Genomic DNA, 57,671 nt, shown 5'->3' with positions numbered 1-57,671 from the left:
CCTTCCAAGCCTCTCTGGACTTTCATTAAAAGGTTTTAGATATGATGTTGTTCAGATGTGTCTGCCTGCTCTTCCTTCGCCTGCGGAAGAATCAGGTTTAAGATGACACCGACAATTGCGGCAAGCGCCATTCCTGACACTTGGAATCCGCCTTGAGATACTTGGATAAAAGCGCCTCCTACACCGATGACAAGGATTACTGATGTAATAATGAGGTTTCTGTTGTTTTCATAATCAATTTTGTTGTCAATCAGCATTCTCAGGCCGCTTGAAGCAATGATTCCGAACAGCAGGAAGGAGACGCCTCCCATGACCGCTGACGGCACTGAACTGATCAGCGCTGAAATTTTGCCGATAAAGCCGAAGCAACAGGCAATCACTGCCGCTCCTCCGATGACAAAGACGCTGAATACTCTTGTGATGGCCAGCACGCCAATGTTTTCTCCGTAAGTCGTTGTCGGAGGGCCGCCGATCAGAGAAGCAAGAATTGTCGCCACGCTGTCACCCATAATGGAGCGATGCAGTCCCGGCTTTTTAATGAAGTCTTGTCCGACAACCTTGCTCAGCACCATTTGGTGGCCGATATGCTCTGACATTGTGACAAATGCGACAGGAACCATTGCGGCTGCGATGCCGAGTGTAACTGACGGTGAATAATCTTTGAACGGAATGATAAATTCAGGCACTGCAAACCATTTCGCGTCAAGCACCGGCTGGAAGTTGACAATCCCTTGAGTAAGGGCGAACAAGTATCCGCCGATGATTCCGATCAGAACCGGAATCAGGCTTAAAAATCCTCGTAAGAAAATCGCACAAATAATCGTGATTGCCAGCGTAACTCCTGCGACACTAAAGTGCTTTAAGCTGTAGACCAACTCACTCGCGTTTGGATCAGCATACATCGCCATGTTTACCGCAGTGCTTGCCAGTCCCAGCCCGATGACGATAATAACAGGCCCTACGACTACAGGCGGGAGAATCTTCATCAGCCATCCTGTTCCAAGCTGCCTAATCAATAAGGCAATCAGCCCGTACACCAGCCCTGCAAGAAACGCCCCAACCATTGCCGCTCCCGGCCCGCCGGTCGCTTTTACCAGAATGATCGGAGAAATAAAGGCGAAGGATGAACCGAGATACGCCGGAATTTGCCCTTTCGTAATAAGAAGGTACGCCAGTGTTCCGATGCCGCTTGTCACCAACGCCACAGCAGGACTCATTCCGACGAGCTTCGGAACCAAAATGGTTGAGCCAAACATGGCAAACAAATGCTGAAGGCTGAATGAAACCCAAGAGAAAGGTGTCGGGACATCCCTGACCCCTAAATTTACTTTTTTCTTACTCATGATGATTTCCCCCTGATTGTTGACTTTCATTTTAGGATGACTCAATGACTGTATAAAAAAACCTCTTTGCTTTTTTACGCAAAGAGGCATACAAAGACCTGCCGAATGCTTTTTGGGCCTTTGTTGTGCACCTCTTTGCAACCTCTCTGGATTGCCCTTAAAAAGGTGATCTATTATTCGTTTTCATAAATGGCGACGAGATCGTTTTGGTCTACCTCATCAAGCTGAACCATAACCTTTTCTGACTTTGATGTCGGGATGTTTTTCCCGATATAATCCGCTCGGATCGGCAGCTCCCGGTGTCCTCTGTCCACAAGCACTGCAAGCTGAATGGAGGAAGGTCTGCCTACATCAACAAGCGCATCCATTCCTGCTCTGACTGTTCTTCCGGTATACAGAACATCATCAACGAGAATGACTTTTTGATCTGTAATATCTACCGGAATATCTGCACCTTTTACAAGCGGTTCATCGTTGCTTGTTTTTTTAGAAAGATCATCTCTGTAAAGAGTAATATCAATTTCACCGACTGTAACAGGATTTCCCTCAATCTGTTCAATGCGTTCCGCAAGGCGTTTTGCCAGGTAAATCCCTCTTGTCTTAATGCCGACAAGAATGCAGTTATTCATTCCTTTATTGCGTTCGATCATTTCGTGAGCAATCCTGGTCAGCGCCCGTCTGATTGCCTGTTCGTCGAGAATGACAGCTTTTTGATTCAATGTGTGACACCTCACAGTTCATATAGAAGAAAAAACCCCTCCTGCCAGAGCATAGAGGGGTTTTAGGACAAGGTGCGCGCCTGTACACGCATCCCGTCTATCCGTTATCCTTCTCAGCCTCTCTGGACTGTTTTAAAGAATCTATTCAGCTTCGTTTATTATTTCAGAAAAGAAACCCTCTGTCAACCGTTTTTTCTGAGGTTTTCGATTAATTCTGCCATATCCTCAGGAAGCGGCGCTTCAAATTCGACATATTCTCCTGTTCGTGGATGGTCAAAACCTAAAACTCCCGCGTGAAGCGCTTGGCCATTAAAGTCGATTGTTTTTCTTGGGCCGTATTTCGGATCGCCTGCTAATGGGAATCCGATATATTTCATATGAACACGAATTTGATGCGTTCTCCCTGTTTCAAGCTGGCATTCCACTAACGTAAAATCCTGAAAACGCTCTAGTACATGAAAATGAGTGACAGCGTTTTTGCCATCACGTGTCACAGTCATGCTTTGACGGTCTTTTTTATCCCGTCCGATCGGCGCGTCAATTGTGCCGTCATCATGAGAAATAAGCCCGTGGACAACGGCCGTATATTTCCGGGTGACCGTTTTGTTGACCAATTGGTTTACGAGTGACTCGTGTGCCATATCATTTTTCGCCACCATTAATAAACCGGACGTGTCCTTATCGATTCTGTGAACAATACCCGGACGCATCACGCCATTTATTCCTGAAAGGTCTGTGCAATGAGCCATAAGGCCGTTTACAAGTGTGCCCGTAAGATGCCCGGGTGCTGGGTGAACAACCATTCCGCGAGGTTTGTTGACGACCAGCACATCCTGGTCCTCATAATAAATATCCAGATCCATAGGCTCTGCCAGGACGTCGAGCGCTTCCGGTTCGGGTACAGTGACGGTCACCTGATCACCCGGCTGAATTTTATAATTCGCTTTCACCGCGCTTCCGTTCACGACAACCTGTCCGTCTTTTACCCATTGCTGAACCTGGGTTCTTGACCAATCATTCTCAGTCGATGCCAAAAATTTATCAATCCGCTCACTTTTTTGTTCTTCTGAAGCGGTTATATCAATTTGATTCATGCTATTGCTCCTTTTTCTTTTTCCCGCTGTCCAACAGCATTTGTATAAATAAAAGCATTACGCCGACACATAATGAAGAGTCCGCGATGTTAAATATCGGGTAATTGTAATTGACAATAATAACATGGATAAAATCCACAACTTCCTGTCTGACAGCCCGATCGATAAAGTTGCCGATGGCACCGCCAAGCATAAGTCCGAGGGCAACGCCAAGAAGCCTTTGTCCTTTTGTATAACGCTGTATGTAATAAACAATACCAATAATAACAGCGGTTGTTATGAGGTAGAAAAACCACATCTGACCCGCTAATATCCCCCATGCAGCACCCGTATTGCGATGGGAGGTGATATAGAATACCTGATCAATGATCGGAATGCTTTGGCCAAGTTCCATGTTCTTAACAACTAGCCATTTTGTCAATTGATCGGCTGCAATAATAAGTAGTGCAATCATATAATACAGCACAAACGTTCCTCCAGTTTACGGTTACTTTAATCCATTATGCATTTTATCAATAAAAAGCACTGGAGTAAAGAAATATCAGGCATATTAACCGGACAGACACTGTTATTCATACAGTGCCTGACCATATTCGATATCCGTTGATTTCCATATCGGAAGCGTTTTTTTCTCAAATTGGACAGAATAAAGAAAATCGTTTGCTGTTCGGGCCGTCGGCAGCACTGCCAGCTTTGCAAGAGGAATGGGAGCCCCGGTTTCTTCACAGTATCCGAATGTGCCGTTTTCGATTTTGGACAATGCAAGGAGAACGTCTTGAAGCTCTTCTTTAATATGATAGATCAGAGTTGCTTTTTGTTTATGATTGATTGCTGCTTGCGGGCTTGTAGAAACCTGAAAGCAAGAATACTCAAATAATCTGGACTGTAATTCTTCTTTCATCAGAAGAAGTTCCGTATAAATTGCGGTCAGTTGATCATTCATTCTTCACAACTCCTGCTCTTAACGTAGTATCTTTATTGTTGCCTGTGAATGATGATCTAAAGCCCATAAGATTTTTCCTGTCGTTCTAAAGGATGTCACTCTTGGCACAAAAAAAGCCCGGCTTTTACGCCAGGCTCTTTTGCATTATTTTTGATAGTATTTTTCAACGATTTCAGCGTTGCGTAATGAAAGCGTAGGATATTTCGGATTTGCTCCTACATCTTTTGAAATCACACGTGATCTCTCACACATTTCGCCTTCCGCTTTCTCGACAGCGATTTTACCCGTCGCAAAGCTTTGCGCATCGTTCGGCGCTTCATTTTCTTCGCTGATTGTCAGTTCAGACACAATAAACAGCTGAGAAAGGTTTTCTTTTATGGAAGCCAAGAGCTCCTTGTTTTCTTTGTTTGGATACAATTTCAGGTTTGCTTCCAAAGATTTACCGATAATTTTTTCATTTCGCGCAGTTTCTAATGCTTTCAACACGTCATCACGAAGAGCCATAAAGCGGTCAAATTTTTCTTCAGTCGCTTCACTGTTTGGAACCGCGATTGTTTCCGGCATATCGGTCAGCTGAACGCTCTGCTCTTCAACAAATGTTAAATGAGACCACAATTCGTCTGCCGTATGTGGAAGGATAGGCGCTGAAAGCTTCACTAATGCAAGAAGCGTTTCGTAGAATACTGTCTGCATGCTGCGTCTATCCGGATGATCCGCATGCTCGATGTAGACAATATCCTTTGCAAAATCAAGGTAGAATGAGCTCAATTCGATTGTGCAGAAATTATGAATGCTGTGATACACAACCGCAAATTCGTACTCATCATACGCTTTTTTCACTTTATCAATCAGCTTGTTCAGCTTAATCAGCATATACTGATCCACTTCACGAAGATCTTCGACAGCCACCGCATTTGTTTTTGGATCAAAATCGAAAAGGTTGCCGTGAAGGAAACGGAACGTGTTGCGGATTTTACGATATACTTCCGCAACCTGCTTTAGAATGGCGTCAGACACGCGAACGTCCGCCTGATAATCCACTGAAGATACCCATAATCTTAAGATGTCGGCACCAAGCTGTTTCATGACTTTAGCCGGAACAACAACGTTACCGATTGATTTACTCATCTTGCGTCCTTCTCCATCCAGTGCGAACCCATGGCTGAGCACACCTTTATACGGCGCTTTCCCTGTTACGGCTACTGCTGTAGAAAGAGAAGAGTTAAACCAGCCGCGATATTGGTCAGATCCCTCTAGGTATAGATCAGCCGGGCGAACGAGGTCATCACGTTCTTCAAGCACTGCTTGATGTGAAGAGCCTGAATCAAACCAAACATCCATGATATCCTGTTCTTTTGTAAATGTGCCGTTCGGGCTGCCAGGATGCGTAAAGCCTTCCGGAAGAAGATCCTTTGCTTCTTTTTCAAACCAAATGTTTGATCCATGCTGTCTGAACAATTCAGAAACATGTTCAATGGTTTCATCTGTAATAATCGGTTCTCCGTTTTCAGCGTAAAATACCGGAATCGGCACACCCCACGCACGCTGTCTGGAAATACACCAGTCTCCGCGGTCCCGAACCATGTTGTGCAAACGTTGCTCGCCCCATTCAGGAACCCATTTGGTTTCTTTAATGGCATCCAGCAGGTCTGATCTGAAATCTTTAATAGACGCAAACCATTGCGCTGTCGCTCTGAAAATGGTTGGTTTTTTTGTTCTCCAATCATGCGGATAAGAATGAGTAATGAATTCAAGCTTCACAAGTGCGCCTTTTTCATCAAGCTGCTGTGTGATCGCTTTGTTTGCATCATCATAGAACATGCCTTCAAAGCCAGGAGCTTCGCTTGTCATTACACCTTTTTCATCGACCGGGCAAAGCACATCTAAACCGTATTTTTGGCCGATGATAAAGTCATCTTCCCCATGTCCAGGCGCTGTATGAACACAGCCTGTTCCGGCATCAGTTGTTACGTGTTCACCAAGCATAACGAGAGAGTCTCTGCCATATAGCGGGTGTTCAGCGATAATGTTCTCAAGGTCTTTTCCTTTGACCGTTCTTGTCACTTCATACTGATCAAATCCGCATGCCGATGCAACATTTTCGACTAAGGCACTTGCTACGACAAAGCGGTCTTCACCTACTGCAATCACGCTGTACTCAAGATCAGGGTGCACTGAAATTCCGAGGTTCGCCGGAATTGTCCAAGGCGTTGTTGTCCAAATAATGATGCGCTCGCCGTTTTCAAGAACGCCTTTTCCGTCTTTTACACCAAAAGCGACGTAAATAGATGCTGAACGTTTGTCTTGATATTCGATCTCGGCTTCAGCCAGAGCAGACTCACTTGAAGGTGACCAGTTAACCGGTTTAAGGCCTTTGTAAATGTAGCCTCGTTTTGCCATTTCACCAAATACGCGGATTTGCTGCGCTTCGTATTCCGGTTTTAATGTCACATATGGGTTTTCCCAGTCACCGCGGACACCAAGACGTTTGAATTGCTCACGCTGTCCCTCGATTTGCTTCCAAGCGTACTCTTCGCATAGTTTGCGGAATTCCGCTACTGACATTTCTTTGCGGTTGACCTTTTTGTTTTTTGTCAGAGCTGTTTCAATTGGCAATCCGTGTGTATCCCAGCCCGGCACATACGGTGCGTTGTAGCCGCTCATTGATTTATAGCGGACAATGAAGTCTTTCAAAATCTTGTTAAGTGCATGGCCCATATGGATGTCGCCGTTTGCATACGGAGGTCCGTCATGTAAAACAAATTTCGGGCGGTCTTTCGTCCGTTCCTGAACAAGACGGTAGATATCTTCTTCCTCCCATTTTTTTTGAATGTCAGGCTCACGGTTTGGCAAATTTCCACGCATCGGGAAATCTGTTTTCGGCATTAAGAGCGTATCTTTAAAATCCATTTTCATTCCTCCACTGCATTTTTTCAGAAAATAAAAAAAGCCCTCTCATCCCATAAGGGACGAGAAAGCTTATCTCGCGGTACCACCCTTTTAGAAAAAGCAAACATACACTTTTTCCTCTTGAGCATCGTAACGTGATGAACGTCCTAACCTACTGTGAGTTCAGCAAGGAAACTAAAGGGCTGATCTACATGATTCCGGCCATCCCGGACTCTCACCATCTCCGGGTCGCTATGAAGGCCTGAAGGAAACATGACTGTCCCTTTCAACCGTTTTTTCATCTGAATTTATGAACGTATTATATTCGACAAGCTAAGAAAATGTCAAGATAATCAGAGAATTTATTCCTTTTCCTCAAATACAGCGTCGACTTCATACTCAAGGAGATGATCCCAATCGTCATTTTTCAGAAGATCAAGCTGAGCTTCAATCAGCATTTGGAAACGTGTTCTGAACACTTTAGACTGTTTTTTCAGCTCTTCAATTTCCATTGCAATTTTTCTTGATTTTGATAACGATTCGTTGATAATGCGATCAGCGTTTTTCTCCGCTTCCCGAACAATCAGCTTTGCCTCTTTTTGAGAATTGCGTTTTACGTCTTCAGCCGCTTCTTGAGCAACTAAAATTGATTTATTCAATGTTTCCTCAATATTGGCAAAGTGTCCGATTCTTTCATCTAGCTCATTGACTTTCGCTTCAAGCTCAGTTTTCTTGCGGAGAACAATTTCGTAATCTTTTCTGACTTGGGCTAGGAATTCATTTACTTCATCTTCATCATATCCGCGAAAACTTTTTGTAAACGTCTTGTTGTGAATATCATTTGGCGTTAATGGCATGATGCCACCTCCATTTTTACATTTCAGTACGGTTATCTAGTTCACATTATAAAACAAATTTCGCACAGATGGAGAAAAAAACTGAAAAACCGACTATTTTTGTCGTTCAAACGTAACTCTCCATTTGTCTTTTTTGGTTTTTCCTTCGATTTTTGTTAAGCTGCACCGGCCAAAACCTCTGATTGACAGCATGTCCCCTTCCGCGACTATGTATGAAGGATCTTCAACCACCTTCCAGTTCACTTTCACAAGGCCGTTTTTCACAAGCGTCTGTGATTTCTGGCGGGATTGCCTGCTCATAGAGGCGCAGACGGCGTCAAGCCTTAAAGAAGAAACCGTGTCATCTCTTATTTCGACATCAACTGCTGGAATGTTAAGGTCTGACAAGTCAATTTTCTCTAGGCTGACCGCCGCTTTGCCTGCTTGGGTCAGCTGTGCAGCCACAAAATCAGCGGTATCGGCTGAGACAATCAATTGCACTGCTGTCTCAGAAAACACGATGTCACCGAATTTTTGCCGCTTTAATCCTATGCCCATTAATGCACCAAGCAGAGAACGATGATCTACTGAGACAAACTTGTCAGCATAACGGACGTTAAACGCCTGCAATTCAAAATCCGATTCTTCCGGAGTAATGTACTCTGGATACAGAATCGCCCGTTTTCGCTCCGCTCTGTCATAGCCGCCGGAAAAAGCAAGCCCGACATCAGCCTGTCCCGTAACAGCAGAGAGGATGACCTGCTCTCGGGGATCTAAAAAGTCGGTCAGCTTCATCCGGTACTGCTCCTGGACAATTCTTTTCCATTCGAGCGCCTGATCAATAAAGGCCCGCTCGTCTTTTCTGAAGTGCTGATATATATCGCTCATCGTCTTTCCCTTCTATGTAAAGAGGCTTGGCTGCTGCCAAGCCCCTATCAAACTGTCACATTAAAACGCAATCATGCGATAAAGTCCCCACAAGCCGGTTGTCGCAAACCGAAGCACAAGTATTGCTACGATTGGTGAAATATCCAGCATTGCAATCGGAGGGATGATTTTTCTGAATGGTTCGAGATATGGTTCACAAATCGAAGCTAAAAAACGTCCGACTGCTGTTTCCCTCGTACTCGGCACCCATGACATAAAAATATATATGATCAGGGCAAATGAGTATATTGTGATTAATAAGCTTAAAACCGAAAAAACTTGATAAAGGATCATCTCGCTTTACCACCTCTGATGTTCGTCTTCAGATATGAGCTCAGAAATTGTGCCTGATACATCTACGTTGTCAGGCGTGCAGAGGAAAATATCAGAGCCGATTCTTTGAATATCGCCGCCAATGGCATAAACGGTTCCGCTTAAAAAGTCAACAATCCGCTTCGCCTGGTCATGCTGTATCCGCTGAAGATTGACGACAACTGCCCGCCGATTCTTCAAATGGTCGGCTATTTCCTGCGCCTCCGCATAAACGCGCGGCTCACTCAACACCACTTTAGAGGATTTCTGAACACTTTGCAAGCTCACTACATTCTGTTTGCCCGAAGGTTTATTCCCCGTATAAGCCGGCTTTTCTTTTTGCTCATGCTCCTCATGAGATTCCCGCTCTGTCTCAATATATTCATATTCGTATTCTTCATCTTCCATTGAGAAAAAGTTTTTCAGTTTATTTTTCATACTCATTGCTGTACACCCCCTGTTTCATTTCCGACTAACGATGAGCCGATTCTAATATAAGTAGCTCCTTCTTCAATTGCAATTTCAAAATCATTTGACATGCCCATCGACAGTTCAGTACACGGAGCGTTCGGCTGGTTCAGCTTCTGAACCTGGTCACGGAGTTCTCTCAGCGACCTGAAACAGCTTCTGATCTGATCTTGATCATCAGTCAGCGGAGCCATTGTCATCAGTCCGGCAACAAGGATATGTTCGAAACCGGAAAGCTCCTGTATGAATGGAATGACTTCTTCTTTTTTCATGCCATGTTTAGAAGGCTCAAGAGAGGTATTGACCTGCACAAAGCATCGTACAGTACCTTCAGCCCGTTTTTCAATTTCTTTCGCTAATGAGAGCCGGTCTAGGGAATGGATATAGGAAACCGCATTGACGACAGATTTTGCTTTTCTTGATTGCAGACTGCCGATAAAATGCCATTCCGGATTCCCTTTCATCAATTCCTGTTTGCGGAGCAGTTCCGCATCCCGATTCTCTCCTAGGCAGGTGATGCCAGCATCTACTGCCTCCTGTGCTCTTTCAGGTGATACATATTTTGTGACTGCAATAACCGTAACTTCGTCGGAGCTGCGGCCCGATCTGTTACATGCTTCGTTTATTCGTTCGTTTATATGTCGTAAATTATCAACAACACGCAAGATCTTTTATGCCTCCTTCATTCCGATAAAGGACATCATCCGTCCAGTTTTCCCCTGATCGCGGCGGTGAGAATAGAAAAGAGACGGCTCGCTTTCCGTGCATAAACCGCTGACAGAAATTTGTTCACTTGCCAAACCGCTGTCCATCAGTATAAGACGGTTCAGCTCTTTCAGATCAAGCTGATATTGTGCCTTTGCCGTCTGATTAACGGCAAGGTCTGCTGAAACCGGCAATGCGCGGACAGCATCCATGACGCGGTCGTCTACCGTATAGCATGCTCCGCTGATAGACGGGCCAATAACAGCGTAAATATCTGAGGGATTTGAACCTTCCTTCTCAGTCCATTGCTTCACCATTTCTCTGCCAATCTGTTTAACGGTGCCTTTCCACCCGGCATGGGCGACTCCGACAAGCGACTTAACCGGATCATAAAAGAAAAGAGGCACACAATCAGCAAAGCATAATGCTAAAAATACATTTTTTTCATTTGTATATAGCCCGTCCGTTGCTTTTAGAGCCGTGTGATACTCACGGGCGCCTTTTCCCCTATCCCTCTGCGTCACTTTCTGAACGCGATTATCATGTGTCTGATCAGCGAATACCCAAGACTGCAAATCAGTATTAAACATATCGGCAATATATTCACGATTTTTAACTACATCTGCATCTTTGTCATGAACGTGCAATCCTGTATTTAACGATTCAAAAGGCTTTTGGCTGACACCGCCGTTTTTTGTCGTAAATCCGGCAATGACTTTTTTGTTGTTTTGATTCGTTTGAACCCAGTCTTGTATCATGAGTGTCGAGGGTGTGGTAAGACTGAATGGGTGATATGTATTCATGATGATCCAACCTTTCGACAAACATTTAAAAAAGCGGAATTCCCCACTTATTTTACCACATCTTACTGCATTCGTTGAGCGCCGATTTGCATATTTCTAAATGAAATGTGCCGGAAGAATCGAGACTTCCGGCATTTGCCAATCTGCGGCAGACAAGCAGGTTTATGCATGTGGTTCACTTAATCGGACTAAGATTACATCTTCCCCGATTTTTACTATATTTCGCCATGGAATGACCAATTCCTCTTCTTTTCCAAAAAATCCGAGAACTTTCCCATTTCCTCCGAGTATGATCGCCTGAATTTTTCCAGTGGTCACATTGATATCAATATCACCAATACTCCCCAGCTTTTTTCCGTTTGAGACATTGACGACATCCTTTACCTGAAATTCTGAAATGCTGATCATTCCATCACGTCCTTTTTCCGTCCTTTTGTTCAAGTATATGAACGGGCAGGCTGAACCTTGTCAGCAAGAAGAAATTTTCATGTCATTGTTCTTTTTTCCGGCTGCACCAGCTGATGATAAAATCGAGTATAATTTTTGTATACTCTACTAGCTGCTCAATCGATACCTTCTCGTTCACAGAGTGTGCATTGTGCAGATCTCCAGGACCGTATATTACGCATGGAATACCGGCATCATACAGCCATCCGCCATCTGTAACTGATTGAGAAACGTCAATAATTGGACACTCCCGTTTCACTTTCTCATGAGAGGCAGTTAGCGCTAAGACGCCTGGGTGGCCAGGGTCAACTTCCAATGCCGGAAAAATTTCCCCTCTGTCTTCTATCATAGATGAGCCTCCCCACTTGAATACAGGGCGGTTTTCCCTAAGCCAAATATCACTGTCACTCAGCCGATTGACGTAATCTTCTATTTCCGCTGCCACTTGGTCATGGGTTTCATTTGGATAAAAATGGACTGTGATCCACAGCCGGCATTCGTCCGCTATAAAAGCCGCATGTCTGCCGCCTTCTATAACTGCCGGATTAATCGTATTTGTGCCTGGTTTAAAACCGGGATAACTTTTCATAATGGACCAGTGGCGCTCAAGTTCACCGAGCCCCGCAATGATTTTCGCCATTTTTTCAATTGCGCTTGCTCCGAATGTTCCTCCGCCTGCGTGAATCATATTCCGTCTCGTTCCATCATGAAATGTTTGACTGCTTTTGATTTCGATCCAGCCTGTAATGACACCGCCTTGGCCTTGAATATGCATATCGCTCGTATCCGCGACAATTGCAAAATCAGCGTGGTAGCCCCTCTTGCAGCATTCAAGTGTGCCGGCCTCTCCAACTTCCTCCCCAATAACCGATTGCAGAATCAGATCACCTGGAAGCTCAATGCCGGCTTCACGAATTAATTTGACAGCAAACAGCACACAAGCCATTCCGCCCTTCATATCGGAAGCGCCTCGCCCGATTAAGAGACCGTTTTTTTCAATGGGATGAAACGGATCGTGCTTCCATTCTTCATCCTCTTTTACCTCTGCCACATCTACATGACCATTGATAATCAGGCTGTAATAATCTGCTGAATCTGTTCCCTTTAGCTTGCCGACAACATTGGGATCTCCAGGGTACACATCCCATTTGTCGATCGAGAATCCCAATTCATTTAAAAATCCCGCAATCCATGACTGAATGCCCTCTGTATTTCTTGCAGGCGGAGCGGGTGTTTGATAAGAAATCAGTGTTTTAGCAAGCTGAATAAGCTCCTCCTTTTGTTCTTCCACTTTTTTTTTGCAAAGAGTCTATTTGTTGATCCAATGTAAATCCGCTCCTATTCTTTAAAATCAAAAAAGCCGTTTCAAATGTGATGAAACGGCTTAATAAAAACAAACGGAGTCCGATGTACTCCGCTTTTCACCGCTTCCCTCCGCTGGCATGATCCAGATCAGGTCAAAAGGGTTGAGACAAAGTCTCTCTCAGCTTCGTAAAGCACCCCTAGGATGAATCTATATATGTTTGTCAGGCATTCGTTATCGGCTCAGCTCTTGTTAAAAACGGCCGATCCTGATTCCATAATACATGGATTGGCGTATCAAAAAAAGCGGAAAGTATTTGATCAGTAAGCATTTCCTTTATTTCTCCGGATCCAAAGACCTCTCCCTGTTTTAATAAAAGGGCTTTATCAAAGACAGGCAAAATTTCTTCAGCATGATGAGTCACATAAAGGATAGATGGTGCATTTTCTTTGTTTGCAATGTATGTAATCGTATCTAACAACTTTTCCCGGGCAATAAAATCCAGTCCTGTGACTGGTTCATCCAGTATCAGCAACTCCGGATCGGCCATTAGTGCTCTAGCAATCAACGCTCTTTGTTTTTCCCCTTGAGAAAGGGTTTCATAGCGGCGATCGGCATATTCAATTGCTCCCAAGTCCTCTAACAAACCTATCGCTTTTTCCCTGGTTTCCTTACTTGGCGTTTCATATAACCCAATCGAAGCGTAAGCTCCGCTCAAAGCAATTTCAAAGGCTGAATCTGCCGGATACAATTTTTGCTGAAGAGCTGCTGAGACGAGGCCAATTTTACGTCTGAGCTTTTCCCCAAGCTCTGTTTTGCCAAATTCATGGCCAAGCACCTGCATCTCGCCTGATGTTGGAAAATAATATGAGCAAAGCATATTTAACAGCGCTGTCTTCCCGGCGCCATTTAGGCCGTAAAGCACCCAATTTTCCTTTTCTTCCACCTTCCAATGAATATCTCTCAGTATCCATTTCCCATTCCGTTTTAGTGAGACATTGTCAAGCTGCAAAATCATCGTGGTCCTCCTCTTTATTGCCTTTTATAATTGTTTTAATTTTCATAAAACTTTGTACGAACTAGGATACCTTACTTTTTCCAAAACGTAAACCATCCGTAATCAATAGAAAAGCCTTTAAAACAACATCGTTTTAAAGGCTTTTCATTATTGATGAATATTTTTATTCATTTGTTTGATAGCCGCTTTTTCAAGTCTGGACACCTGCGCCTGAGAAATTCCGATTTCCTCGGCGACTTCCATTTGGGTTTTCCCTTGGAAGAATCGCTTTCTCAAAATCATTTTTTCCCTATCATTCAGCCTTCTCATGCCCTCTTTTAAAGCCAGCTCTTCAATCCATTGTGAATCTGTGTTACGCTCATCACTGATTTGGTCCATCACATAGATCGGGTCTCCGCCGTCGTTATAGATCGGTTCAAATAGAGAAACCGGATCCTGGATGGCATCAAGCGCAAATACAATTTCCTCATGCGGTACTTCAAGAACTTTTGCGATGTCTTCTGCAGTCGGCTCCTTGCTTGTCTCACTGATTAACCGCTCTCTTACCTGAAGCGCCTTGTAAGCGATGTCCCGGAGTGATCTTGAGACACGGATCGGGTTATTATCGCGTAAATACCTGCGGATCTCTCCGATAATCATAGGTACAGCGTATGTTGAAAACTTAACATTGTGGCTTAGGTCAAAATTATCAATGGATTTCATTAGTCCGATGCAGCCGACTTGAAATAAGTCATCAACATACTCCCCTCTGTTATTAAATCGTTGAATGACACTTAAGACAAGACGCAAGTTCCCGTTTACAAGCTTTTCTCTTGCTGAATCATCGCCTTCATCCTGCAGCTGCCTAAACAGCTTTCTCATCTCTTCATTCTTGAGTACTGGTAATTTGGAGGTATCCACCCCGCAGATTTCGACTTTATTTCTCGACACTTTTTTCCCTCCCTACAGGAGCTGCTGTACAACGTTAAGTATCTCCTTGGGTGGGAAAAATATGCACTGCACTCAGACCGAAAAACTGTCGAAATCAGGAAATCCCTGTAAAATCAAGGGGTTCTAACCATAAAATTTTTTACACCATTTTGTTGAACTCTTTTCTCAACCTTTTTATAATTCTTTTCTCAAGCCGCGAAATATAAGACTGAGAAATCCCCATCATATCCGCTACATCCTTTTGGGTTTTTTCTTCTTCACCGACAAGCCCAAACCGCAGCTCCATGATTTGCTTTTCTCTCTCATTAAGCTGTTCAAGCGCTTTTTTCAAAAGCTTTTTATCGACGTTAGCTTCTATGTCTTTAGTGATGATGTCATCGTCAGTGCCGAGCACATCAGAAAGCAAAAGCTCATTGCCGTCCCAATCAATATTAAGCGGTTCATCAAAGGAAACCTCTGAACGGATTTTGTTATTTCTTCTTAAATACATCAGGATTTCATTTTCTATACACCGGGAGGCATAGGTAGCAAGCTTGATTTTCTTTTCTGGATTAAATGTATTCACAGCTTTGATTAGACCGATGGTACCGATGCTGATTAAATCCTCTATATTAATTCCCGTATTTTCAAATTTACGGGCGATATATACGACCAGACGCAAATTGCGTTCAATTAGAATGGCGCGCGCCGCCTGATCGCCGTTTGGGAGCTTCATTAACAAAACCTGCTCCTCATCTTTAGATAATGGAGGCGGCAGGGCTTCACTCCCGCCTATGTAATAGACTTCATCACTTTTCAGCCCAAGTTTCATCAGCAGCTTATACCAGAGGTGCGTCAACCGTAATTTCAGTTTTTTCATCTTCCTCTCCCTTCTAAATGTCACGCCGTTTGAGTATGATAAGTAACGGACATTTGCGAACATTATGAAACGTGTTTGACAGCCTTGCCCGAAAGCATTTTCGGATGAATAATCGCGTCAAACTCTCCATCTGCCGACAGCTTTGTTGTGCTGATACCGATTAAACATTTATCTGCAGAAATCATTTCTTCTTTTGTCATAATCGTTACGTGATCCGGTTTAACGCATAATAAAAATTGATTTTGCTGACCAACTCCCCTGTATGGAATCAACCTCATTTTATCTAAAAAGCGAAAGGAATCATCGAGCTGTTCGATGGCTTCCAATGGGTCTGTGTTTCGAATGATCATCGTTTCGGCTGTTCCGAAAATCGGCTCCAATTTATCAATGTAAATGATCATTACCGGTGTTTTTGTAAGAGGATCGTACAGCTGATTACCGGAATCAATCAGGCCTCTGACATGAAGTGTTTGGCTGCCCAAATCTGCCTGCACGCTGACTCGTTCCTCATATTGAATGTTTTTTGTTTCAATATCTTCAATTCTTCTTTTAGAAAAAAACCATAATGCTGGAAAGCCACCAACAATAAACAACCAGCTGATCGGGTCTCCAAACCCTGTTTGATTGGTAATCATGACACCGTTTTGAACAATAGAATTTGACTGCAGCAAAGAATGGGCTCCTATAATTCCTCCCCCCATTAAAAAAGTGGCAAAATAAAAGGAAAACAAATTTTGAAAGAAAAACCGAAATCTTTTAAAGCCAAATGTCACCACCACAATCACAACTGAAAAAGCTAGCTTCCCAGCCGGATGTTCAACAATCGGCGAAAAAGGAGTAAACATCAAAAGGACAATACTGGAACCGATGAACGCTCCGCCTACCAGTCTTCTTTTTTTTACATGCCTTTTTAAAATAAATGCCGTGAGCAAAAGCAAAAGTGCATCAAAACAAAAGTTTAACAGCCAAATGACATCTAAATAGATTTTCACATCTGACTCCTTTCTTTCTTGCCTCACGCTGTTCCCCTGCTTGCTTCATAAGTATAAAGCAAGCTCTGTGGGAAAGTCTGTCAATTAATGTTGAGAGGAAAATACAATTTTTCAGGGAAATCTGCTTAATTTGTCGAGGAAGTGTAATGAGAGGATATAAAAAAGCTGCCAATGACGGCAGCTTTTTTCCACTTAATTTTCTGTGTTGATATTAAGTTTTCCATTCGCAGTTTTTCTAGTTTCATTTCCATAATCATCTCGTACGATCACTTCTACTTTTGCTCCTTTTGCTTTAATAGAAGAAGTGGCTGTCCAATAGCCTTCATATCTCCCCGGAGAAATTTCTCTTAACGGGAGCTCGGTGGCGTTTTGCACACTCGCTCTTGCATTCGTCAGCGGCATACGAATGATAAACGTTGCATCTAAATCCTCAGCGCTTGAGAAAGCGATTTTCACAGATTCACCGGCTTTTAAGTTTTTATCCTCTCCCGGAATTAAGCCGGAAATGACAGGCTTATCAAAATTGACATCAATGACAGCCTTTTTCGTCGTTTTGTTGCCTGCTAAGTCTGTAGCAATCACCTTGATTTCATTGCTTCCATTCTCCAAAAGAATCCGGGCTGAGTATGAACCATCGGTTATTGTTGCTTTTTTGCCATTCACCTTGACGTCTTTCAGATTGTCATCGGATACAGCCCCTTTGACAGTCAGCGTTTCTTTATTTGTTTTCCCGCCATCCTTTGGAGTGTCCAGCGTTAACTCAGGCTTTTCTTGATCAAGCGTGACCGTGATTGGGCTGGAGGCATCTGTTGTTCCGTTGTCAGTTGATGCAGTTGCCGTCAGCTCATTTTCACCCTTGTTGAGTATGATGCCTGCATGGAACGTGCCATCCGCAGCAGCTTTCGTTTCTCCTGCTTCTTTCTCTCCATTATAAATGTGTACCCTTGTACCAGGAGAAGCGTTTCCTTTTACAGTGACGTTCTCCTTATTTGTGTATGATTTGTCTGTCGGTGAAGTAATCTCAGGTACAGCAGCTTCGTAATCAACTAATGCGCGAATCATATAGTTGCCGTCTGCTTCGTCACCCGGCTCCCATTGTCCACCTATATACTGCCAGTTGCGGCCGGAATTCTTGCCGGTTTCATCCATTGCCAGTCCAGGTGAATACGGGTCAGGTTTTGACTGGATATATACGAGATAAAAGTCTCTATCGACCATAATCCCTTTTGAACTGAGATCTACCTTAGTCCACTCGCCATTGCGAAGAGCTTCAGCGTTAAATGGCCCGGCAATTTTTTTGCCCGGTGCTCCGTCTTTTCCTGTAGCATCGTATACCTCAACCTTAAACTCTGTGCCGCCGGGATCAGGGAACTCTGTATCCCAGAATCTGAACAGCCCTCCTGTAAGCATGCCTTTGTCCTTGCCGTCAGCGAGCGTCATTTTTACCGCCCATCCGTTTCCGGCAGCAAAATAGGAATTGGCATTCTCCGCTGTTCCGTCATCATATGCAATTTCACCCGGGTAACCGACAAAAGGCTTCAATGCAGTTTCTTTTGTTACATCACCTTTTAACTCAACGGAAAATTCATCACTGTAATAACCCGGTGCAGCGACTTTAATCGTATAAGCGCCTTCATAGGCCTCCAGCGTATATTCACCTTTGTCGTTTGTCATAGCCGGTTCCACCGCAGCATCCTCTACAACATAAACGGAAGCGCCTTTTACCGGCTCTCCTGTCGTTTTATTGATGACCGTGCCTTTTAATGTGCCCTTCTTCATCTCTTCTAACGTAAAATTAGCTTGTGTCGTCTGATCCGTCTTTAAAGATACTTTTTGTGTTTTCGACTGATAACCATATGCTTCTGCCATAAGCGTATAGTCTCCCGCTTTGTGCTTCAGCGTGTACTGCCCTGTGGATTGATCTGAATATGTTGATTTTCCTGTTTCCACTACACTGACTTGTGCCCTGAGCGGCAAAACTTGAGGCTGTATAGCCTTGTTCTGATGTTTTACCGCTGTGTTTGCAGATGGCTTAGCCTTTTTCGGATTTACTGGCTTTTTCTTTTGCTTTCCAGACGGCTTTTCGACGCCCAGCTTATTCTTTTTGACTGTTTTTCCGGCTGATTTGTCAGAAAGCACTACATCATCAATGTACCAGCCCTCTTTGTTAATACTTTCATCTGATTGAAGGTTAAACATCACTTGAATGTTTTGGCCTTTATAAGCCGATAAATCAATTTCTTCGTCCGTCCAGCTTGATGTCTTTCCGTTATAGACACCAGCCTGCTCCCAATTCTTTTCACCTTCCGGAAGAACAAAAACGTAGCCGTAATCAAAATCATCCTCTAAATTGTGCCAGCTTTTAAATTGAAGGAACAGACTTCCTGAATCAGGTGCTTTAATAGGAGGCATAACAAGGTTCATGTTTGCTGAGTTGGCATAATTTCCTGTCAAATTCGTTCCATATACTTTTTCTCCGGATGCTGCTGTATTTGGGCCAGTTGACGGAACTCCCCATTCCCAGTTATTATTTGTTCCGCTCGCAACCCAGCCGCCGGGTGCAGTTTCAAAGTCCTGCTTATATCCCGCCGTGATGCTTGGTTTCACTGTTACATCGTATACGTCAGACGAAACGACATGACCGCCAAAATCGTGAATCATCCACTTATAGCTTAGTTTAGTTCCTTTTATATCTGGGATCTCTGCCTGATACGTTCCTTTTAGATGATCACCGCTGATTCGTTTAGCCGTTATTTCTGTCCATTCACCTTGATCAAGCTTGTAGGACAGCTTTACAGATGTCACACTCACATTGTCTTCAGCTGTCAAAGTCAGTGGCAGGCTACCACCTTCATAAGCTTCAGTTACTTTCTCATGCTGATAGACAGGAGGCTCTTGGTCATCCCCCTCTACAGAAACTTGTCCTTCCGCTTTGCCTAAACCATCTGTAACAGCGGATACAGCATCAAAAGCATTCACCAGACCATGGCCATATCCGTTATTCGGTGAATCAGGAAATGTTGAATCCGTGAGCGGTTCAGCCGTGCTGGTTAATATATCCTCCATCTCATCAACAGAAAGTGAGGCATTCGCCTGTTTCAGCAGTGCAGCAACAGCGGATACATGCGGCCCTGCCATTGATGTGCCGTCCCAACCATCCTCATATGTCTGACCAGGAACGGATGAACGAATATTAACGCCCGGTGCAGATATTTCCGGCTTTATCTCATCATATGGAGATGGCCCTTGAAGAGAAAAGTCAGCGAGCTTTTTATTGATATCAGTCGCTCCAGTTGCAAACGATTCTGGATAGTTTGCCGGATTTGCGATAGAACCAGGCCCGCCGGGAATAAAGAGATCCGTATTCCCCGCTGAAAACTCTGGGAAAATATCGGCCGCACGCCAGGCATTGACCATGTCTCTGTACCATTCATCAAGTCCAGAACCCCCTCCCCATGAGTTATTGACAACATCAGGAGCCATTTCCGGGTGGGGATTTCCTTCCGCGTCCTTTGGTGCTAAAACCCATTCACCAGCTTCCAAAATGTCAGCATCAGTGCCGCCATCTTCAGAGAACGCTTTAACAGCAATCCATTTTGCGCCAGGCGCTACACCGATTTGATTTGTTCCATCAGGTTCAGAGCCCACCATCGTGCCTGTCACATGGGTTCCATGAGCCAAATCATCATAAGGGCTTGCCTCGCCTGCTACGGCATCATACCAGTTCATTTCATTTTCAGGCTCATTAGGATTTTCCGGATTATATCCGCGATATTTCTCTTTTAATGCCGGATGATTCCATTCCACCCCGGTATCAATGGACGCAACAACCGTGCCAGTTCCATCATATCCAAGTGCCCAAGCTTTTGGGGCATCGATTTGGTCTACATTCCATTCCACACCGTCAGTTGCTTTAATAGCTTTCTGTGCTTTTTTCATATTAAATGGGGAGGATGACTTAAAAAGCTGCCGTTTCTCATTAGGAAGCACCTTTTCCACTTCGGGAAACTGCGCCACTTTTTCCATAACCTCTTTTGAGGCATGAACAGCGATCCCGTTCACCACATAATAAGAATGAATTTGGTCTGCATTTCCTTTATCTTTCTGGGTGTTCAAGTATTTTAGGACATCTTGCTGGGATTCATCGGCTGTGACTTTTAAAGATGACACAACAGCAGAACGCTTTTGATATTCCGTCTTAGCGGCAGACAGCTTCTTCGATTTCGCTTTTTTAACAGCCGCTTTTGCCGCTTTATCTGTGTTAGCCTGATCTTTAAATTTAATCAGAAAAGTCGTTTTTTCTTTCTTTTTAAAGCTTTTCTTTAATGAACTCGAAATCTTGTTTTGAATGGATTCCGCAGATTGAAGCTCCTTTTTAACAGAAGGTGAGGTGACTTTACTGCTTGCCCCGGCTGCTCCCGGAAACAGCAGTGAACTGATGACAACTGTACTTAAAACAGAGCTGATGAGTCTGTTTTTCGTTTTTTTCCTCATTTTCATCCCCCTTTTTCAACATGCTTTTTAAAAAAAGTGTCGTCCCTCCTTTTAATAATGAATGGTTTGTCAGAACATCGCTGTATATTAACTGTAGACAATCTGAATTACAGATATTGTCGTTTCATGTCATTCAATTTCCATATATATGAAAATGATAAAAATGTCACAAAAATAAATAGGTCTAATTATCTGTTTTGTTACTAAACGAAGGAAGCAATAGGGAAAAAGACTTTATAAGAAGGAAAGTGTGAAGAGAAAAACAAAAAAGGACAAAATCGAAAACGATTTTGTCCTTTACATTAGCCGCGTTTATTACGGTTTCTTAAGAATGTCGGGATGTCAAGCGTATCATCAGCCGGCTGTGAAGTATGACGGCTTACTGTGTTCTGCTGCTGAGGCTCCTCACGTTTTGGCTCACGCTTCGGAACACTTTGATTGTGTGTTTTGATGCTTTGATTTAAGCTTGGACGCTGAGGCTTCGTCACGTCCTTCTCTTGTTCGATAAAGCCGGTTGCAATCACTGTCACCACAATCTCATCTTTTAGATTTTCATTAATAACAGAACCGAAAATCATGTTTACGTCTTGATCAGACGCCGAAGCGACAATGTCTGCTGCTTCTTGAACCTCATATAGGCTGAGGTTTGTTCCTCCAGTGATGTTCATGAGGACGCCTTGCGCACCGTCAATGGCCGCTTCAAGAAGTGGGCTGGAAATTGCTTTTTTTGCTGCCTCTGCCGCGCGATTTTCCCCAGTAGCAATACCGATACCCATCAAAGCAGATCCTTTGTTTGACATGATTGTTTTCACATCAGCAAAGTCAAGGTTGATAAGACCAGGTGTAGCAATCAAGTCAGAAATACCTTGAACCCCTTGGCGAAGTACGTTATCCGCTTCACGGAATGCTTCAAGCATCGGTGTGTTTTTATCAACAATTTCAAGGATACGGTCGTTCGGGATCACGATCAGTGTATCCACCGCTTCTTTCATTGCCGAGATTCCGCCTGCAGCCTGAAGCTGTCTTTTGCGTCCTTCGAAGGTAAACGGTCTTGTCACAACGCCGACAGTTAATGCGCCTAAGTCTTTCGCGATTTGTGCGATAACCGGTGCGGCACCTGTTCCTGTTCCGCCGCCCATACCAGCTGTCACGAATACCATGTCAGCACCTTTAAGTGCTTCTTCAATCTGCTCTTTGCTTTCTTCAGCGGCTTTTTTCCCGACTTCCGGATTCGCACCTGCTCCCAATCCTCTAGTCAGCTTTGCGCCGATTTGCATTTTCACTTCTGCTTTTGACAGGTTAAGAGCTTGAGCGTCCGTGTTTACCGCGATATACTCTACTCCTTGCACTTCATTTTCAATCATTCGGTTAACGGCGTTGTTACCGCCGCCTCCTACTCCGATTACTTTAATTGATGCTAAGCCGTCTATGTTTGTTTCGAACTCCAACATGCTAAATCCTCCTAATCTGCCGAATGACTATCTATCTATTCCCAAAACATGCTTAATAGTTTTTTCATTTTGCTCTGTTTATTATGTTCGGCTTGTGTTTTTTGTTTTCCTTTTGGCCGCTGCTGCACCTCATTTTGGTGATGATGCTGCTCTTGTTCCTCAGATGATGAGACTGCGATTTCCTGTATCGCTTCTTCAGGCATCTTAAAGCCTATTTTTCTGCCTTGGATTCTTGCATTCCGGCAGGCGAATTGGATCAGGCCCACTCCCGTCATATATTGAGGATCTCTTACACCGATATAATTCGGGCTTGCCACTCTGACATTGTTTTGCAGCACATCCTGTGCCAAAGACATGACACCCGGCATAGCTGCTTGTCCTCCTGTCAGCACGAAGCCTCCCGGCAGATCGGTAATTCCCATACTGCGAAGCTCTTCTGAAACAATTTCAAGAATTTCCTCTACTCTCGCTTCAATGATATTCGCTGCTTCTTGCTGTGTAAATGTTTGTTTTTGATTGGTGCCTATAACGGTTACCTCAAATATTTCATCTTCCGAGGCTTCGTCATAGTAGGCATGTCCAAATTGCTTTTTTACGCGTTCTGCTTCTTCTGTTGACGTTCTCAATCCGATGGAGATATCTTTGGTGATATTTTCGCCTCCGAGAGGAATGACACGGGTAGAAGTGAGATGTCCGTTCTGGAATACGGCAATGGTTGTTGACCCTCCCCCTATATCAATGAGAGCCACACCAAGGTTTTTCTCGTCCTTTGATAATGCAGCAGAACCGGCTGCCAGCGGCTGAAGGCAAATATCAGTTATTTCAATACCAGCTCTTTCAACGCAGCGGAGTAAGTTATGTAAGATTGTTTTTGAACCGGTGATCAAGGTGCCCTCTACTTCTAAACGCACACCCAGCATTTTTTTCGGGTCGGTGATTTCATCTCTTCCATCTACGATAAACTGTTTAGGAATGACGTCAACAATCAGCTGTTCGTGCGGTACTGAAACAACCTGTGCCGCCTCCATGACACGGCGTACATCTTCAACCTGAATTTCTTTATTTTCACTGGAAACTGCTACAACACCGTTTGTATCTTGAATATTGATATAATTTCCATTAACGCCGACAATAGCTTTTCTAAGCGGAAAACCTACCATTCTTTCAGCTTGGTCAAACGCTTTTCTTATAGAATGAACGGTCTCATCTATATCAACGATTGAGCCTTTTTTCAACCCTTCAGACGGTACATTTCCCACACCGATAATATTAAGGGAATCATCTGTCATTTCTCCGACGATCACTTTTGTATTGGACGTACCGATGTCAAGACTGACGTAAAGTTCATTGTTGTTCATTCTATGGCACCTCCTCACATTTCGATCATTTCTATTCTATTATTTGCGGAACAACAATACAATGAATGTGGCTTTACAAGTGTGTAACAAAAAATAACAACAGAATATTTTTATGTGTTTTTCACATTTTATGTTTATTGAAAATATTCGTTATATCCTATGTATATCCTCTTTTATATCACATTTTTTTTATTTTTTTTAGAAAGAGTCCACTTTGTTAGTAGATTTCTTCTGATAACGGCTATATTCTGAAATAATCTGACTCCAAATGCGAATATACCTGCTAAATACAAGTCTACACCAAGATGGACTCCCAGAAAAGCTAAACTTATTGCCAATATAATATTAAAAAAGAAACCGGAAACAAATACCATTTCATCATATGTACCTTGTAAATGCGCCCTGATTCCGCCGATTAATGTATCAAGTGCGGCAAGCACCGCAAGCGATAAATAGTTTGAGTATTCACTCGGTATCGTTAAGTTTGTCATTAGTCCAATCGCTATTCCGAGCACCAGTCCCAACACGGGCAGCCACATGACAATTCTCCTCCTTTTCAGTCTTTAAGCAGTTTCAGCTGTTGTACGTCCAGTGGTCTGTCATATGCTTTTAATATTAGTTTGCTTTCAGATTTACCGGCTTTTAATGCTAAATTTTCAGATGCAAAAAGATCCTCAAGGCCTGACCCCTTCACTCTGCTGTGTAACATGTCCGGATCTTTGGCAAGCACTTTTACTGTTAAAGGATAATCGTCAAGGGCGTATCCGTCTATTTTTGTAGTGCCGTTTATATCTCTGATGACTGTATGATTCACAACTCTTCGCTCGTTAATCGAGATATGCTCTGCACCGTAGGAGTTGAGTTCATTTATCAGCTTTTTCAGCAAATCCGGAGGCGGATTTTCGATCGGCTCTCCTGTTAAGCTTTCAGAAAAAAGCGGGGAAATCGTAATGACAATTCCGCTACCTGTTATATCGGTCATGCCGGCTGTTTTTTTTAAGGATTGCAAGGTATTATTTAGCGCGGTTTCTTTTGTCATTTCTTTCGTTTGCGAATAGCTATTCAGAAGTTTGTCATATTTGTTTATTTCAGACAGCAGCTTTTCCTGCTTCTTCTGCTCTAATGTCAGCTCTTCCCTAATATCCCACATATCTCTTGTATCCCGGACTTTGGGGTGCTTTAACGAATTAAACTGAACAGATATCATCAGGCCGAAGATGACCATAAGCACACTGATGCTTATGAAGGAACGCTTTATTTTCAATCTATTTCACCCGCTTTTTCAGTCATTCCTTCGTTTTCAGAATCGGTTTCATTTGTACGTTTTTCTCTTTTTCTGCCGACACAGAAATATGATCCATTGACAGCTGATCAATTAGGCCTCCAGCGATATTTAACGAGGGCAGCAGGACATCTGGATCTCCAATAGCGGATACCGTAAATGGAGCGGGATGCTGCACCCCGTCTACCGTTACCACAGGACCATTGCATTTGATATACGAATCATGCGTCAAACGCTGTCCATTAACGGCGACAGCTGCCGCTCCTGAGATATACATTTCGTTTACTACTTGGAAGATATGGCTTTCGTGAACGATGTAACTATTCACATTCTCCCCTTCCGGTATGTATGACGCATCTTCCAATGTCACCTCAACGCCTTCTCCCTGCACACCGACTTCCCCAATATACATCCTGTATTTTTCTGTATCTTCGAGGACATTATAGTATTCCGACTTCTCTTTCTTCAGCTTATTTTCCGCCTGGCGGACTTTGTTTTGCTTTTGATATAATTCTTTTTCAAGCTTCTTATTTTCTTTCTCTTGTTTCAGAAGTTCATCTCTCAGCGCATATTCTTTTTTCCACTCTTCCGTCTCAGCCGCGCTTTTGTTGTTTTCTTTTGTCATTTGAAAAGAAAATGAAATCAAAAAGCCTGCGATAAGCATAATCAAGGAAAGAAGGACTGCTGATTTGCCCCTCAATTTTCATCTTCCTTTTTAGCAGCCTTATCGTTTTTCCCAAACTCTTCAAAATAGGTGGCAACTTCTAAATGAATGATTCCTTTTTTATTGCTGCTTAGCTGAGAAATGATAGAAGGATACGTCTTCATTCGGTCTGCAAACGTTTTAATAGATGCAGTGACAACATAACCGTCGTTCATGTACAACTTAATACGGTTTTCATCCATTTTTACAGGCGTATAATAAATCTCTGAAATCGACTGTTTTAACGAATTTGACAACGCATCGAGCTGCTTGGCCATTTGAGACCGCTTCTTCGCGTTTGTCCAATTCACTAAAATCGGTCCGGCATCATCCGGCGTTACTTCGTTTGGCAGAACTGAGCCGTTTTCAAGCACTTCATAGTACACATCGTCTTTTTCTAAATAAGCAATCGCTTTATATTCTTCGATTGCAATGTTGATTTTATTAGGAAGCGATTTGCTGATCTCCGCTTTTTTCACTAATTTATTTTGCTGAATCTTCTTTTCTGTTTTTTGCTTGTCCAAACTCCAAAACTCAGTATCTCCGCTGTTAATATCGGAAAGGTCGATAATTTCCTTTTTTGATACATTTTCATTCCCTGTAACAGAGATTGTTGATACTTTACTGATTGGTGTTTGCAGGTACACAATGATCAGCACCATAATAAAAAAGAGCATAATAAATGAAATGAGACGGCGGTTTGCCTTTTGTTTCCTCTGCTCTTTAATTTTAGGGATCCGCTCTTCAATGTTAACGATTTTTTCTCGGTCTTGACCCGGGTTCATTGCCTGTTCACCTCATTCAAATGAAACAGCTGTTAAAAGTCTGTCTATTCCAAAACAAACGGCATACTATGATGCCGTTTGTCGTTTGCTTACAGTATATCATATGAACAGCTTCAGTCAGAACTTGAATCAGCGATTTCCGCCGATGATTTCAACCTCTGTGTGCATATCAATCTCGTATTTTTCACGGATTGTCTTTTTCACATGGTCAATGAGATCAAGCACATCTTTTGCTGATGCTCCTCCCGCATTGACGATGAAGTTTCCGTGCATCTCCGATATCTTTGCACCGCCGATTTGATATCCTTTCAAGCCTGCTTTTTCTACAAGGTTCCCGGCATGATTCGGAAGCGGATTTCTGAATATGCTTCCCGCACAAGGGCTTGAATACGGCTGTGTATTTTTTCTATAGTCTTTATTGCTTTGCATTTGCTGAACGATTGATTCCTTATCCTTCTGCTCCAGCTGCAAAACAGCTTCAAGGCAAACGCCCGGGCGTTTCTTTTGCAGTACAGATGTCCTGTAGCTGAAATCCATCTGCTCATTTGTCAGCCACTCAATCGTTCCGTCTTCAAACAAAATATGCGCTTTGACGAGGATCTCGCTCATATCAGAACCGTGAGCGCCGGCATTCATATAAACCGCTCCGCCGACTGATCCTGGAATGCCGGCAGCAAATTCCAAACCGGACAGGCCTTTTTTGCTCAATGATGTAGCAAGGCGGACCACTGAATAACCGCCTCCGACTGTTACTTGTTCCCCTTCAAGCTCCAAATGGTCAAGACCCGCCCCCAGCTTGATCACTACGCCTCTAATTCCTTCATCTAAAACAAGAAGATTTGATCCGCGGCCGATGACTGTCCACTTCACATCATATTTTTTAATCACGTCCATGATGTCTTTAACAGCATCTACACTGCTTGGAATGACCAATACATCCGCAGGTCCGCCGATTTTCATCGTTGTATGATTCGCGAGCGGTTCATTTGCAAGAACCTTGCCGACTTCGCGTTCTTTTAATTCCTGTATCACTTTCTCCATCGTAAACCTCCGCATTCCATTTGCTTTTCTACTATTTTTTTAATTCCTCGAGTACGCTGTATAAACGGGCAGCCGCGTCAGGAACACCGAGTGACTTTGTTCGTTCGCTCATTTCCTTTAACGTTTGCTCATTCAGTACAATCCGGTCTAGCGCTTCAATCAGCTTCTCCCCGCTGAGCTCTGTTTCTTTCAGTACAATCGCCGCATCATGCTGGCCAAGAGATCTCGCATTGACCTCCTGGTGATTCGCTGTCACATATGGACTTGGGATCAGAACACTTGGGATTCCGAGAGCAGTAATTTCGGCAATCGTTGTCGCACCGGCTCTGGCCACAATGACATCAATGGCCTTTAAATACTCAGGCATTTGATGAAGAAACGGCTTTGTGACCATATTATCAGCGGCACCCTTGCTTTTCAGCTCATTCATTACTTTTTCATAGTGAACTTCACCGGTGATATACAGCACTTGATAGTCTCTTGTTTTCAGCGCATCCTGCATGTCAATGACAGCGCGGTTAATCGGTGCAGCGCCTCGGCTTCCGCCGAAAATTAAGACCGTTTTTTTGTCTTCAGAAAGCCCAAATTCAGCCAATGATCGTCCCGTCTTTATTGAGACGACTTCAGAGGCTCTCGGGTTTCCCGTAAATACAACTTTCTCGCTAGGAAAATGTGATTTCGCCTCTTCAAAACAAATCGCTACTTTATTAACATATTTTGAAAGAAACTTATTCGTGATGCCCGGCAGGCTGTTTTGTTCGTGGACAATAGTCGGAATTCCCATTTTCGCAGCGGCATAGACAACCGGCCCACATACATAACCGCCCGTTCCAATTACGGCATCGGGCTTAAATTCCGCTAAATACGATTTACTCTTTTTGACGCCCTTCAGAAAACGCATCACAGTCTTGACATTTTCAAATGACAATTTTCTTTTAAATCCTGTAATTTCAATTGAACGAAACGGTATATTCTCCCGCTCAACAATTTTTTTCTCCAGCCCGTTTTCTGTTCCGATATATAAAAATTCCACATTAGGATGACGTCTTTGCACTTCTTTAATAAAAGCAAGAGCAGGATAAATATGTCCCCCTGTACCGCCTCCGCTTATTGCAATTCGCATTTCTTTTTTCCCCCAGTCTAAGTTTCTCTATAACATAACGATAACCCTGTTTTGTTGGACAGGGTTATCGCATCAATTGTTTCCAAGCTTCATGTTAGACAGGAGGCTTGGAAATACATTCGTTAATACCTCGAGTAGCGGCTTACATTCAGCAGCACACCAACTGCCATCAGCATTAGAGTCAATGAAGAGCCTCCGTAGCTCAGAAACGGGAGCGTGATGCCTGTTACAGGAATCAGGCCCGTGACTACGCCGATATTTATCATGACTTGAATGGCAATCATTGAAATAATGCCGACTGCGACAAAGCTTCCGTACAGATCAGGCGCACCAAGCGCAATTCTGATTCCTCTCCACAGCAGGACGCTGAAGAGGAGCAAAATAAGTGTTCCCCCGATAAAGCCCAGCTCCTCTGACAAGATGGCGAAAATAAAGTCTGTTTGCGGCTCAGGCAGATAAAAGAACTTCTGTCTGCTTTGTCCGAGCCCCATTCCGAACAACCCGCCGGGCCCCACTGCATAAAGCGATTGAATGATCTGAAATCCGCTTCCGAGCGGGTCTTCCCATGGATTTAAGTATGAGGTAATCCGCTTTATCCGATATGGAGCCGATAGTACGAGCCCGACAAATCCGCTGAGGCCGATCAGCCCGAGAAAGACGAAATGGGCGATCCGTGCGCCGGCTACAAAAATCATGACAATACAAGTTCCGACCATAACTGTCCCCGTTCCGAGGTCAGGCTGGCACATGATAATCAAAAATGCTGAAAACACGATGCCAAGTGCAGGGACGAACCCCCGTCTGAACGATGTGATGTTTTTTTGTTTTTCAGAGAGAAATTTAGCAAGGAATGCAATCATCGCAAGCTTCATAAACTCTGAAGGCTGTATGCTGAATGCTCCGACTCCGATCCAGCTTCTTGAACCGTTCCGCACCATTCCGACGCCCGGTATCAAAACAAGCACCAGAAGGAAAAAGCAGATAACCATCAGCAATTTGGACCATGTCCTCCAAGTCCAATAATCAACATTCATGATAAAAAACATAGCAATGACGCCGATTCCCGCAAACAAAAGCTGCCGTTTCGCGAAAAAGAATGAGTCGTCAAATTTATAATCCGCCCATACCGCACTCGCACTGTACACCATAATTAATCCGATTGTTAATAATAATAACGTAATGATGACCAATAACAAATCAGGCGATGTTTTTTTAGTAGTCAAAGCAATCGACACCCCAAGCTTAAAGTCATTAGGGCTGCCGATTTACTTCAAGACAAGCCCTTACTTAAGCATATGCACGGCATCTATAAACATGTCACCGCGTTCTTCAAATGTTTTGAATTGATCCCAGCTCGCACACGCGGGTGACAGCAGGATGACATCTCCTTCATTTGAGAGCGCAAACGCCGCAGATACTGCTTGTTCAACATTATCGACACGTTTGACATGTTGTATTCCCAGTTCATTGCCGAGTTTCTCGAGTTTTGGCGCCGTCTGGCCAAATGTAAGCACTGCTTTGACATGCTTCATATAAGGTTTCAAGTCATCAAAACCATTTCCGCGATCCAGTCCGCCCGCAAGCAGAATGACCGGCTTATCAAAAGCTGAAAGCGCCTTGCTTGTCGCCAGAATGTTTGTTGCTTTACTGTCGTTATAAAATTTGCGGCCATTCACAGTTGTGACATATTGGAGGCGGTGCTTCACACCAGTAAAGCTTGTCAGCACCTTTTTAACCGCCTCATTGGATGCTCCTGCCGTTTTCACAACTGCAATAGCTGCTAAAATGTTCTCCAGGTTATGAGCACCGGGCAGTACAACCTCTTCCAGAGGAAGAATGGCTTCGCCGTTAAACATAATCATACTGTCTTTTACATATGCGCCCTGTTCAAGCGTTTTGCTGACTGAAAACGGGACGATTTCGGCTTTTCCGGCTTCAGCAAGACGCACGACGGTTTCATCATCCTGGTTGACAATAGCTTTATCTGAAGCAGTCTGATGAAGGTATACTTTCTGTTTCGCTTTTTCATAGTTTTCGCGCGTATGGTGATAATCCAGATGGGCGTCAAATACATTTAAAATCAGGCTGATTTCCGGTCTGAAAGCGTGTGTTCCCATCAGCTGAAACGAAGACAGTTCAGTAACGACCCATTCATCTCCATCAGCATGATAGGCAACCTCACTTGCGACTGTGCCGATGTTTCCGGCAATCAGTGCTTTTTGCGAGCCAGCTTTGAGCATTTCGTAAATTAGCGTTGTCGTGGTCGTTTTACCGTTCGATCCGGTAATCCCGATAAACTTGGCGCTGGTCAGGTAGTAAGCGAGCTCAATTTCCGTCCAAACCGGAATGCCTCTTTTCTCCGCTTCCTGAACCATAATATTTTCATAAGGAATTCCCGGGTTTTTGATCAGAATCGTGATTTGATGCTGATCGAACAGAGAAACTGGATGCTCTCCGCAAACAACTTCGATTCCTTTTTCAGAAAGCTTTTGTGCCGGTTCATTTTCTTCAAAAGGCTTTTGGTCATTGACTGCAACATAAATGCCTTTTTCATGAAGAATGGAGGCCGCCGCATATCCGCTTTTCGCAAGCCCAAGGATTAAAAAATGCTGTTTCTGTAAAAATTGATCATTTTCCACTTATAACCACACCTCGATGTAAATTCCTAAAACGGCAAGCAAAAGTCCCGCAGCCCAAAACGTCACGACTACTCTCCATTCAGACCAGCCGACAAGCTCATAATGGTGATGAAGCGGACTCATTTTAAAGATTCGTTTACCTGTCGTTTTAAAGCTGATGACCTGCAAAATAACAGATAATGTCTCGATAACGAATACACCGCCGATGATAACCAGCAGGATCTCTAATTTCGTTAAAATGGCAATGGTAACGATTGCTCCTCCCAATGCAAGCGATCCCGTATCTCCCATAAAAACTTTGGCCGGATGAGCATTAAATACAAGGAAGCCCAGAACTGCACCGACAACGGCAACTGAGAAAATCGCTACGTCATATTGAGACTGATTCCATGCCAGAATGGCAAAGGCGCCAAAGGCAATCGCCGCAGTACCGGATAATAACCCGTCAAGGCCGTCAGTCAGGTTAACTGCGTTTGATCCGCCGACAAGCATAAAGAGCACAAGGATAAAGTAAGCCCAGCCAAGATCAAATGATAAGTCAGTTCCAGGAATGCGAATATCCGTCGCAAAATTGTAGTAATGATACACGGCGTAAAATACAACTGCAATAATAATTTGTCCGATCAGCTTTTGCTTTGATGTCAATCCAAGATTGCGCTTCATGACAACCTTGATGTAATCATCTAAAAAGCCAAGCAAACCGTAGCCTAGCGTAACAAACAGAAGCAGCACCATTTCGGGGCTTATTTCTGAAAACTTCTGTGTCATAACAATTGTTGTCACTATGATAGAAAGTATGATCATGACCCCGCCCATTGTCGGTGTCCCTGATTTTTTCTGATGTGATTTCGGTCCTTCTTCTCTAATACTCTGGCCGAATTTTAATCTTCTTAAAAACGGAATAAGAATCGGAGAGAGCAGAACACTAATTAAAAACCCCATTAAAATTGTAAACAGAATGACTTGCTCAAGCATTGTCCTTTTCTCCTCCTGTTTCTTTCAAACGACATACGTAGTTATCATATTCATGATTTTTTTCCATATGAAAAATCTTTTCAAGCTCCATTATTCAGTAACATCTCTTTCCTATGAATTCGTCTTATTCTTATTGAGTTCAACAATGGCTCTCGCCGCTACTTCAGCATCATCAAAATCGAAAGTTTCATTTCCGATCTGCTGATAGGTTTCATGTCCTTTTCCGGCAATGAGGACAACGTCGCCTTTTTTGGCATTGGCAATTGCGAAAAAGATCGCCTGCTCGCGGTTTGCAATACTGTGATAGTATGCGTTCTCTACTCCGGCTTCCATATCTCTTAAAATCGCGCGAGGATCTTCGCTTCTCGGGTTATCTGACGTGAAAATCGGCTCGTCAGCCAGCTCCACAGCAATTTTAGCCATTTTCGGGCGCTTCGTCTTATCTCTGTCTCCTCCGCAGCCGACAACGACAAATAGCTTTCCTTCCGTCATGTCTCTGCATGTCTCCAGCACATTTTCAAGGCTGTCCGGTGTGTGCGCGTAGTCTACAATGACAGGAAACTCCTGCTGCTGATTGACCAATTCAAAACGGCCTCTTACACCATGCAATTCTTCAACAGCCTCAGTGATGATTTCAAACGGTATGCCTGCTGCAATACATGTCGCAACAGCGGCCAGCACGTTATACACATTAAATTGTCCGACGAGAGACATCGTGATGTGCTTCGTGCCTTTGTTTGTCACGAGATCAAAGCTTGTGCCCTGTGCAGTGATACTGATGTTCTTCGCCATCACATCAGCATCGTTTTTAATTCCGTATGTAGAGATATGCGCAGCTGTTACCTTTTCAAAATAAGCGCTCGCCTCATCGTCAGCATTCAGGACGGCACGCTTTGGATGTTCATGGTTGAAAGCCCCGCCAAGTTGGGAAAAGAGCAAGCTTTTTGCATGCCGGTACTCATCCATCGTTTTATGATAGTCCAGATGGTCCTGTGTTAAATTCGTAAACACGGCAATATCATAATCACAGCCATGGACGCGTCCTAAAGACAAAGCGTGGGAAGAAACCTCCATGATTGCAGTGTCAACATGCTTGTCATTCATTTTCTTAAACGTTTTCTGCAGCGTGACGCTTTCCGGAGTCGTGTTTTTAACAGGAAGTGTTTCGTCTCCGATTTTCATGTACATTGTACCGATCAAGCCTGTGCGTTTTCCCGCTTTTTTCAGAATCTCATCGACCATGTGGGTCGTTGATGTTTTGCCGTTTGTCCCTGTTATCCCAATCAGCTGAAGCTTCTTCGTCGGCTGTCCGTAAAACGCATCAGACAAAACGCTGAGCGCGCGAAGTGACTGCCGGACAATAATAACAGGAACATTCACATCGACCTCTCTTTCTGCCACAATAGCCGCTGCACCGTTTTCTACTGCTTTTTGCGCAAAATCGTGGCCATCCACCGTATACCCTTTTACACATACAAAAAGACTCCCTTTCTTTACTTCCCTGGAGTCCATCTCAATTGAAGTTATTTCAGGGTCTTGTGAGTCGTTTACAGAAGGTTCGGTTGTTAAGTATGTAAGCAGCTTTGTAAGTTTCATCGTATCAAACCTCTCAACATTCTAATTCGTTCTTTTTATCATTGAAGTCACATCAAATGATGTGGTAATGATTTTAAGCATACAGTTCATATTTTAGCGTAAATAAAAGGATACATCCAGCTAATCTTGAAAGATATCAGCATTTTTTCTGCAATAAAAGAATAGGCAGCCCGAATCAATCGGCTGCCTCCTTTTCATCTTCTTCAGTCAAATACACGCGTATCTTTGAGCCTTCTTTTACTTTCGTTCCGGCAGCTGGCGATTGTTTAACGATTTTGCTCCCTTTCCCGGAAGCATCCACATTGAGATTCACCAATAGTGACTCAAGATCTGAGACAGACATCCCTACAACATTCGGAACTTCTATTGTTTTTGTGTCGTTCCATTGGTATTTTTTCTCGATTTGATTTTTCCGGGGCTTCACACCAAGTTCCGGCAGACTGTCTCTCATAATATTTCCGACAATAGGCGCTGCCACCGTTCCGCCAAACTGAATCGTGCCTTTCGGGTTATCCACCGCAACGTAGACGACTAGACTCGGATCATCAGCTGGCGCGAAACCGATAAATGATACAATATGGTTGTTTTCAAGATATTTTCCATCTTTAACCTTTTGTGCAGTTCCCGTTTTTCCTCCGACACGATATCCTTCTACAAATGCATTGCGGCCGGTTCCTTCTGCGACGACGCTTTCTAGAGCATAGCGGATTTGTTTGGATGTTTCCTCAGAAATGACTTGTTTCTTTGCGATTGGTGATTGTTTTTTGACCGTTTTCTTCGTAACAGGATCGATCCATTCCTTTGCAATATAAGGTGTATAGAGCGTTCCTCCGTTTACAGCGGCGGATACTGCTGCAACCTGCTGAATCGGCGTGACGGATACTCCCTGTCCGAAAGCCGTAGTTGCTTGCTCCACCGGGCCCACTCTCTCAAGCGGGAATAAGATGCCTGTTCCCTCGCCTTGGAGATCAATCCCCGTTTTTTGTCCAAAACCAAAGTCTTTGATATATTTGAAAAGCTTTTCCTTTCCTAAGCGCTCGCCTAATTCAACAAACCCCGGGTTGCAGGAGTTCTGCACAACTTCCAGATACGTCTGCAGCCCGTGCCCGCCTCTTTTCCAGCACCGCAGTCTCGCTCCGTCCACTTCAGCATGCCCTTTATCATAAAATTGATCCCGTTTCAAATTTACTTTTTGCTCTTCAAGGGCTGCTGCAAGTGTAATAATTTTAAAGGTAGATCCCGGTTCATATGTGCTCCATACTGGCAGATTTCGATTGTAGACGGACGGATCAACAGATTGGTAATCAGCAGGGTCGAAGTCAGGCCTGCTAGACATCCCCAAAATTTCTCCGTTTTTCGGATTCATGGCTACGGCAATCATGCCGTCCGGATGATATTTGGCCTCAGCGTTATCAAGCTCTCTTTCCATTATCGTCTGAACCTTTGAATCAACTGTCAGCTTCATATCAAGCCCATCCTTAGGCGGCGTATAGTCATCCGCTTCATCAGGCATCTTCTTCCCCTTGGCATCTGTATAAAACTTAACAGAACCTTTTTCCCCTTTTAAATCATCGTCGTAATAGGCTTCAAGTCCAAGGAGCCCTTGGTTGTCAATTCCTGCAAATCCAAGCACATGAGATAAAAAGCTGCCGAACGGGTAATGACGGATACTGTCCTCCGCAACATACACACCTTTTAAATCAAGCGCTTTAATTTCCTTCGCCTTCTCATTTGAAATTTTTCTCCCTTCAGGAGTGATCTTTTCGATTGACGCTTTTTTTGTCACATGTTTATATACTTTTTCTTCTGACATATTGAGCACCGCCGCAAGCTGCTTGCTCGTTTTCATTGGATTCTGAACTTGGCGCGGCACGACGAATACGGTCGGCGCACTTTTATTTGTTGCGAGCTTCACACCGTTCCGATCCAGAATCTCGCCTCTCTCCGGCTCAAACGGCAAGTTACGGCTCCAGGAATCTTTCGCCAGCGAAGTCAGTTTTTCGCCCATCACAAACTGAACATACCCCAGCCTTGTATCAATGATCAGAAACACGATCACGCCAAAAAGCAAAACAAATAATAAACGTTTTCTAACCGTTACATTCGAGACGCGCAAGAGACCGTTCACTCCTTATTTAGGCTTGTTTCATTTTATGCCTGAAATAGGACAGGTAGAACGATGCTCCTCTGAAGGCATAAAAAAAGAAAGCCTGCATAACGCAGGCTTTCTTTTTAATCAGGATTTTTAAACTTAACCTTGATTACGGTTTTGTCTTTGATTTCTTTGTCTTTCTTAACACTTTGGCTGACAGCGTAGCCTTGTCCGCTTACTTCAATATGAATTCCCGCGAGCTCGCCGTATTGAAGAACCTCTCTTCTCGACCACCCTGTCATATCAGGCATTTTGATTTTGCCGCCCGTTTTCAGGAAGACCTTTTGATTGGTGAGAACTTCCTCACCCGCTTCCGGATACTGTTCTTTTACAGCGACATCACTGCCGATGACAATTGGTGTGAGATTCTCCTCTTTTGCTTTCTTTTGAGCAGCAGCTACCGTTTGATCTGTTAAATCAGGCATTGTCTGCGCTTTTGTTTCTTCCTTATCTGAGTCAGATTTTTCAGTTGGTTCAATGTTCAGGTAGTGCAGGCTGTTTTTCATTGTTGGGTTGAAGATTTCAGATACTGGATCTGAACCGGTTTCATCGTCCTCTAATTGCGGTTGTTGTACCGCAACATAGATCAACAGCTCCGGATTATCTTTAGGAGCCATTCCCATAAATGAAAAAATATAGTTATCCCGTCCCTTTAAATAACCATTTGTTCCTGCAATTTGTGCTGTACCTGTTTTCCCAGCCACGTCAAATCCCTCAATTTTATAAGGGCGTCCGGTTCCAATGTCTGATGAAACGACATCTCCTAGGATATTACGCACGTTTTTAGCTGTACTGGCAGAGATCGGTGTCCCTGCAGATTCCGGTTTATTTTGATAAACAGTTTTCTTCGTATCAGGATCAACAATATGATCAATTACATAAGGCTTCATCATTTTGCCATCATTTGCGACGGCAGTCGCAGCTTCTAGCTGCTGGATCGGGGTGACTGCAGATGCTTGACCGTATGCAGTTGAAGCCTTATCGTAATCATACTTAAAGTTCATTTTACTTGATGCTTCTCCCGGCAGATCGATTCCTGTCTTTTGATAAAAACCAAATTTATGCAAATATTCATTATAACGATCAAACCCCAACTTTTCATTGGCTAATTTGGCAAAAGCTACGTTAGAGGATCTAAGTACTCCGTCTTTGAAAGATATAGGGCCCCAACCTACACCTCTGTTATGGTCATATACTTTTCCGCCGCCAACTTTATAGGTCCCTGACTTATATTGTTCGTTCGCATTAAACACGTTTTCCTGCATCGCAGCAGCGAGTGTAAAGATCTTCATCGTGGACCCGGGTTCATACGCATATGAAATCAAATCATTATAGTAGTTTGTCACATCGCGCTTGTTCGGATCAAAGCTTGGGCGCTGTCCCATGGCAAGGACTTTGCCCGTTTTCGGATCAACGACTGCGGCCATGATTTTTTTCGGATTATACTTTTGCGCCACTTTTGTCATGCTGTCTTCCAAAAAGGTTTGAATTTTCTGGTCAATGGTTAAATATACATTGTCACCATTTTTTGGCGCTGTAATTTTATTTTTGCTGTTCGGGAGCTCCCAGCCGGATTTGTCGCTTTCATATGTCACATATCCGTCCCGCTCCTTCAAATACTTATCCAGCACTTTTTCTAATCCCATCGCGCCGGAAATTTCATTTGTTTCTTCATCAACCTCGGCATAGCCGATTAGATTAGATGCAAATACTCCGTTTGGATAGTAGCGTTTTGTATCCCGTAAAAATGAAATGCCCGGGAGTTTCATTTTTTCGATTTTTTGCTTTTGTGAATACGTAATATCCCGGCCAGCTGAGCCAAACTCGACTTGTTTTGCATCTTTATTTAAGATATCAAGGATGTCGGCCTTGTCCAAGTTTATCACTTTAGACAATGCTTCCGCCGTTTTTTCTTTGTTTACAACATGCTGAGGATGCTTGACATCAGTGGTCATTTTTTTATCGAGAATCGCAATCAGTTTATACGTCGCTGTGTCCTCTGCAATGACTTTTCCTTTTCGGTCTAAAATCGAGCCGCGGCTCGCTTCGATGGTCCGTTTCTTTTCATGCTGCTCTGTCGCTTTTGTCGCAAGCACTTCGCCGTTCGCTTTTCCGGTTATTTGAATATATGCCATTCTCCCCAGGATGACAAAGAAAAAGAGAGCGAAACAAATACTTAGAATCGCTGCTCCTCTATTCATAAATTTATTCTTTTTTGGCATTTGAATCATTCCTGTATGTTTTTCACTTTTTTATCTTTTAAATTCAAGCCGTTCTTTTTCGCAATGTCCATAATGCGCTGCGGTTTGCTTAAATCAGCAACGCTTTTTTCGAGGTCACCAATTTGCTTATTTTCGGATGAAATTTGCTCCTCAAGCTTTTGCACCTCAATATTGGTTTGATATGCCGCATACGCCTTCGATACGATCAAAAGCGATACGCTGAGCACCGCCGCAGCAAAGAGGACAAGAAGCACTTTTTCTCCGAGAGTAATGGAAGCCCTTTTCTTGACAATCACTTTTTTCTCAGGACTGATCGCATGCCGCTGCTGTTTCTCTGGTTGGTAAGCTAAATTGCTCATAGGCTGATGACCTCCTTTTAATTTTGCGTTCGCGTTTCGTTATTTTCTTTTTTCAGCAATCCGAAGCTTGGCAGAACGAGCCCGGTTGTTCTCTTCAAGCTCTTCTTGAGATGCCGTAATCGGTTTTCGTGTGATGAGCTTCAGCTCCGGTTCAAACTCTTCCGGTATAACAGGAAGTCCCGGAGGAAGTTCCGGAAGCGACGACTTTTCTTTAAAAGTGGTTTTGCAAATTCTGTCTTCTAGCGAGTGGAAGGTAATGACTGATACCCTGCCCCCTGGCTTCAGAACCTCAATTGCCTGCTCCAAAGCTTCTTCAAACACCCTAAGTTCATCGTTTACGGCAATTCTGATTGCCTGAAACACGCGTTTAGCGGGATGTCCGCCGCTCCTTCTCGCTGGAGCGGGAATCGCGTCTTTTATTAGATCGACCAGTTGGCCCGTAGTTTGAATAGGAGACTTCATTCTTGCCTCCTCAATTTTTCTGGCGATCTGTTTACTGAACTTCTCTTCTCCGTATTTAAAGAAAATACGGACGAGATCCTCATAGCGCCACTCATTAACGACTTCTTTCGCCGAAAGCGTAGCCGACTGGTCCATCCTCATGTCCAACGGTGCGTCATGATGGTAACTGAATCCGCGCTCCGGTGTATCCAGCTGCGGAGAGGACACCCCTAAATCAAATAAAATACCGTCTACTTCTGTAATGCCTTGTTCATTCAAACATTCTTTTAAATACCTGAAATTGCTTTTAATCAGAATGAGCTGTCCTTTATAATCGGACAACACTTCTTTAGCATGCTGTAATGCCGTATCATCTTGGTCAAAAGCGATTAAACGCCCCTTCTCGGATAACTGCTGCAATAAGTATGTACTATGCCCAGCTCCGCCGAGTGTGCAGTCTACATATGTACCGTCTGGTTTAATATTAAGTCCGTCTACGGTTTCACGAAGAAGTACTGTCTTGTGTTGAAACATATTGTGTTGGTCCCACCTTTTATCAGGATGAATTGAAATTGCTTTTAGAGTGTTATACACGAAGAATCATTATATATCAAACCCAATCATGTTTTCAGCAATTTCAGCAAATGAATCTTCTTGCTCTTCTGTGTATTGTTCCCAAATTACTTTACTCCACAATTCAATTCGATTAGAAACCCCGATAACAACACATTCTTTTTCCAGTTTGGCATAATTCAATAGAGATGATGCGATATTTACCCTGCCTTGCTTGTCCAGTTCGCATTCAGTCGCCCCTGAAAAGAAGAAACGGGTAAACGCGCGGGCATCTTTCTTTGTGAGAGGAAGAGCTTTTAGTTTTTCTTCAATTTGTTTCCATTCGTGCATAGGGTAGCCGAAGAGACATTGGTCAAGTCCTCTAGTCAGCACAAATTGCTCACCTAGGCCTTCTCTGAATTTAGCGGGTACGATCATGCGGCCTTTCGCATCGATGGTATGCTGATATTCACCCATAAACATGATCTCTTGCCCCACTTTCTCTCCTTAACTCACCACTATTCACCACTTCGCTCCACAACTTCATTTTACACTGTTTACCCATAAAAAAAAACCCTGAACTATTCAGGGTTCTTTAAAACTTTATTTCAAAGTTTGACAACTTGATGTTGATTTTGAAAAGAAAATGGCAGATTCTTGAATGTCGTGAAGAATTTTGGACCGTACCTGTTCAAATAATACATGATATTCCAAATCCGTTCTTGCGGCGCAAGAAGCGGCTTAATGCTATTTTGAATTCTTTCATAATCCTTCAAGACGTAGCCTTCTTTTTCTTCAATTCGCTTCGTCACCGTGCGCTCTAAGAATTGAAGCTGATCCTGAATAAAAGCGGCATTTTTCAGGAGTAAAGGTTCCATGCTTTGATCAACCTTTAACGCCTCCTGCCGGACCGTTTTGTGAATCGCTTCAATTTGGCTTTTCGCCTGATCCATCACCGCCGTAAACTCTTCCGGAATCTGGCGCTCGAAGTATGTCTCTCTTTGATTCTCCGTTCCGCGCTCAATCGCGTCTTGTAATGAGATATTCCGTTCAACCAGTTTTTTCTCAATATGCCGCTCAAGTATCGTAATGTTCAGCCTTGGCATGACAGGAGGCATTTTGAAGCCCATCACCGCAAATGCCTGTTTGAGCTCGCCCCAATAATTGATTTCCCCAGGCCCTGCAATAAATGCTAAAGTCGGAATGAGAAATTCCTGCATTAACGGTCTCGTTACAACATTGTTGCTGAAACGCTCTGGATGTTCTTCCATATGTGTATGAAGTTCATCCCTCGTCCATCCTAGATCAAGCTCTTTGATGACAAATCGGCCGTTGTCTTTTTCAATTAAAAAACGCTCTTCTTCGTATTCATAAAACAGATTCGCCTGCTCTTTTCCGGACTCGATAATCGGTTTGTAGCCTGCTTGACGCATGAAGGCCTGCTGATCTGATACAGCGCGGGCGAGTTCATCATTTTCTCGAAGAATCTTTTGGAACATGGCCGTTTCCAGCTTTTTAATCCCCGGATCTCCAGAATTTAATAAAACTAAGCCCTCTTCTTGGAACAAATCCGCGATCAGCAGCTCAAAGAAGTCAGTAAACGTAACAGATTCCCTTAAACATCGTTTCACATTGTCGAGAAGTGTATTCGTATGGTCTGTTTCTTCAAAAGCGGCAAAAACATCATCTATCCACGCGGCACACTTTTCCTGATCAAGCGATGTACTCGCTGCTGATGATTTCTTCCAATAAGACTGAGGCAGCTTTTTTTTCACAGGCCCATTCTCTTCAGATGTGTGAACAAAATTAATCTCATCCAAATCGTGGTCTTCTCCAGCCACCCAGAAGATTGGTATGACAGGCACTTGCAGTTCCTTTTCTTGTTGCTTTGCTAAAACAATGATTGAAATAATTTTATGTATGGTGTAAAGCGGTCCTGTTAAAAGTCCTGCCTGCTGTCCGCCGACTACAGCGGCACTTGACGGGTCCTTCAGCTTCTCAATGGCAGACTGCATCGCACTTGAACCGAATTTATTATGGTAAGAGGTTAAGTACGCCGCCAATTCCTCTCTTGCGAAAAACCGGGAAGATAAGTCTTCCAGTCTTTCTCGCCACATGTCCTTATGATGAATACTGTAATCAAAAAAAGAAGACATTTCTTCTTTGCCATCTATATAGTGCTGTACAAACACATTCTGATTTTTGATGGAAAGTTCAGTTAGCTGCATCTTCTAGAACTTCCTTTCTCCAATAAATAGTTAGTGATCCGAAATGAGTATAGCATGTTACCGAAAAAGCTCAAAAGACTTTGTTTGTATTTCGCTCCAATGCTTTGATGCTGCCATATAAAAACTCTAGGTGGACGGCATCAAGACCTTGAAGACTTGCTTCCTTCAATAAGTATCCGATAATGGCGTCAGCTTCCGTCTGCCGGCCTCCAATGACGTCAACCAGCATTGATGAACGATTCTCTTTCGTTTGCCCACAAACGGCCTGAACCCGCTCCCAAGCCTTTTCTTCGTTTTCAAGTTTTAAAATGCGGCATGCCTCCTGAAATACCAGCTTCATAAAAGCCAGATAAGCTGGCGTTGTCAGCAGTTCTCCATTTTTTACCTGTAATAACGCAGTTAAAGGATTAATACACGCATTTACAATCAGCTTGCCCGTCAGCAGACGGTACCAATCCGTCTCATAATAAATCGGAAAATCCGAATGGTTATGCTGAAACAAGATGTTCAGCCGGTCTGGTTCAGCATCGTCGAACGCGCTCCATTTTATCGCACCTAGGCCTGTATGATCAACAGCTGTATCCGATTTTCTTACAGCTCCGTGCTCAACGATTCCAACATAAATGGAATGGCCAACGTGCCAGTCTTTTAGGTCGTGGATATGCCCCATGCCGTTTTGCAAAAATAATATATTCGTATTCCCGATCCGTTCAAGCGACGAAAAAACAGATTGAAGCTGATGCTGCTTCACTGTCACGACAAGCAGGTCAAAGTCCGAATTGATACTCGTGTCCGCACTGCAATCAGCCCTGAATTCCTCCCCGCCTTTATAAAGCCGGATTCCTTCAGACTGAATGGCCGCAGCCTGTTCTTGCCGCCTCGTCACAACAGTCACGTCGTGATAAAGTGACAAATAATAGGCGCATAAAAGACCGACGGAGCCTCCGCCGATAATTCCAATTTTCATGATGTCACACCCAATTTAGCATTTACGTATTATCATAGCAGAAGTAAGAAGAAATTACTTCTCAAAGATCCCATGTGCTTAAAATTAAAGTTTAAATATTTGGATTTTTTAAATAAAGCGTTTACAATATATGTAGAAACAACAAAGGGGGAGATTTGTTTGACAAAGGTAGAACGTCTGCTTATCAACTATAAAACGCTGGAAGAATTCAAGAAATTCAAAGAATACGGCATTCAGGAGCTTTCAATGCTTGAAGAACTTCAGGATAATATTATTGAAAATGACAGCACTTCGCCTTTTTACGGGATTTATTTTGGCGATAAACTTGTAGCACGAATGAGTCTGTATCAAGTTAACGGCAAATCGAATCCCTATTTTGACAACCGCCAGGATTATTTGGAGCTGTGGAAGCTTGAGGTTCTTCCGGGCTACCAGAACAGGGGATACGGGAGAGCCTTGGTTGAATTTGCAAAATCATTCAAAATGCCGATCCGGACAAATCCGAGAATGAAATCAGCGGAATTTTGGAACAAAATGAACTTTAAAACTGTTAAGTATGATATGGCGCGGGACAAAGGGGAAAACCCGCTCATCTGGCATCCTGATATGGATCATGAAATGACACCGGGAGAGTCTGCATAGAAATAAAAACAACCGGCCTATTCTTACTATAGGGCCGGTTCATTTCAGGCGTTTCTTTACGTTTCTTGAGCCGCTTTTTTCATTCTTCCGTCTTCCTTCGAAACAACCATTTTTCTGGCCCGATCCATGATATCGATCAGTGCCTTGTAATCCTCTTCTGTCATCTCTAGCTGATTCCGCAATGTCTGATTTTCACTCCGCAAATCCTCAAGCTCTTTTTGCAGCGATTGGATTTGCTCCTTCAATTTTTCCCTTTCAAGCTGAAATTCTTGTGCAGACGGCGCTTCTTTGAATTGTTCGAGAAATTGGATGACATCCTGAATGGACAAATCTCGTTTTCCTTCCGACGATGCCGAGGCAGTCTGCTTCATGGAATTCGGCATATTGACCGAATGAACGCCGATTTGCTTTCTCAGTTCTTTCCTTTGCTTTTTTGCAAGCTCTATACCTGACTGGTATTGTTTTCTCACATACGAGTTCCACCTGAAACCACAGGCTGCCGCGGTTCTGGTCAGCGCCCTTCCAACCTCCTCAAAGGCTGAAAGCTGTGTTCCTCCCTCTCGAATATGACGAAGCACCACTTCTGCCAGCAGCAAATCCTCATCCTGAGTCCAAGCATCTTGTCTTGTAATGGTCAAATTCAATCTCCCTCCATGTCAGCTTATTTATCTCATACATATGCCGGTAATAGATTAGATAGACTATTTGCACTCACAAATTTTCCGCAAGCTGACAGGAAGAGAAAAAGAAAAAGCGCAGGGCTTTCACCCCGCGCTTTTCTTATTAGTTACTTTTTACATTTATGTCTTTGCCGTTGTATGATCCGCATGCTTTGCATACACGGTGAGACAACTTCATCTCTCCGCATGACGGACATTCTGTCATACCAGGTACATTAAGTTTGAAATGTGTACGGCGCAATCTTTTCTTCATTTTAGAAGTTCTTCTAAAAGGTACAGCCATTATTCCCACCTCCTTAAAGAGTTAAGATTCATCATCTTGTTTTAAGAGCTTTTCGAGGGCTGCAAGTCTCGGATCAACTTGATTCTTCTTGTCTTCTTCCGAAATGACTTGCCAATCCTTTCCTTCTTGAGGAGCAGCTCCTTTTTCTTGTTCAGATTCACAAAAGATTTGCATAGGGATTTCTAAAAGAATTTCTTCTTTCACGATCGGAGTTAAGTCGATAGTATCGTCCTCAACAATGTGAACGTCATCATCTTCTATATCATCCGTGTGATGAAATATAAACAGTTCTTTTGTTGAAATTTCAAATGGATACGGGACATCAACGAGTGTTCTTGAGCATGGCAAAATCATTTCGCCTGAAATTGTAAAATCAAACGAAACCTGTTTGGATTTGATATCCGCTCTGCCCTTCACCCGGACGGGAGAAATGCGGCGAATGTCAGAATTCAGCTTTGTCAGCTCATTTAACTCAACTGTTTCATCAAACTCAAAACTTTGTTTTGGCATTTGATGCAGCTGATAAATCGTCCATTTCATTTGTATCACCTCAGGAAAGCAACAAACATGATTATAGCTTTTAAGATTGTTTTTGTCAATATTTTTTCTTTACAGCATAATGCTGCCATTGAAGTATCGTTGACAGCGGAATATGCTATGCATACACTTAAAACAAAAATAAGGCGTAAGAGTTTTCATTTGCAAATGTACCATACGTTTTTAAACATAGCAAGAAAGGCGGAAAAAATATGAAAGCTGTCGGATTGGTGGTTGAATATAATCCCTTTCATAACGGTCACCTTTATCATGCCCAAACAGCAAAGCTGCAAACCGGATGTGACACGGCTGTCGCGGTCATGAGCGGACATTTTTTACAGCGCGGGGAACCCGCTGTTGTATCAAAATGGGCCCGAACAAAAATGGCGCTGCAAAGCGGAGTTGATCTTGTCATTGAGCTGCCTTATCTTTATGCCGTGCAAAAAGCAGACATTTTTGCACGCGGCAGTGTTTCCATCCTGAACGAACTTGAATGTGAGGCGCTGTTTTTCGGGAGTGAAAATGGGGATATCAAGCCTTTTTTAGAAACAGCACAGCTTATTGATGAGCATAAACATATATTGAATGACCGAATTAAAGAAGAACTTAAAAAGGGGGCCAGTTACCCAGCAGCGGCGGCTATCGCCTTCAGCTCCATTTTGCATACTGAAAGTGCACTTGACTTGTCAAAACCAAATAACATTTTGGGATACCAGTATGTGACCTCGATTCTAACCGGGGGATATCCTATGAAACCTTATACTACGGCACGAATCTCTTCGGACTATCATGATGCCGATCTCCCTGAAGGCGAAAACCATATAGCAAGTGCCACAAGCATTAGAAAAGCGATGATTGGCCAGAATCTCGAAGCCTGCCTTCGTTTTCTCCCTGCTGCATCTGCACGTGAATTAGCAGCTTACCGCAAATCTTTCGGATTGTGGCATACACCTGAAAGCTACTTTTCTTACTTAAAATACAGCCTTTCAACTGTAACGGCACGGGAATTACAGCAAGTATACGAGGTGGAGGAAGGTTTAGAGCACAGAATTATTCGTTCGATCAGAAAATCCAGCTCCTATCAGGAATTTATGGAACTGCTGAAAACAAAACGCTATACGTGGACAAGGCTCCAGCGGATGAATACACACATTTTAACCAGAACAAAAAAACAGGATATGCAAAAGCTGCTTGACAACGATAAGGCGCCGTATATCAGGCTTCTCGGCATGACGAAAAAAGGACAGGCTTATTTATCCGAAAAGAAAAAAGCACTGTCTGTTCCGCTTGTCAGCAAACTGTCCTCTTTCTCCCATCCAGCTCTCAATCTGGACGTAAAAGCAAGCAGGATTTACAGCCTGCCGATAGAAGAGCCGCTGAGAACTGAGTTTGACCTGCAGGAATACGGACATGCACCGATTCGATATGACGAAGATGAACAACACTTTTTAAATGTATAGAAAAAGCACCTGAGAATCAGGTGCTTTTCGCTTTCAGCTTATTCAAATAATCAATCGCATCCTGCATGGTATCAACAGGCACAATCTTCATATCTGAATCAATATCTTTTGCTGTTTTTACTGCGTTCTTATAATCGGAATTGCTGGCGCCGTTTTGATTTGGCGCGAAGAAAATGTCTTTTCCGGCTTTGTCTGCGGCGACGACTTTTTGATCAATGCCGCCGATCGGGCCTACTTTTCCATCAACATCAATGGTACCTGTTCCCGCAATATCGTAGCCTTTTGTTTCGTCTGGTTTTGTCAGCTGATTATAAATTTCAAGGGACATCATTAACCCTGCTGACGGGCCGCCAATATTTTCGATTTCAAAATCAATATCAGGCTCTACCTTCACGTTTCTGTCTGTATAAAGCGAAACTCCGATTCCTGCCCGATCCGGCTCATCAGGAAATTGTTTTAACGTAAGGGTGACACGCTTTTCTTTTTCTTCTCTTTCGATCTTTAACGTGACTTTATCTCCCGCTTTTTTGCTGCTGATATAATCAATCAGCTTTTCAGCAGACTGATAGTTTTTGCCGTCTGCGCTGATGATTTTATCACCGACTTCTATTTTCCCTTTTGCCGGCATGTTTTCTACAACTGAGCTTGCAAATATGCCGTTAAAGGAATAGCTGACTTTTTTTCCTGCCTTTTGATAGGCGGCTATAACCGCATTTTCTTGCGAGCTTTTCATCATTTGGAGCTGTCTTTTCATATACTCCTTATCTGACTCGCCTTCCTCCTTAATGCTCTCATCAGGAACAATTTCATAATAAGGGTGCATCTTTGCCCACACATATGTAAACGGATTAGCCGGTCCCACTTTAACAGTCATTAAGGACAGGCTTCCTTTTTCCGGGTAGCCTCCCTCCACTTTTATCAATGAAGCAAGCTCTGTCGCTTCTCCCGGTTTTGTAATATAGTATGGAAGTTTTATAAATGATAAAACGGCGATCAGTATGAGGATGACGAGCATCCAGCTAAAATGTTTTTTACGTAGCAAATTATGAGCCCTCCCAATTCTCTATTTCTTTTCTTATCTTGCTGATCATTCGGTTTGTCGCCTCTTCGCCTGCCGATATCATTTCTTCAATATTGGCAAACGAGCTTGAGCTGTATGTTTCAAGGGAAGGGCGAATCATGATATCTGCGGCAATTGTTTGATGCCGCACTAATTCATTTTGCAGTATATCCATACTTTGCATAATCACATCAAAAATATGCACTGCTGTTTCAGTTTTTCGAACCCTGGAAACATCCGAAGCGATGATAATATCAGCTCCCATGTCTTTCACAACAGAAACCGGAATTCGATCGACGACCGCGCCGTCTACAAGAAGGCGTCCGTCCAGCCGCTGCGGAATAAAGATACCCGGGATGCTGATGCTGGCCCTCACTGCATCTGACACTGATCCTTTTCGGAACACAATCTTTTCTCCCGTCTGTAGATCACACGCAACAATGCCCAGCGGGATTTGGAGCTCTTCAATCGGTTTTCCGAATGTATAGGCATGCACAAGCTGTCTGACGCGGTCACCTTTTAAAAAACCGAGCTTCGGCACCGTATAATCAGCATAAAGCCTTCGTTTAAAGGCTTTGGCTACTTTTTTCATCGTTGCCACGTCATGTCCGGCGGCATAAAAACTGCCCACCAAAGCGCCCATGCTGCTTCCTGCAATCATATCCACTTCAATTTGGTGCTTATGTAAACTGGAAAGCACACCGAGATGAGCAAGCCCTCTGGCCCCTCCCGATCCTAACGCTAACCCGATTTTAGGTTTGGCCAAAGCGTTAACCTCCTGCCTGAATTCCCTGTATACCGAATTCTATGGTCTAAACTGAACCCCTATGCTCGTATATTAGTACAAAGAATCAAGAGGACAGGTACTGCTTGGCCGTTTTACATCATACATTATTTTATCATGATATACATGTCATTGGGCATTTTTAGCATCGGGGAGGTAAGAATGAACTTGTCGAAGATTAATACACTTTTGATTGCCTCGTTTTTTCTTTTTTTAACAGCGACTGTCATCTCACATCCACAGGCCTCATTCGAAGCCTCTAAAACCGGGCTGTCTATGTGGTGGGAGGTTGTGTTTCCGTCATTGCTGCCATTTTTTATTCTGTCCGAACTCTTAATCGGCTTTGGCATTGTGCGGTTTGTCGGTGTTTTGCTTGAGCCTTTTATGCGGCCGATCTTTCGCGTGCCGGGTGTCGGCGGCTTCGTTCTTGCTATGGGAATGGCATCAGGAAACCCAGCGGGAGCAAAACTCACTGCCCGTCTGCGGCAGGAAAATCAGATTTCAAGAGTAGAAGCAGAACGGCTCGCGTCGTTTACCAATTCTTCAAACCCGCTCTTTATTTTCGGCGCTGTTGCCGTCGGTTTCTTTCAAAACGCGTCACTGGGCATTTTATTAGCTTCTGCACACTATTTAGGGAATCTGGCTGTCGGTTTAACAATGCGTTCCTATGGCCGCAAGGAAGAGCAGCATCTCAGAAGAAAGAAAACGATACCTTTCCCTTCAGTCAAAGATGCTTTACACGCTCTTCATACCGCCAGACTTGCAGAAAAACGGCCCTTGGGCAAAATTTTAGGCGACGCCGTGACGTCTTCTGTTCAAACACTTCTTATGGTAGGCGGCTTTATTATTTTATTTTCTGTCTTCAATCGGCTGTTGTCAGTGGTCCAGCTGACTGATGTTTTGTCTGTTTTCACAAAAGGAGCACTGACTTTGTTTCAGCTTCCGACTCAATTGGACATTCCGCTTTTATCAGGGATGTTTGAAATTACATTAGGCAGCAAGCTTGTCAGTGAGACAGATGTTTCTCTTCTGCAAAAAGCCATTATCGTCAGCTTTATTCTCGGGTTTAGCGGCTTTTCCGTACAAGCTCAGGTGGCAGGTATTTTATCGGAAACCGACATTAGATTTAAACCATTCTTTATCGCACGTTTGCTGCAGGGCGTTTATGCCGCTGTCTTCGTCATGCTTTTATGGAAACCTCTTTACACGGCATGGCATGATCCGTATCAGTATGTATTTAAATCTCTTAACAGCAGTGACATGTCAACTGCCTTTATAAACGGCTGGAATCTGCTTGTGCAGATCGGACCTGCTGTCACACTATGCGCGCTGTTTACGTACATTATCATTTTTTCTTACAGACTGACAAACGGAACAAAAAAAGGATGAGTCAAAACCCTCATCCTTGTCTGAATTTTTGCTGAAGCGCCAACTCTACTTCCGGCGGTACAAACTCTGATACCGAGCCGTTGTATCTTGCCACTTCTTTTACGATGCTTGAACTTAGAAACGAATATTGATTGTTTGTCATCATAAAAAACGTCTCAATAGATTCATCAAGCACCCGGTTTACTGATGTCCCCTGCATCTCGTATTCAAAATCAGATACAGCTCTCAAGCCTCTTAAAATCGCTTTCGCATTTTTTCTTTTTGCATAATCAATTAACAGGCCTTGCGATGTTTCAACTGTTATGTTCGGAATGTCTTTTGTGACTTCTCTCAGAAGCTCACACCGTTCTTCCACACTGAACAAAGGCTTTTTTGAAGAATTATTCAGCACACATACATACACTTGTTCAAAAATATGCGCCCCGCGTTTGATGATGTCCAGATGCCCGTAGGTCACAGGATCAAAACTGCCGGGACAGACAGCTATACTCGCCACCTCACTACCCCCTCTTTTTATAAATCGCTACACCTGTTAACCCATAGGTTTCTTTTCTTGTCATCACAAGATCTCCTACGGTTTCGGGAAGCTCGACCTCTCTGTCATGCTCAGCGACGATAAAGCCGTCTTCTTCCAGCATTTGATATTCGTCAATCATCGTTAAAAGCGCGTTCAGCTTTTGTTCCTTATACGGCGGATCGAGAAAAATTCCGCGAAAGCCGGTTTCTCTTTTAGCAGCAGCGTGCAAAGCACGTTCCGCATCATTGCGGTATACCTGTGCATGTTTTGTAAGCTCCAGCGTTTTCAAATTAGATTTTACTGTTTGAATCGCTTTAAAATCACGGTCAACGAATATACAATGCTCAAACCCGCGTGAAAGCGCTTCGATTCCAAGACCTCCGCTCCCTGCGAATAAGTCAAGTCCCCTGCCCCCGTCAAAATAAGGGCCGATCATATTGAAAATGGATTCCTTCACTTTGTCGGTTGTCGGTCTTGTTGATGTTCCGGGTACAGCCTTTAGTGAACGGCCTTTTTTTGATCCAGAAATTACTCTCATGTTCCACACCACTTTTTCTAAAAGCTATTTTGTTTCTTTATTCGGCCGGACGCCGCTATGTACATAGAAAAAAATCAATCCTATCTTAACATAAAGCATTCTTCCAAACAATGAACGCTAATCTTGATAAACAGGTGTATAGGCAGCATGATCCTTGTCCATACTATAAGCAACAGCATCTAGAGGATGTTGTTGCCAACCGCGGAGAAGACTTACGTTTCCCCATAAGTTCTTCCTCCGGTTTCTCCTCTCCCTTTGCCTTCTCCTTAACATATTAAGGAATAGAAGGACCCCGCAGATGCCTGCGGGGATTTTTTTATAGCTATATGCCGATTTTATAATCGTATTCTTTTGCCTTATCAAGCTTTGACTCGAATTCCAATTTTAAAAACGGTTTATAAGAAGGCTCCACTTTTTTCACAAATGAGTAAGACGCAATCTTGTCCATTGTTTTTTCAATTTGGTCCATATCACAGTACAGTACGACATATTTTAATCGTTTTGATACATAGTGCACATTCCCGAACTTCCTCAGCATTTTGCTTTGCTTCAGGGAGTGCAGATACACAACCATGCCCTGGCGCCTATTCTCCAATACAATCACCTGCCTGTTTTCTCTTATATGTAAAAGACGAGACGGCCAGTCTCGTCAGGACACTTTACATCCGCAGCTTCCGCCTGAACCGCAGCCGCCTCCGCATGAAGACAAACCGTCAAAATAAGGGTTCCCAGTCGGAACTTTCACATGCTCCGAAACAGCTGTCCCAATCTCGACGCTGACCTCATCAAGAATGGACTGGAGCTCATTTTCAGCTCTCTTGAAGTCAGCCACCTTGTCGTTCAGGTCCAGCTCACGTTTGATCTCCCTCATTTTCCGGGATATTTCTCTATAGTCAGGATGATATTTGCCAAAACGCTGTACATCCTCATACTGCTCTTTTATTTTGATAAAAGAACGAATAATCCGACCTGCCTCTTCATCTTCCTGGAGACGCTTGTAACAATTGCGGTAGTTCTCAGCCGTCTCCGACTGCAGAATCATCTCGGCAAGCTGCTGAGCTTCACTTTGAAGCCGCACGGATTCCATCGTCGCATACATAACATGCACCTCCAGTTGTTAGTTTACCATGAAACCAGCCAATTGGAAAATGCTTAACCGCAGCCGTATACAAAACCTTATGTCCGCATGAAAAAAGACCCTTTTTCGGGGCCTTTTAATCTTTTGTCCGCATCGCTTGAAACATTTGCATCATCATTTGCGCCATTTGAATCCCGTTCGTAAACTGATTCACCCGATGGGGAATGGTTTTTTCATAAAAGTTCATCATTTCAAGCTGAAAGGAGGACAGATCATCCGGTTTTCTTGAAAGCCTGCGGTACCATATCGGCTGTTCTCTGATGAATCGTTTCCGTTCTTCGTTTGCTAAAATATATTCCTGAACCTCTTTGCGCATATGAGCTCCCCTTTTTTAATCCTTTCGAAAAGAAAAAGGATGCTGTCCAGAGCCTGGCTGAGAATGCTTCTGTCCGCTTCCGGAAAATGTATTAAGAAGGCTTTGCAACGATGAGATCGACTGGCTCATTTTATTGATTTGTTCGTTCATTTGATTGACATCCATCTTTTTCACCGCTGTCACCATTTTCGAGACAAAATCATTTTTTTGCGGTGTTTCAGGCACAGCTTCAGCAGCTGCTTCCGGTTCCCGATACGGATCCCAAATCGGGTCGCTCTCCCCGAAGAGGACCCAATTTTCATATACGTCCTGCCAGCTTCTTTGTTCTTTGCGCACTTCTTTTATCAGCTTGGGATGCTTTTTGACGAATTGTTTAAAGTCATTGATTGAATGATTGGCATGTTGATTCGCCACAATCCTCACCCCCTCCGAAAATCGTTACCTACTACAATGTATCGTTTTGTCGGGCATTGTGTTCGCCTATATTCATTCCCAAATGAATTTTAACCGATATCCCTATACACTAGTGAAAAAGCCTGACTGAAGGAATGGGAAACGGCCTTATCTGTAAGCTATCAGCACATTCATTCAGACCAGTTTGTATGGAAATAGAAAAAGCCGGGACCATTCGTCCGCGGCTTTCATTACCATCGCTTAATAAAATTTTGGGTGTAATATTTCCGGTCTACTCCGACACCAAGATGCGTATAATCTGAATTCAGAAGCGCTTTTCGATGGCCTTCGCTATTCAGCCAGCCTTCTACGGCAGCCGGACCGTCCACATAATTGTATGCGATATTTTCTCCCGCTTGCTGAAAGTCAACATGCCCTTCTTCTAAGCGGTCTTTCAGCGAGCCGTATTTTTTAGAGACATGGGAGAAATAATTATTTTCCTTCATATCCTCACTATGCCCAAATGCCACTTCCGCCGTTGGCTGATCCCACTCAAGCTTCGCAAGTCCATGTTTAACGCGTATGACATTCGTCAAATCAAGGATTTGCTTTTCGCTCGTTGTTTGGATCTTTTTCCATTTCTCATCTGAAACGGCTTTCGGTTTAATTAATTCCCCGCGGTACACTACCTCATAAGGTCTTTGCTTTACAAAGGTCTGCGCATCAAACGCCCTGATGCTGGATAGCTTCCCCTCAAATTTGTCCATATACAGCTGGACATACATCTTTCCTACCTTTACAGTCGGTCTTGTATTGATATCTTCTTCAGAAAATTCAAACCGATAGGAATTTCCTTTATACTCTACATTCACAAATGGTGCCACCTGGGTGGTCTTGAATACTTCGCCAGTTGATTCTCCAATTTTGAAAGGCTTTGCGTTAATATCATTACCCGACGCGAATAATGTGACCACTTTATTGTTTAATACCCCGATTTGGATATATTGATCCTTACCTTGATTGTATACCCACCAATCGTAATCATAAGCCGAAGGGTCAATACGTTCAGGTTCCCCAAGCTTTTTCGTTACTTCATCGGCGTGCTTGCCCATGAAGGACAATAACCCTGAAGTCGGCATATGTATTCGTTTGCCGCTTTGCGCTTCCTCATTCGACACCTGAGGCTCGCTGTCATTTGATTTCTTTTCAGGAACAGATCCATATTGAATAAACAGAACATAAGTTCCGCAGATAATCAAAAGGATAACCATTGCTCTCAATATATTTTTCAATCTATCACCCCCGTGGCGATTCACAATCTCTTGTTTACATCCCATTACAATACAGCCTATTTAACATGTCAAAGATTTATGTGTTAATGAAAAAAGCCTTCTTCTCTATTATCACCTTCGGAAATATCCGATAAGGCGCTGCCGGCACGTTCATTCGTTTGCTCAGATAAAGAAAGATCACCAAGCGTGACAATTCCAGTCAGTTTTTTATTTTTTGTAACTGGTATCCTTCTGAGCTGATGCGATGCCATCAAATGAAGAACCTCATCGACTGAAGCATCTTCCTCCACACTGACAGGTTTTTCAGTCATCGCGTCAGTGATTTTTTGCGAGTTCGGTTTTTTGATGGCGATTCCTCTTAATACGAGATCGCGGTCGGTTACGATGCCGACCAATGTTTCCCCGTCCTCATCAACTACCGGAATCGCTCCTACATTTGCGTCCTTCATCTTTACTGCAGCTTCATATACATTATCTAATACCGTGCAATATTGCAAGTCGGCTGTCATCAGATCTTTTATTTTTGTCATCCGTTTAACCTCCTTTAGTCTAGTGCTATTGTCGTCAAAATTTAATTTTTGCATACTTTCAAAAGAAGAAGATTCATTGAAAGTTTAACGCTTTCATACTATGATTGTCAGGAAAGGTAATTTTTATAAGGAGGGGTCAGTGTTGAAGTTTACTGAAAGCGGACTTGAAGGGGTTAAGGCTGAGCTCAGCTGGCTAGACGACTTAATGGAAAGCAAAGGTCTTATCAGAGCGGGTCAATGGGATTACGAGAGAGTCACCTATGACAAGAAGTTTTCGACGATTGAGGGTACGTTTTACCTGCGGATACAAGGTATTGCGGCAGAAGGCGATGTCGGAAGCGGGCGCGCCGTGATTCAATTAATGTCCCCTCTCCTAGGAAAGCATTACTACCCTCATGGAGTAGAATATGGAGAAACGGAAGAGTTTCCCGTACAGGTTGTGACAAAAAGCAAGGCACTGATTCAGGACATAGCCAACATGTTAAAAACAGTTCAAATGTAACGAAAAGGTACAGCATATTTCGCTGTACCTTTTATGATATCGTCTGCTGAATATACGGCGGCTCCTCCTGCCCGTCCTTTTCCCTTTCTTTCTTCACCCATTGGAAAAAAATAATGGCCAAAAAAGTACCGTACACAATTTCCTGAATGATTTTCATCATGACTGCTCCGAGCTGCTGATCCTCTAACAAAGGCAGTGTATTCAACATCTCTGGCCCTGTTAATGGGACCTGCCCCATCATATCCGCTGGCACGCAAAGCCTCATTGCCTCAGCCCATAAAGCCGGATCTGTATAGGTGGCGTATAACGGTGCACCGCTGAACATGATCAAGGCGCAAGCAGGTGTGAGCAGCATACCGTCCGCCATAATATAACCCAGCTTCATCAAGCCGCTGAGCTGCCGTAGACGCTCAACCTTATGAACAAGCGGCCACCACATGAAGAACGCAAGCACAAAGATAAGCCAAGTGATTAATGTATGGTAATACGGATCCGTTTTGACAGTATCAAATATAAGCGGTACATGATATAAAGAAAAAATGCCGTTAAACAAAAGCAAAGCAATTAAAGGCGTCGTAAAAAAGGAAAAAAACGGTTTGATTGAAGGCCTGAAAATGATTTTTTCCCAGAGCCATGCAGGAATTCCCGCGATTAACAGCGGCGGGACAACCAAATACAGGACGGCCATCTGCACCATATGTGCGCTGAACATAATATGTCCGAGCAGATCAACCGGGCTTCCCTCGGCTGCATATAAAAACAGCATCGCCGACAGAAAGCATACCATCTCTTTACCAGTTATTCGATTTGGCTTTGAAGACATTCGCCTGTAAAAATAGAGATAAAGCGCCGTAATGCCTAACAGGATACAAAAAAGATAAGGGCTCCACATCGCGCGAAACCCAAATATCTCCAACTGATTCATTTCTTCACCTCCGGCGGCTGTTCAAATTACCACCATATAATTGTCACAAACGCAAGCACAGTGATAAACGCGACAAACACCCCTGAATACAAAAACAGTGCCGGCGCCTCATGCCCTTTCTGATTCATATGCATGAAATAATACAGCTGAAAGATGACTTGAATTGCAGCTAGCAAAATAATGAAAGGAATCGTAAACCAGCTGCCGACACCGTCCGTGGCCACAGTCAGAAATGCAACAATCGTAAGACCGATCATTAAACCAAAAGACAGGACTTGATATTTCATCTCTCGGGCATGCTTTTTTTTCTTAAATTCAAGGTCGCTATTGATATGCCCTCTGCTTTTTTTATCGACCATGTTTATCCCACCATCCCCATTAAATATACAACGGTAAAGATGAAGACCCACACGACATCAATAAAGTGCCAATAAAGGCTGGCAACGTAAAACTTAGGCGCCGTATACAGATTCAGCCCTCTCTTGGCATTGCGGATCATAAGCGTGCTGATCCACATAAGCCCAAATGCCACGTGGGCGCCGTGTGTACCGACAAGCGTGTAAAACGCAGAACCAAGGGCAGAGCTTGTGATGGTAAAGCCAAATTCATGGGTGTAATGCTTGAACTCATAGATTTCCAGTCCTAAAAAGCCCGCCCCCAATAAAATCGTAATTCCCAGCCAAAGCTGCATCTTGCCGAAGGAAAAGTTCTTCATGTGGTACATCGCGTACACACTCGTTAAACTGCTCGTTAATAGAAGCATTGTGGCAATGAATACAAGTGTCACATCGAACATTTCCGTCGTAGGCGGATCACCGGCATTTGAATTCCGAAGCGCAAGAAACGTGGCGAAGAGAGACGCAAACAGAACAGTCTCTCCGCCAAGAAAAAGCCAAAAGCCTAAAAATTTATTTTTCCCTTCCAGGGTTACTTTTTCAGGAGAAGCCGGAAAGGTTTCTGCGGTGAATTTTTCTTGAACTTGCATTATGCCTTCACCCCTTTATCATCGTTCGGCAGTTCCTCTTTATGAATATGATAGCCGTGATCATCAATTACTGAACGAAGCAGCATCGTAATAAATGTGATGCCGAGCCCGATAAAGATCACCGGCAGGCCCCAAGCGTAATCACTTCTGTACAGCAGCCCGAACGCTGCGACAAAAAGGCCGAAGGAAATGACGAGCGGCAGGATTGAGCCGTTTGGCATATGAATATCATCAACCGGTTCCGCCGGCGTCATTGATTCGTGCCCTGCCTGCTTCTCAATCCAAAACGGATCAAGTCCTCTGACAAAAGGAAGCTGTTTAAAGTTATACTCCGGCGGCGGTGAAGAAACGGTCCATTCCAGCGTACGTCCGTCATGCCATGGATCAGCACCTACATATTCACCTTTTACCGATGTCCATATGACATTGACCAGCAGAAGAATAACAGCTGCCGCCATAAAAAACGCCCCGATTGTACTGATCAAGTTGCCGGTTTCCAGACCCTGTCCTGGCAAAAACGTATAAACCCGGCGCGGCATCCCCATTAAGCCGACAAAATGCTGAATGAAAAACGTGAGGTGAAAGCCGATAAAAAACAATACAAATGAAATTTTCCCCATCGTTTCATGCAGAATTTTACCGAACATTTTCGGCCACCAGAAATGAACACCGGCTAAAAGGCCGAATACAACGCCGCCAATAATGACGTAGTGGAAGTGCGCAACCACAAAATACGTATCATGG

The 57,671-nt window shown here is 43.5% G+C and carries 59 protein-coding genes, 1 pseudogene, 1 riboswitch and 1 other annotated feature (1 of these 62 running past the window's edge); of the genes and pseudogenes, 5 read left to right on the top strand and 55 right to left on the bottom strand.

Annotated features, from left to right (window positions below; all coding sequences use genetic code 11):
- Window positions 1-35 precede the first annotated feature (35 nt).
- The 38 genes and pseudogenes from pyrP to MKY50_RS08310 form a co-directional block, all read right to left on the bottom strand.
- Window positions 36-1,343 carry a uracil permease PyrP gene (pyrP, locus tag MKY50_RS08495; RefSeq protein WP_015483210.1) on the bottom strand — a complete coding sequence of 436 codons (1,308 nt, stop codon included), beginning with the start codon at window positions 1,341-1,343 and terminating at the stop codon, window positions 36-38.
- Between the two features lie 173 nt (window positions 1,344-1,516).
- The gene (gene pyrR / locus MKY50_RS08490) at window positions 1,517-2,062 is read right to left on the bottom strand and encodes a bifunctional pyrimidine operon transcriptional regulator/uracil phosphoribosyltransferase (RefSeq protein WP_003232127.1); all 546 of its coding nucleotides are present in this window, start codon (window positions 2,060-2,062) and stop codon (window positions 1,517-1,519) included.
- A gap of 182 nt (window positions 2,063-2,244) precedes the next feature.
- Window positions 2,245-3,156, bottom strand: a complete 912-nt coding sequence (locus MKY50_RS08485; protein WP_003245307.1) for an RluA family pseudouridine synthase — start codon at window positions 3,154-3,156, stop codon at window positions 2,245-2,247.
- 1 nt (window position 3,157) lies between these two features.
- Window positions 3,158-3,622 (bottom strand): signal peptidase II, encoded by a 465-nt coding sequence (lspA, locus tag MKY50_RS08480; protein WP_003245047.1) that lies wholly within the window; start codon window positions 3,620-3,622, stop codon window positions 3,158-3,160.
- A 102-nt stretch (window positions 3,623-3,724) separates the two neighbouring features.
- Complete coding sequence (gene ylyA, locus MKY50_RS08475) at window positions 3,725-4,099, bottom strand: sporulation-related RNA polymerase-binding protein YlyA (RefSeq protein WP_014479740.1); 375 nt, start codon at window positions 4,097-4,099, stop codon at window positions 3,725-3,727.
- A 144-nt stretch (window positions 4,100-4,243) separates the two neighbouring features.
- Window positions 4,244-7,009: an isoleucine--tRNA ligase gene (ileS, locus tag MKY50_RS08470; RefSeq protein WP_029946171.1), complete on the bottom strand. Its 2,766-nt coding sequence runs from the start codon at window positions 7,007-7,009 to the stop codon at window positions 4,244-4,246.
- 52 nt (window positions 7,010-7,061) lie between these two features.
- Window positions 7,062-7,288: a binding site (T-box leader), on the bottom strand.
- A 62-nt stretch (window positions 7,289-7,350) separates the two neighbouring features.
- Complete coding sequence (gene divIVA, locus MKY50_RS08465) at window positions 7,351-7,845, bottom strand: septum site-determining protein DivIVA (RefSeq protein ID WP_003221468.1); 495 nt, start codon at window positions 7,843-7,845, stop codon at window positions 7,351-7,353.
- 93 nt (window positions 7,846-7,938) lie between these two features.
- Window positions 7,939-8,712, bottom strand: coding sequence for a YlmH family RNA-binding protein (locus MKY50_RS08460; RefSeq protein WP_015383612.1), 774 nt, complete (start codon window positions 8,710-8,712; stop codon window positions 7,939-7,941).
- 60 nt (window positions 8,713-8,772) lie between these two features.
- Entirely contained in the window at window positions 8,773-9,045 is a 273-nt protein-coding gene (locus tag MKY50_RS08455; protein ID WP_003221463.1) for a YggT family protein, read from the bottom strand.
- 6 nt (window positions 9,046-9,051) lie between these two features.
- Window positions 9,052-9,507, bottom strand: a complete 456-nt coding sequence (gene sepF / locus MKY50_RS08450) for a cell division protein SepF (protein ID WP_014479735.1) — start codon at window positions 9,505-9,507, stop codon at window positions 9,052-9,054.
- Window positions 9,504-10,196 (bottom strand): YggS family pyridoxal phosphate-dependent enzyme, encoded by a 693-nt coding sequence (locus tag MKY50_RS08445; RefSeq protein WP_014479734.1) that lies wholly within the window; start codon window positions 10,194-10,196, stop codon window positions 9,504-9,506. The genes sepF and MKY50_RS08445 overlap by 4 nt, the downstream gene beginning before the upstream one ends.
- 6 nt (window positions 10,197-10,202) lie before the next feature.
- Window positions 10,203-11,039, bottom strand: a complete 837-nt coding sequence (gene pgeF / locus MKY50_RS08440; RefSeq protein ID WP_038428924.1) for a peptidoglycan editing factor PgeF — start codon at window positions 11,037-11,039, stop codon at window positions 10,203-10,205.
- A 162-nt stretch (window positions 11,040-11,201) separates the two neighbouring features.
- Complete coding sequence (locus MKY50_RS08435) at window positions 11,202-11,447, bottom strand: YlmC/YmxH family sporulation protein (protein ID WP_003232153.1); 246 nt, start codon at window positions 11,445-11,447, stop codon at window positions 11,202-11,204.
- Window positions 11,448-11,529: 82 nt separating this feature from the next.
- Window positions 11,530-12,811 (bottom strand): annotated as a pseudogene (ylmB, locus tag MKY50_RS08430) (N-formyl-4-amino-5-aminomethyl-2-methylpyrimidine deformylase).
- Between the two features lie 87 nt (window positions 12,812-12,898).
- Window positions 12,899-13,000, bottom strand: a riboswitch (TPP riboswitch).
- 12 nt (window positions 13,001-13,012) lie between these two features.
- A complete protein-coding gene (locus MKY50_RS08425; protein ID WP_029317772.1) occupies window positions 13,013-13,807 on the bottom strand; it encodes an ABC transporter ATP-binding protein in 795 nt (264 codons plus the stop codon).
- Window positions 13,808-13,954: 147 nt separating this feature from the next.
- Window positions 13,955-14,737, bottom strand: a complete 783-nt coding sequence (gene sigG, locus MKY50_RS08420) for an RNA polymerase sporulation sigma factor SigG (RefSeq protein ID WP_009967190.1) — start codon at window positions 14,735-14,737, stop codon at window positions 13,955-13,957.
- Window positions 14,738-14,876: 139 nt separating this feature from the next.
- Window positions 14,877-15,596 (bottom strand): RNA polymerase sporulation sigma factor SigE, encoded by a 720-nt coding sequence (gene sigE / locus MKY50_RS08415; RefSeq protein WP_003221446.1) that lies wholly within the window; start codon window positions 15,594-15,596, stop codon window positions 14,877-14,879.
- Window positions 15,597-15,658: 62 nt separating this feature from the next.
- Window positions 15,659-16,588, bottom strand: coding sequence for a sigma-E processing peptidase SpoIIGA (spoIIGA, locus tag MKY50_RS08410; RefSeq protein ID WP_003232163.1), 930 nt, complete (start codon window positions 16,586-16,588; stop codon window positions 15,659-15,661).
- Window positions 16,589-16,780: 192 nt separating this feature from the next.
- Entirely contained in the window at window positions 16,781-21,082 is a 4,302-nt protein-coding gene (locus MKY50_RS08405; RefSeq protein ID WP_341116481.1) for a bacillopeptidase F, read from the bottom strand.
- A gap of 302 nt (window positions 21,083-21,384) precedes the next feature.
- Window positions 21,385-22,533: a cell division protein FtsZ gene (ftsZ, locus tag MKY50_RS08400; protein ID WP_003232167.1), complete on the bottom strand. Its 1,149-nt coding sequence runs from the start codon at window positions 22,531-22,533 to the stop codon at window positions 21,385-21,387.
- Window positions 22,534-22,568: 35 nt separating this feature from the next.
- Window positions 22,569-23,891 (bottom strand): cell division protein FtsA, encoded by a 1,323-nt coding sequence (gene ftsA, locus MKY50_RS08395; RefSeq protein ID WP_003232169.1) that lies wholly within the window; start codon window positions 23,889-23,891, stop codon window positions 22,569-22,571.
- Window positions 23,892-24,064: 173 nt separating this feature from the next.
- Window positions 24,065-24,430 carry a small basic family protein gene (locus MKY50_RS08390; protein WP_003238683.1) on the bottom strand — a complete coding sequence of 122 codons (366 nt, stop codon included), beginning with the start codon at window positions 24,428-24,430 and terminating at the stop codon, window positions 24,065-24,067.
- A 17-nt stretch (window positions 24,431-24,447) separates the two neighbouring features.
- Window positions 24,448-25,155: a DUF881 domain-containing protein gene (locus MKY50_RS08385; RefSeq protein ID WP_341116479.1), complete on the bottom strand. Its 708-nt coding sequence runs from the start codon at window positions 25,153-25,155 to the stop codon at window positions 24,448-24,450.
- A 22-nt stretch (window positions 25,156-25,177) separates the two neighbouring features.
- Window positions 25,178-25,873 (bottom strand): DUF881 domain-containing protein, encoded by a 696-nt coding sequence (locus MKY50_RS08380; RefSeq protein WP_015252137.1) that lies wholly within the window; start codon window positions 25,871-25,873, stop codon window positions 25,178-25,180.
- On the bottom strand, window positions 25,870-26,661 hold the full coding sequence (gene divIB / locus MKY50_RS08375) for a cell division protein DivIB (protein ID WP_003232178.1): 792 nt from the start codon (window positions 26,659-26,661) through the stop codon (window positions 25,870-25,872). The genes MKY50_RS08380 and divIB overlap by 4 nt, the downstream gene beginning before the upstream one ends.
- A 129-nt stretch (window positions 26,662-26,790) precedes the next feature.
- Window positions 26,791-27,702: a UDP-N-acetylmuramate dehydrogenase gene (murB, locus tag MKY50_RS08370; protein ID WP_003232182.1), complete on the bottom strand. Its 912-nt coding sequence runs from the start codon at window positions 27,700-27,702 to the stop codon at window positions 26,791-26,793.
- Window positions 27,703-27,733: 31 nt separating this feature from the next.
- The gene (murG, locus tag MKY50_RS08365; RefSeq protein WP_029317768.1) at window positions 27,734-28,825 is read right to left on the bottom strand and encodes an undecaprenyldiphospho-muramoylpentapeptide beta-N-acetylglucosaminyltransferase; all 1,092 of its coding nucleotides are present in this window, start codon (window positions 28,823-28,825) and stop codon (window positions 27,734-27,736) included.
- 122 nt (window positions 28,826-28,947) lie between these two features.
- On the bottom strand, window positions 28,948-30,048 hold the full coding sequence (spoVE, locus tag MKY50_RS08360) for a stage V sporulation protein E (protein WP_003244810.1): 1,101 nt from the start codon (window positions 30,046-30,048) through the stop codon (window positions 28,948-28,950).
- 60 nt (window positions 30,049-30,108) lie between these two features.
- Window positions 30,109-31,464 (bottom strand): UDP-N-acetylmuramoyl-L-alanine--D-glutamate ligase, encoded by a 1,356-nt coding sequence (gene murD, locus MKY50_RS08355; RefSeq protein ID WP_161477004.1) that lies wholly within the window; start codon window positions 31,462-31,464, stop codon window positions 30,109-30,111.
- Window positions 31,465-32,439: a phospho-N-acetylmuramoyl-pentapeptide-transferase gene (mraY, locus tag MKY50_RS08350; RefSeq protein ID WP_003232192.1), complete on the bottom strand. Its 975-nt coding sequence runs from the start codon at window positions 32,437-32,439 to the stop codon at window positions 31,465-31,467.
- Window positions 32,440-32,550: 111 nt separating this feature from the next.
- Window positions 32,551-34,035 carry a UDP-N-acetylmuramoyl-L-alanyl-D-glutamate--2,6-diaminopimelate ligase gene (locus MKY50_RS08345; RefSeq protein WP_003245326.1) on the bottom strand — a complete coding sequence of 495 codons (1,485 nt, stop codon included), beginning with the start codon at window positions 34,033-34,035 and terminating at the stop codon, window positions 32,551-32,553.
- Between the two features lie 175 nt (window positions 34,036-34,210).
- The gene (locus tag MKY50_RS08340; protein ID WP_003245048.1) at window positions 34,211-36,151 is read right to left on the bottom strand and encodes a stage V sporulation protein D; all 1,941 of its coding nucleotides are present in this window, start codon (window positions 36,149-36,151) and stop codon (window positions 34,211-34,213) included.
- A gap of 116 nt (window positions 36,152-36,267) precedes the next feature.
- Window positions 36,268-38,409 (bottom strand): penicillin-binding protein 2B, encoded by a 2,142-nt coding sequence (gene pbpB, locus MKY50_RS08335; RefSeq protein ID WP_445662041.1) that lies wholly within the window; start codon window positions 38,407-38,409, stop codon window positions 36,268-36,270.
- A gap of 5 nt (window positions 38,410-38,414) precedes the next feature.
- Window positions 38,415-38,768, bottom strand: coding sequence for a cell division protein FtsL (gene ftsL, locus MKY50_RS08330; protein WP_003232200.1), 354 nt, complete (start codon window positions 38,766-38,768; stop codon window positions 38,415-38,417).
- Between the two features lie 39 nt (window positions 38,769-38,807).
- On the bottom strand, window positions 38,808-39,743 hold the full coding sequence (gene rsmH / locus MKY50_RS08325) for a 16S rRNA (cytosine(1402)-N(4))-methyltransferase RsmH (protein WP_014479723.1): 936 nt from the start codon (window positions 39,741-39,743) through the stop codon (window positions 38,808-38,810).
- Window positions 39,744-39,812: 69 nt separating this feature from the next.
- Window positions 39,813-40,244 carry a division/cell wall cluster transcriptional repressor MraZ gene (mraZ, locus tag MKY50_RS08320; RefSeq protein WP_003221402.1) on the bottom strand — a complete coding sequence of 144 codons (432 nt, stop codon included), beginning with the start codon at window positions 40,242-40,244 and terminating at the stop codon, window positions 39,813-39,815.
- Window positions 40,245-40,369: 125 nt separating this feature from the next.
- Window positions 40,370-41,989, bottom strand: a complete 1,620-nt coding sequence (bshC, locus tag MKY50_RS08315; protein WP_160243942.1) for a bacillithiol biosynthesis cysteine-adding enzyme BshC — start codon at window positions 41,987-41,989, stop codon at window positions 40,370-40,372.
- Between the two features lie 70 nt (window positions 41,990-42,059).
- Complete coding sequence (locus MKY50_RS08310) at window positions 42,060-42,956, bottom strand: 2-dehydropantoate 2-reductase (RefSeq protein ID WP_341116476.1); 897 nt, start codon at window positions 42,954-42,956, stop codon at window positions 42,060-42,062.
- A 159-nt stretch (window positions 42,957-43,115) separates the two neighbouring features.
- Here MKY50_RS08310 and MKY50_RS08305 point away from each other — a divergent pair, with 159 nt between their 5' ends.
- A complete protein-coding gene (locus MKY50_RS08305; RefSeq protein ID WP_014476736.1) occupies window positions 43,116-43,598 on the top strand; it encodes an N-acetyltransferase in 483 nt (160 codons plus the stop codon).
- Between the two features lie 56 nt (window positions 43,599-43,654).
- On the opposite strand, the gene gerR is transcribed toward MKY50_RS08305, so the two are convergent.
- From gerR to MKY50_RS08290, 3 genes are all read right to left on the bottom strand, one after another.
- Window positions 43,655-44,236, bottom strand: a complete 582-nt coding sequence (gene gerR / locus MKY50_RS08300) for a sporulation specific transcriptional regulator GerR (RefSeq protein ID WP_015383592.1) — start codon at window positions 44,234-44,236, stop codon at window positions 43,655-43,657.
- Between the two features lie 145 nt (window positions 44,237-44,381).
- On the bottom strand, window positions 44,382-44,561 hold the full coding sequence (rpmF, locus tag MKY50_RS08295; RefSeq protein ID WP_003154457.1) for a 50S ribosomal protein L32: 180 nt from the start codon (window positions 44,559-44,561) through the stop codon (window positions 44,382-44,384).
- A 21-nt stretch (window positions 44,562-44,582) separates the two neighbouring features.
- Window positions 44,583-45,101 (bottom strand): YceD family protein, encoded by a 519-nt coding sequence (locus MKY50_RS08290; protein ID WP_014479718.1) that lies wholly within the window; start codon window positions 45,099-45,101, stop codon window positions 44,583-44,585.
- 27 nt (window positions 45,102-45,128) lie between these two features.
- Here MKY50_RS08290 and MKY50_RS08285 point away from each other — a divergent pair, with 27 nt between their 5' ends.
- Both MKY50_RS08285 and MKY50_RS08280 read left to right on the top strand, forming a co-directional pair.
- Window positions 45,129-45,314 (top strand): hypothetical protein, encoded by a 186-nt coding sequence (locus MKY50_RS08285; protein WP_003232215.1) that lies wholly within the window; start codon window positions 45,129-45,131, stop codon window positions 45,312-45,314.
- A complete protein-coding gene (locus tag MKY50_RS08280; RefSeq protein ID WP_341116475.1) occupies window positions 45,311-46,558 on the top strand; it encodes a nucleotidyltransferase in 1,248 nt (415 codons plus the stop codon). The genes MKY50_RS08285 and MKY50_RS08280 overlap by 4 nt, the downstream gene beginning before the upstream one ends.
- Before the next feature lie 16 nt (window positions 46,559-46,574).
- Here the strand turns inward: MKY50_RS08280 and ddcP are convergent, their stop codons facing one another.
- Together ddcP and MKY50_RS08270 are read right to left on the bottom strand one after the other, a co-directional pair.
- The gene (gene ddcP / locus MKY50_RS08275; RefSeq protein WP_341116474.1) at window positions 46,575-47,600 is read right to left on the bottom strand and encodes a protease DdcP; all 1,026 of its coding nucleotides are present in this window, start codon (window positions 47,598-47,600) and stop codon (window positions 46,575-46,577) included.
- Between the two features lies 1 nt (window position 47,601).
- Window positions 47,602-48,384, bottom strand: a complete 783-nt coding sequence (locus MKY50_RS08270) for a patatin family protein (protein WP_003232221.1) — start codon at window positions 48,382-48,384, stop codon at window positions 47,602-47,604.
- Window positions 48,385-48,564: 180 nt separating this feature from the next.
- Here MKY50_RS08270 and spoVV point away from each other — a divergent pair, with 180 nt between their 5' ends.
- Window positions 48,565-49,791, top strand: coding sequence for a dipicolinic acid transporter SpoVV (gene spoVV, locus MKY50_RS08265; RefSeq protein WP_003245492.1), 1,227 nt, complete (start codon window positions 48,565-48,567; stop codon window positions 49,789-49,791).
- A gap of 10 nt (window positions 49,792-49,801) precedes the next feature.
- Here the strand turns inward: spoVV and coaD are convergent, their stop codons facing one another.
- From coaD to MKY50_RS08225, 8 genes are all read right to left on the bottom strand, one after another.
- Entirely contained in the window at window positions 49,802-50,287 is a 486-nt protein-coding gene (gene coaD / locus MKY50_RS08260; RefSeq protein ID WP_003245283.1) for a pantetheine-phosphate adenylyltransferase, read from the bottom strand.
- A 4-nt stretch (window positions 50,288-50,291) separates the two neighbouring features.
- Window positions 50,292-50,846, bottom strand: coding sequence for a 16S rRNA (guanine(966)-N(2))-methyltransferase RsmD (gene rsmD, locus MKY50_RS08255; protein ID WP_047182572.1), 555 nt, complete (start codon window positions 50,844-50,846; stop codon window positions 50,292-50,294).
- A 322-nt stretch (window positions 50,847-51,168) separates the two neighbouring features.
- Complete coding sequence (locus MKY50_RS08250) at window positions 51,169-51,441, bottom strand: YlbG family protein (protein ID WP_009967171.1); 273 nt, start codon at window positions 51,439-51,441, stop codon at window positions 51,169-51,171.
- Window positions 51,442-51,495: 54 nt separating this feature from the next.
- Window positions 51,496-51,945: a regulatory iron-sulfur-containing complex subunit RicF gene (ricF, locus tag MKY50_RS08245; RefSeq protein WP_003221370.1), complete on the bottom strand. Its 450-nt coding sequence runs from the start codon at window positions 51,943-51,945 to the stop codon at window positions 51,496-51,498.
- 115 nt (window positions 51,946-52,060) lie between these two features.
- Entirely contained in the window at window positions 52,061-52,300 is a 240-nt protein-coding gene (locus MKY50_RS08240; protein WP_003232231.1) for a YlbE-like family protein, read from the bottom strand.
- Between the two features lie 15 nt (window positions 52,301-52,315).
- Window positions 52,316-52,714 (bottom strand): YlbD family protein, encoded by a 399-nt coding sequence (locus MKY50_RS08235; RefSeq protein ID WP_032725642.1) that lies wholly within the window; start codon window positions 52,712-52,714, stop codon window positions 52,316-52,318.
- Between the two features lie 230 nt (window positions 52,715-52,944).
- On the bottom strand, window positions 52,945-53,985 hold the full coding sequence (locus tag MKY50_RS08230) for a CAP domain-containing protein (protein WP_003245434.1): 1,041 nt from the start codon (window positions 53,983-53,985) through the stop codon (window positions 52,945-52,947).
- Between the two features lie 83 nt (window positions 53,986-54,068).
- Window positions 54,069-54,515, bottom strand: a complete 447-nt coding sequence (locus MKY50_RS08225; RefSeq protein WP_003221362.1) for a CBS domain-containing protein — start codon at window positions 54,513-54,515, stop codon at window positions 54,069-54,071.
- 139 nt (window positions 54,516-54,654) lie between these two features.
- Between MKY50_RS08225 and MKY50_RS08220 the strand changes: the two genes are divergently transcribed.
- The gene (locus MKY50_RS08220) at window positions 54,655-55,017 is read left to right on the top strand and encodes a YugN family protein (protein WP_003232238.1); all 363 of its coding nucleotides are present in this window, start codon (window positions 54,655-54,657) and stop codon (window positions 55,015-55,017) included.
- A gap of 31 nt (window positions 55,018-55,048) precedes the next feature.
- On the opposite strand, the gene ctaG is transcribed toward MKY50_RS08220, so the two are convergent.
- The 4 genes in view from ctaG to ctaD are tightly spaced (at most 26 nt apart) and all read right to left on the bottom strand, a layout consistent with a single transcriptional unit that may run on beyond the window.
- Window positions 55,049-55,942 carry a cytochrome c oxidase assembly factor CtaG gene (gene ctaG, locus MKY50_RS08215; RefSeq protein ID WP_341116473.1) on the bottom strand — a complete coding sequence of 298 codons (894 nt, stop codon included), beginning with the start codon at window positions 55,940-55,942 and terminating at the stop codon, window positions 55,049-55,051.
- A 26-nt stretch (window positions 55,943-55,968) separates the two neighbouring features.
- Window positions 55,969-56,301 carry a cytochrome c oxidase subunit IVB gene (gene ctaF / locus MKY50_RS08210; protein ID WP_003232242.1) on the bottom strand — a complete coding sequence of 111 codons (333 nt, stop codon included), beginning with the start codon at window positions 56,299-56,301 and terminating at the stop codon, window positions 55,969-55,971.
- 2 nt (window positions 56,302-56,303) lie between these two features.
- Window positions 56,304-56,927, bottom strand: a complete 624-nt coding sequence (gene ctaE / locus MKY50_RS08205) for a cytochrome c oxidase subunit III (RefSeq protein ID WP_003232244.1) — start codon at window positions 56,925-56,927, stop codon at window positions 56,304-56,306.
- Window positions 56,927-57,671, bottom strand: partial view of a cytochrome c oxidase subunit I gene (gene ctaD, locus MKY50_RS08200; protein WP_021479350.1) — the 3' end only. It continues 1,124 nt past the right edge of the window; 745 of the gene's 1,869 nt are visible here — the last part of the coding sequence; the start codon falls outside the window, past its right edge — the gene reads right to left on this strand; it ends in the stop codon at window positions 56,927-56,929. Before ctaD ends, ctaE begins: the two co-directional genes overlap by 1 nt.

This window comes from Bacillus sp. FSL R7-0685, assembly GCF_038002425.1.
In the GTDB taxonomy this organism is placed as follows: domain Bacteria; phylum Bacillota; class Bacilli; order Bacillales; family Bacillaceae; genus Bacillus; species Bacillus subtilis.
The sequence above is the reverse complement of the archived record's forward strand: the minus strand, read 5'-3'. Positions and strand labels throughout refer to the sequence as shown.

What these genes read in the sequence shown, in the direction of transcription:
- MKY50_RS08280 (WP_341116475.1), top strand. Translation starts at nt 45,311, where the DNA reads ATGAAAGCTGTCGGATTGGTGGTTGAATATAATCCCTTTCATAACGGT.
- rpmF (WP_003154457.1), bottom strand. Translation starts at nt 44,561, where the DNA reads ATGGCTGTACCTTTTAGAAGAACTTCTAAAATGAAGAAAAGATTGCGC.
- ricF (WP_003221370.1), bottom strand. Translation starts at nt 51,945, where the DNA reads ATGTATGCGACGATGGAATCCGTGCGGCTTCAAAGTGAAGCTCAGCAG.
- bshC (WP_160243942.1), bottom strand. Translation starts at nt 41,989, where the DNA reads ATGCAGCTAACTGAACTTTCCATCAAAAATCAGAATGTGTTTGTACAG.
- MKY50_RS08405 (WP_341116481.1), bottom strand. Translation starts at nt 21,082, where the DNA reads ATGAGGAAAAAAACGAAAAACAGACTCATCAGCTCTGTTTTAAGTACA.
- rsmD (WP_047182572.1), bottom strand. Translation starts at nt 50,846, where the DNA reads ATGAGAGTAATTTCTGGATCAAAAAAAGGCCGTTCACTAAAGGCTGTA.
- mraZ (WP_003221402.1), bottom strand. Translation starts at nt 40,244, where the DNA reads ATGTTTATGGGTGAATATCAGCATACCATCGATGCGAAAGGCCGCATG.
- MKY50_RS08310 (WP_341116476.1), bottom strand. Translation starts at nt 42,956, where the DNA reads ATGAAAATTGGAATTATCGGCGGAGGCTCCGTCGGTCTTTTATGCGCC.
- ctaG (WP_341116473.1), bottom strand. Translation starts at nt 55,942, where the DNA reads ATGAATCAGTTGGAGATATTTGGGTTTCGCGCGATGTGGAGCCCTTAT.
- MKY50_RS08345 (WP_003245326.1), bottom strand. Translation starts at nt 34,035, where the DNA reads ATGAAACTTACAAAGCTGCTTACATACTTAACAACCGAACCTTCTGTA.
- spoVV (WP_003245492.1), top strand. Translation starts at nt 48,565, where the DNA reads ATGAACTTGTCGAAGATTAATACACTTTTGATTGCCTCGTTTTTTCTT.
- murG (WP_029317768.1), bottom strand. Translation starts at nt 28,825, where the DNA reads ATGCGAATTGCAATAAGCGGAGGCGGTACAGGGGGACATATTTATCCT.
- pgeF (WP_038428924.1), bottom strand. Translation starts at nt 11,039, where the DNA reads ATGAATACATATCACCCATTCAGTCTTACCACACCCTCGACACTCATG.
- rsmH (WP_014479723.1), bottom strand. Translation starts at nt 39,743, where the DNA reads ATGTTTCAACACAAGACAGTACTTCTTCGTGAAACCGTAGACGGACTT.
- divIVA (WP_003221468.1), bottom strand. Translation starts at nt 7,845, where the DNA reads ATGCCATTAACGCCAAATGATATTCACAACAAGACGTTTACAAAAAGT.
- pyrP (WP_015483210.1), bottom strand. Translation starts at nt 1,343, where the DNA reads ATGAGTAAGAAAAAAGTAAATTTAGGGGTCAGGGATGTCCCGACACCT.
- ftsZ (WP_003232167.1), bottom strand. Translation starts at nt 22,533, where the DNA reads ATGTTGGAGTTCGAAACAAACATAGACGGCTTAGCATCAATTAAAGTA.
- MKY50_RS08390 (WP_003238683.1), bottom strand. Translation starts at nt 24,430, where the DNA reads ATGTGGCTGCCCGTGTTGGGACTGGTGCTCGGAATAGCGATTGGACTA.
- MKY50_RS08425 (WP_029317772.1), bottom strand. Translation starts at nt 13,807, where the DNA reads ATGATTTTGCAGCTTGACAATGTCTCACTAAAACGGAATGGGAAATGG.
- ylyA (WP_014479740.1), bottom strand. Translation starts at nt 4,099, where the DNA reads ATGAATGATCAACTGACCGCAATTTATACGGAACTTCTTCTGATGAAA.
- murB (WP_003232182.1), bottom strand. Translation starts at nt 27,702, where the DNA reads ATGGAGAAAGTGATACAGGAATTAAAAGAACGCGAAGTCGGCAAGGTT.
- MKY50_RS08225 (WP_003221362.1), bottom strand. Translation starts at nt 54,515, where the DNA reads ATGACAAAAATAAAAGATCTGATGACAGCCGACTTGCAATATTGCACG.
- MKY50_RS08240 (WP_003232231.1), bottom strand. Translation starts at nt 52,300, where the DNA reads ATGCGCAAAGAGGTTCAGGAATATATTTTAGCAAACGAAGAACGGAAA.
- sigE (WP_003221446.1), bottom strand. Translation starts at nt 15,596, where the DNA reads ATGAAAAAACTGAAATTACGGTTGACGCACCTCTGGTATAAGCTGCTG.
- pbpB (WP_445662041.1), bottom strand. Translation starts at nt 38,409, where the DNA reads ATGCCAAAAAAGAATAAATTTATGAATAGAGGAGCAGCGATTCTAAGT.
- sepF (WP_014479735.1), bottom strand. Translation starts at nt 9,507, where the DNA reads ATGAGTATGAAAAATAAACTGAAAAACTTTTTCTCAATGGAAGATGAA.
- MKY50_RS08290 (WP_014479718.1), bottom strand. Translation starts at nt 45,101, where the DNA reads ATGAAATGGACGATTTATCAGCTGCATCAAATGCCAAAACAAAGTTTT.
- MKY50_RS08435 (WP_003232153.1), bottom strand. Translation starts at nt 11,447, where the DNA reads ATGATCAGCATTTCAGAATTTCAGGTAAAGGATGTCGTCAATGTCTCA.
- MKY50_RS08285 (WP_003232215.1), top strand. Translation starts at nt 45,129, where the DNA reads ATGATTATAGCTTTTAAGATTGTTTTTGTCAATATTTTTTCTTTACAG.
- ctaE (WP_003232244.1), bottom strand. Translation starts at nt 56,927, where the DNA reads ATGCAAGTTCAAGAAAAATTCACCGCAGAAACCTTTCCGGCTTCTCCT.
- MKY50_RS08485 (WP_003245307.1), bottom strand. Translation starts at nt 3,156, where the DNA reads ATGAATCAAATTGATATAACCGCTTCAGAAGAACAAAAAAGTGAGCGG.
- ileS (WP_029946171.1), bottom strand. Translation starts at nt 7,009, where the DNA reads ATGGATTTTAAAGATACGCTCTTAATGCCGAAAACAGATTTCCCGATG.
- MKY50_RS08460 (WP_015383612.1), bottom strand. Translation starts at nt 8,712, where the DNA reads ATGAGCGATATATATCAGCACTTCAGAAAAGACGAGCGGGCCTTTATT.
- ftsA (WP_003232169.1), bottom strand. Translation starts at nt 23,891, where the DNA reads ATGAACAACAATGAACTTTACGTCAGTCTTGACATCGGTACGTCCAAT.
- MKY50_RS08455 (WP_003221463.1), bottom strand. Translation starts at nt 9,045, where the DNA reads ATGATCCTTTATCAAGTTTTTTCGGTTTTAAGCTTATTAATCACAATA.
- divIB (WP_003232178.1), bottom strand. Translation starts at nt 26,661, where the DNA reads ATGAACCCGGGTCAAGACCGAGAAAAAATCGTTAACATTGAAGAGCGG.
- ctaF (WP_003232242.1), bottom strand. Translation starts at nt 56,301, where the DNA reads ATGGTCGATAAAAAAAGCAGAGGGCATATCAATAGCGACCTTGAATTT.
- mraY (WP_003232192.1), bottom strand. Translation starts at nt 32,439, where the DNA reads ATGCTTGAGCAAGTCATTCTGTTTACAATTTTAATGGGGTTTTTAATT.
- ftsL (WP_003232200.1), bottom strand. Translation starts at nt 38,768, where the DNA reads ATGAGCAATTTAGCTTACCAACCAGAGAAACAGCAGCGGCATGCGATC.